This is a genomic window from Oceanicaulis sp. HTCC2633, assembly GCF_000152745.1.
Taxonomy (GTDB): Bacteria; Pseudomonadota; Alphaproteobacteria; order Caulobacterales; family Maricaulaceae; genus Oceanicaulis.
Map to the genome: position 1 here is coordinate 2,782,733 of NZ_CH672428.1, position 55,382 is coordinate 2,838,114.

General features: G+C 63.5%; 53 protein-coding genes and 1 other RNA gene (1 of these 54 cut by a window edge). 24 read left to right on the forward strand and 30 right to left on the reverse strand.

Annotation, left to right across the window (positions count from 1 at the left end; translation table 11 throughout):
- Positions 1 to 99, reverse strand: an RNA gene (gene ffs, locus OA2633_RS15920) — signal recognition particle sRNA small type.
- 230 nt (positions 100 to 329) lie between these two features.
- Between ffs and OA2633_RS15575 the strand changes: the two genes are divergently transcribed.
- Both OA2633_RS15575 and OA2633_RS13070 read left to right on the forward strand, forming a co-directional pair.
- On the forward strand, positions 330 to 1,055 hold the full coding sequence (locus OA2633_RS15575) for a LuxR family transcriptional regulator (protein ID WP_009803040.1): 726 nt from the start codon (positions 330 to 332) through the stop codon (positions 1,053 to 1,055).
- Between the two features lie 166 nt (positions 1,056 to 1,221).
- Positions 1,222 to 1,548, forward strand: coding sequence for a hypothetical protein (locus OA2633_RS13070; RefSeq protein ID WP_009803041.1), 327 nt, complete (start codon positions 1,222 to 1,224; stop codon positions 1,546 to 1,548).
- Here the strand turns inward: OA2633_RS13070 and OA2633_RS13075 are convergent.
- From OA2633_RS13075 to OA2633_RS13085, 3 genes are all read right to left on the reverse strand, one after another.
- Complete coding sequence (locus OA2633_RS13075) at positions 1,545 to 1,760, reverse strand: hypothetical protein (RefSeq protein ID WP_009803042.1); 216 nt, start codon at positions 1,758 to 1,760, stop codon at positions 1,545 to 1,547. The genes OA2633_RS13070 and OA2633_RS13075 overlap by 4 nt on opposite strands.
- 239 nt (positions 1,761 to 1,999) lie before the next feature.
- The gene (locus OA2633_RS13080; RefSeq protein ID WP_009803043.1) at positions 2,000 to 2,518 is read right to left on the reverse strand and encodes a porin family protein; all 519 of its coding nucleotides are present in this window, start codon (positions 2,516 to 2,518) and stop codon (positions 2,000 to 2,002) included.
- Between the two features lie 237 nt (positions 2,519 to 2,755).
- Positions 2,756 to 3,316, reverse strand: coding sequence for a carboxymuconolactone decarboxylase family protein (locus tag OA2633_RS13085; RefSeq protein WP_009803044.1), 561 nt, complete (start codon positions 3,314 to 3,316; stop codon positions 2,756 to 2,758).
- A 189-nt stretch (positions 3,317 to 3,505) separates the two neighbouring features.
- On the opposite strand from OA2633_RS13085, the gene nudC reads away from it, so the two are divergent.
- Both nudC and OA2633_RS13095 read left to right on the forward strand, forming a co-directional pair.
- Entirely contained in the window at positions 3,506 to 4,378 is an 873-nt protein-coding gene (gene nudC, locus OA2633_RS13090; protein ID WP_009803045.1) for an NAD(+) diphosphatase, read from the forward strand.
- A gap of 141 nt (positions 4,379 to 4,519) precedes the next feature.
- Positions 4,520 to 5,260 (forward strand): cytochrome c family protein, encoded by a 741-nt coding sequence (locus OA2633_RS13095; RefSeq protein ID WP_009803046.1) that lies wholly within the window; start codon positions 4,520 to 4,522, stop codon positions 5,258 to 5,260.
- Positions 5,261 to 5,338: 78 nt separating this feature from the next.
- Here OA2633_RS13095 and OA2633_RS13100 read toward each other — a convergent pair whose 3' ends face one another.
- The 14 genes from OA2633_RS13100 to OA2633_RS13165 form a co-directional block, all read right to left on the reverse strand.
- Positions 5,339 to 5,794 carry a hypothetical protein gene (locus tag OA2633_RS13100; RefSeq protein ID WP_009803047.1) on the reverse strand — a complete coding sequence of 152 codons (456 nt, stop codon included), beginning with the start codon at positions 5,792 to 5,794 and terminating at the stop codon, positions 5,339 to 5,341.
- Positions 5,795 to 5,878: 84 nt separating this feature from the next.
- Positions 5,879 to 6,205, reverse strand: coding sequence for a hypothetical protein (locus OA2633_RS13105; RefSeq protein ID WP_009803048.1), 327 nt, complete (start codon positions 6,203 to 6,205; stop codon positions 5,879 to 5,881).
- A gap of 68 nt (positions 6,206 to 6,273) precedes the next feature.
- Complete coding sequence (locus tag OA2633_RS13110; RefSeq protein ID WP_009803049.1) at positions 6,274 to 7,077, reverse strand: AAA family ATPase; 804 nt, start codon at positions 7,075 to 7,077, stop codon at positions 6,274 to 6,276.
- A complete protein-coding gene (locus OA2633_RS13115) occupies positions 7,074 to 8,057 on the reverse strand; it encodes a flagellar biosynthesis protein FlhF (protein WP_009803050.1) in 984 nt (327 codons plus the stop codon). The genes OA2633_RS13110 and OA2633_RS13115 overlap by 4 nt, the downstream gene beginning before the upstream one ends.
- A gap of 23 nt (positions 8,058 to 8,080) precedes the next feature.
- Complete coding sequence (gene flhA / locus OA2633_RS13120) at positions 8,081 to 10,195, reverse strand: flagellar biosynthesis protein FlhA (protein ID WP_009803051.1); 2,115 nt, start codon at positions 10,193 to 10,195, stop codon at positions 8,081 to 8,083.
- A 145-nt stretch (positions 10,196 to 10,340) separates the two neighbouring features.
- Positions 10,341 to 11,705 (reverse strand): sigma-54-dependent Fis family transcriptional regulator, encoded by a 1,365-nt coding sequence (locus tag OA2633_RS13125; RefSeq protein ID WP_009803052.1) that lies wholly within the window; start codon positions 11,703 to 11,705, stop codon positions 10,341 to 10,343.
- Positions 11,706 to 11,736: 31 nt separating this feature from the next.
- Positions 11,737 to 12,042 (reverse strand): flagellar motor switch protein FliN, encoded by a 306-nt coding sequence (fliN, locus tag OA2633_RS13130; protein ID WP_040613687.1) that lies wholly within the window; start codon positions 12,040 to 12,042, stop codon positions 11,737 to 11,739.
- An 84-nt stretch (positions 12,043 to 12,126) separates the two neighbouring features.
- A complete protein-coding gene (locus OA2633_RS15580; RefSeq protein ID WP_009803054.1) occupies positions 12,127 to 12,795 on the reverse strand; it encodes a FliH/SctL family protein in 669 nt (222 codons plus the stop codon).
- A 15-nt stretch (positions 12,796 to 12,810) separates the two neighbouring features.
- On the reverse strand, positions 12,811 to 13,797 hold the full coding sequence (gene fliG / locus OA2633_RS13140) for a flagellar motor switch protein FliG (protein ID WP_371262346.1): 987 nt from the start codon (positions 13,795 to 13,797) through the stop codon (positions 12,811 to 12,813).
- Between the two features lie 53 nt (positions 13,798 to 13,850).
- Entirely contained in the window at positions 13,851 to 15,506 is a 1,656-nt protein-coding gene (fliF, locus tag OA2633_RS13145) for a flagellar basal-body MS-ring/collar protein FliF (RefSeq protein WP_009803056.1), read from the reverse strand.
- A 179-nt stretch (positions 15,507 to 15,685) separates the two neighbouring features.
- Entirely contained in the window at positions 15,686 to 15,958 is a 273-nt protein-coding gene (locus OA2633_RS13150) for a DUF1153 domain-containing protein (protein ID WP_009803057.1), read from the reverse strand.
- 181 nt (positions 15,959 to 16,139) lie between these two features.
- Positions 16,140 to 17,537, reverse strand: a complete 1,398-nt coding sequence (locus OA2633_RS13155) for a flagellar hook protein FlgE (RefSeq protein ID WP_009803058.1) — start codon at positions 17,535 to 17,537, stop codon at positions 16,140 to 16,142.
- A gap of 102 nt (positions 17,538 to 17,639) precedes the next feature.
- The gene (locus tag OA2633_RS13160; RefSeq protein WP_009803059.1) at positions 17,640 to 18,368 is read right to left on the reverse strand and encodes a flagellar hook assembly protein FlgD; all 729 of its coding nucleotides are present in this window, start codon (positions 18,366 to 18,368) and stop codon (positions 17,640 to 17,642) included.
- A gap of 16 nt (positions 18,369 to 18,384) precedes the next feature.
- The gene (locus OA2633_RS13165) at positions 18,385 to 20,292 is read right to left on the reverse strand and encodes a flagellar hook-length control protein FliK (protein WP_009803060.1); all 1,908 of its coding nucleotides are present in this window, start codon (positions 20,290 to 20,292) and stop codon (positions 18,385 to 18,387) included.
- Positions 20,293 to 20,740: 448 nt separating this feature from the next.
- On the opposite strand from OA2633_RS13165, the gene flgK reads away from it, so the two are divergent.
- Together flgK and OA2633_RS13175 are read left to right on the forward strand one after the other, a co-directional pair.
- Complete coding sequence (gene flgK / locus OA2633_RS13170) at positions 20,741 to 22,867, forward strand: flagellar hook-associated protein FlgK (RefSeq protein WP_009803061.1); 2,127 nt, start codon at positions 20,741 to 20,743, stop codon at positions 22,865 to 22,867.
- A gap of 19 nt (positions 22,868 to 22,886) precedes the next feature.
- Entirely contained in the window at positions 22,887 to 23,798 is a 912-nt protein-coding gene (locus tag OA2633_RS13175; RefSeq protein WP_009803062.1) for a flagellin, read from the forward strand.
- Positions 23,799 to 23,815: 17 nt separating this feature from the next.
- Here OA2633_RS13175 and proC read toward each other — a convergent pair whose 3' ends face one another.
- The 3 genes from proC to OA2633_RS13190 all read right to left on the reverse strand — a co-directional run bounded on the left by proC (position 23,816) and on the right by OA2633_RS13190 (position 25,600).
- Positions 23,816 to 24,664 carry a pyrroline-5-carboxylate reductase gene (proC, locus tag OA2633_RS13180; protein ID WP_009803063.1) on the reverse strand — a complete coding sequence of 283 codons (849 nt, stop codon included), beginning with the start codon at positions 24,662 to 24,664 and terminating at the stop codon, positions 23,816 to 23,818.
- A 17-nt stretch (positions 24,665 to 24,681) separates the two neighbouring features.
- A complete protein-coding gene (locus OA2633_RS13185) occupies positions 24,682 to 25,179 on the reverse strand; it encodes a YbjN domain-containing protein (protein WP_009803064.1) in 498 nt (165 codons plus the stop codon).
- A 115-nt stretch (positions 25,180 to 25,294) separates the two neighbouring features.
- Positions 25,295 to 25,600 carry an accessory factor UbiK family protein gene (locus tag OA2633_RS13190; protein ID WP_009803065.1) on the reverse strand — a complete coding sequence of 102 codons (306 nt, stop codon included), beginning with the start codon at positions 25,598 to 25,600 and terminating at the stop codon, positions 25,295 to 25,297.
- A 128-nt stretch (positions 25,601 to 25,728) separates the two neighbouring features.
- Here OA2633_RS13190 and lgt point away from each other — a divergent pair, with 128 nt between their 5' ends.
- Together lgt and OA2633_RS13200 are read left to right on the forward strand one after the other, a co-directional pair.
- Positions 25,729 to 26,610 (forward strand): prolipoprotein diacylglyceryl transferase, encoded by an 882-nt coding sequence (lgt, locus tag OA2633_RS13195; RefSeq protein ID WP_009803066.1) that lies wholly within the window; start codon positions 25,729 to 25,731, stop codon positions 26,608 to 26,610.
- A gap of 37 nt (positions 26,611 to 26,647) precedes the next feature.
- Complete coding sequence (locus OA2633_RS13200) at positions 26,648 to 27,784, forward strand: class I SAM-dependent methyltransferase (protein WP_009803067.1); 1,137 nt, start codon at positions 26,648 to 26,650, stop codon at positions 27,782 to 27,784.
- Here OA2633_RS13200 and OA2633_RS13205 read toward each other — a convergent pair.
- Positions 27,781 to 28,164: a response regulator gene (locus tag OA2633_RS13205; RefSeq protein ID WP_009803068.1), complete on the reverse strand. Its 384-nt coding sequence runs from the start codon at positions 28,162 to 28,164 to the stop codon at positions 27,781 to 27,783. The two genes, OA2633_RS13200 and OA2633_RS13205, sit on opposite strands and share 4 nt — an antisense overlap.
- Positions 28,145 to 29,317, reverse strand: a complete 1,173-nt coding sequence (locus tag OA2633_RS15585) for an ATP-binding protein (protein WP_009803069.1) — start codon at positions 29,315 to 29,317, stop codon at positions 28,145 to 28,147. Before OA2633_RS15585 ends, OA2633_RS13205 begins: the two co-directional genes overlap by 20 nt.
- A gap of 216 nt (positions 29,318 to 29,533) precedes the next feature.
- Between OA2633_RS15585 and OA2633_RS13220 the strand changes: the two genes are divergently transcribed.
- The 5 genes from OA2633_RS13220 to OA2633_RS13240 all read left to right on the forward strand — a co-directional run bounded on the left by OA2633_RS13220 (position 29,534) and on the right by OA2633_RS13240 (position 35,448).
- Positions 29,534 to 30,466 (forward strand): ribose-phosphate pyrophosphokinase, encoded by a 933-nt coding sequence (locus OA2633_RS13220; protein WP_009803070.1) that lies wholly within the window; start codon positions 29,534 to 29,536, stop codon positions 30,464 to 30,466.
- A 167-nt stretch (positions 30,467 to 30,633) separates the two neighbouring features.
- A complete protein-coding gene (locus OA2633_RS13225; RefSeq protein ID WP_009803071.1) occupies positions 30,634 to 31,266 on the forward strand; it encodes a 50S ribosomal protein L25/general stress protein Ctc in 633 nt (210 codons plus the stop codon).
- A gap of 83 nt (positions 31,267 to 31,349) precedes the next feature.
- Complete coding sequence (gene pth / locus OA2633_RS13230) at positions 31,350 to 31,934, forward strand: aminoacyl-tRNA hydrolase (RefSeq protein ID WP_009803072.1); 585 nt, start codon at positions 31,350 to 31,352, stop codon at positions 31,932 to 31,934.
- 102 nt (positions 31,935 to 32,036) lie between these two features.
- On the forward strand, positions 32,037 to 34,967 hold the full coding sequence (locus tag OA2633_RS16405; RefSeq protein WP_009803073.1) for an FAD-dependent oxidoreductase: 2,931 nt from the start codon (positions 32,037 to 32,039) through the stop codon (positions 34,965 to 34,967).
- Positions 34,968 to 35,184: 217 nt separating this feature from the next.
- Positions 35,185 to 35,448, forward strand: a complete 264-nt coding sequence (locus OA2633_RS13240) for a hypothetical protein (RefSeq protein WP_009803074.1) — start codon at positions 35,185 to 35,187, stop codon at positions 35,446 to 35,448.
- A gap of 304 nt (positions 35,449 to 35,752) precedes the next feature.
- Here the strand turns inward: OA2633_RS13240 and OA2633_RS13245 are convergent, their stop codons facing one another.
- Entirely contained in the window at positions 35,753 to 36,757 is a 1,005-nt protein-coding gene (locus OA2633_RS13245) for a calcium/sodium antiporter (RefSeq protein ID WP_009803075.1), read from the reverse strand.
- A gap of 298 nt (positions 36,758 to 37,055) precedes the next feature.
- Between OA2633_RS13245 and OA2633_RS13250 the strand changes: the two genes are divergently transcribed.
- The 6 genes from OA2633_RS13250 to OA2633_RS13270 all read left to right on the forward strand — a co-directional run bounded on the left by OA2633_RS13250 (position 37,056) and on the right by OA2633_RS13270 (position 43,159).
- Positions 37,056 to 38,582, forward strand: a complete 1,527-nt coding sequence (locus OA2633_RS13250) for a PAS domain-containing protein (RefSeq protein WP_009803077.1) — start codon at positions 37,056 to 37,058, stop codon at positions 38,580 to 38,582.
- Complete coding sequence (locus OA2633_RS16555; RefSeq protein WP_009803078.1) at positions 38,512 to 40,386, forward strand: PAS domain-containing hybrid sensor histidine kinase/response regulator; 1,875 nt, start codon at positions 38,512 to 38,514, stop codon at positions 40,384 to 40,386. Before OA2633_RS13250 ends, OA2633_RS16555 begins: the two co-directional genes overlap by 71 nt.
- Before the next feature lie 57 nt (positions 40,387 to 40,443).
- Positions 40,444 to 40,575, forward strand: a complete 132-nt coding sequence (locus OA2633_RS16605; RefSeq protein ID WP_009803079.1) for a hypothetical protein — start codon at positions 40,444 to 40,446, stop codon at positions 40,573 to 40,575.
- 188 nt (positions 40,576 to 40,763) lie between these two features.
- Positions 40,764 to 41,066, forward strand: a complete 303-nt coding sequence (locus tag OA2633_RS13260; protein ID WP_009803080.1) for a hypothetical protein — start codon at positions 40,764 to 40,766, stop codon at positions 41,064 to 41,066.
- 62 nt (positions 41,067 to 41,128) lie between these two features.
- Positions 41,129 to 41,839, forward strand: a complete 711-nt coding sequence (locus tag OA2633_RS13265) for a response regulator (RefSeq protein WP_009803081.1) — start codon at positions 41,129 to 41,131, stop codon at positions 41,837 to 41,839.
- A 6-nt stretch (positions 41,840 to 41,845) separates the two neighbouring features.
- Positions 41,846 to 43,159: an ATP-binding protein gene (locus OA2633_RS13270; RefSeq protein ID WP_009803082.1), complete on the forward strand. Its 1,314-nt coding sequence runs from the start codon at positions 41,846 to 41,848 to the stop codon at positions 43,157 to 43,159.
- 297 nt (positions 43,160 to 43,456) lie between these two features.
- On the opposite strand, the gene OA2633_RS13275 is transcribed toward OA2633_RS13270, so the two are convergent.
- Positions 43,457 to 44,125, reverse strand: coding sequence for a helix-turn-helix domain-containing protein (locus tag OA2633_RS13275; protein ID WP_009803083.1), 669 nt, complete (start codon positions 44,123 to 44,125; stop codon positions 43,457 to 43,459).
- 1,381 nt (positions 44,126 to 45,506) lie between these two features.
- On the opposite strand from OA2633_RS13275, the gene OA2633_RS13290 reads away from it, so the two are divergent.
- A complete protein-coding gene (locus tag OA2633_RS13290) occupies positions 45,507 to 46,415 on the forward strand; it encodes a hypothetical protein (protein WP_040612739.1) in 909 nt (302 codons plus the stop codon).
- Positions 46,412 to 46,912, forward strand: coding sequence for a hypothetical protein (locus OA2633_RS13295; RefSeq protein ID WP_009803086.1), 501 nt, complete (start codon positions 46,412 to 46,414; stop codon positions 46,910 to 46,912). The genes OA2633_RS13290 and OA2633_RS13295 overlap by 4 nt, the downstream gene beginning before the upstream one ends.
- Before the next feature lie 150 nt (positions 46,913 to 47,062).
- On the opposite strand, the gene uvrB is transcribed toward OA2633_RS13295, so the two are convergent.
- Positions 47,063 to 49,252: an excinuclease ABC subunit UvrB gene (gene uvrB / locus OA2633_RS13300; RefSeq protein ID WP_040612741.1), complete on the reverse strand. Its 2,190-nt coding sequence runs from the start codon at positions 49,250 to 49,252 to the stop codon at positions 47,063 to 47,065.
- A 473-nt stretch (positions 49,253 to 49,725) separates the two neighbouring features.
- Between uvrB and OA2633_RS13305 the strand changes: the two genes are divergently transcribed.
- Together OA2633_RS13305 and OA2633_RS13310 are read left to right on the forward strand one after the other, a co-directional pair.
- On the forward strand, positions 49,726 to 50,235 hold the full coding sequence (locus tag OA2633_RS13305; protein ID WP_009803088.1) for a response regulator: 510 nt from the start codon (positions 49,726 to 49,728) through the stop codon (positions 50,233 to 50,235).
- Between the two features lie 83 nt (positions 50,236 to 50,318).
- Complete coding sequence (locus tag OA2633_RS13310) at positions 50,319 to 50,603, forward strand: hypothetical protein (protein ID WP_009803089.1); 285 nt, start codon at positions 50,319 to 50,321, stop codon at positions 50,601 to 50,603.
- 90 nt (positions 50,604 to 50,693) lie between these two features.
- On the opposite strand, the gene OA2633_RS13315 is transcribed toward OA2633_RS13310, so the two are convergent.
- Genes OA2633_RS13315 through OA2633_RS13325 form a run of 3 tightly spaced genes read right to left on the reverse strand, consistent with a single transcriptional unit; the run spans position 50,694 to position 53,499 of the window.
- The gene (locus OA2633_RS13315; RefSeq protein ID WP_241760713.1) at positions 50,694 to 51,731 is read right to left on the reverse strand and encodes a low specificity L-threonine aldolase; all 1,038 of its coding nucleotides are present in this window, start codon (positions 51,729 to 51,731) and stop codon (positions 50,694 to 50,696) included.
- 32 nt (positions 51,732 to 51,763) lie between these two features.
- Entirely contained in the window at positions 51,764 to 52,348 is a 585-nt protein-coding gene (locus OA2633_RS13320; protein ID WP_009803091.1) for a DUF2147 domain-containing protein, read from the reverse strand.
- The gene (locus tag OA2633_RS13325) at positions 52,348 to 53,499 is read right to left on the reverse strand and encodes a DUF418 domain-containing protein (protein WP_156776261.1); all 1,152 of its coding nucleotides are present in this window, start codon (positions 53,497 to 53,499) and stop codon (positions 52,348 to 52,350) included. Before OA2633_RS13325 ends, OA2633_RS13320 begins: the two co-directional genes overlap by 1 nt.
- Positions 53,500 to 53,547: 48 nt before the next feature.
- Between OA2633_RS13325 and OA2633_RS13330 the strand changes: the two genes are divergently transcribed.
- On the forward strand, positions 53,548 to 54,156 hold the full coding sequence (locus OA2633_RS13330) for a TetR/AcrR family transcriptional regulator (RefSeq protein ID WP_009803093.1): 609 nt from the start codon (positions 53,548 to 53,550) through the stop codon (positions 54,154 to 54,156).
- Between the two features lie 7 nt (positions 54,157 to 54,163).
- On the opposite strand, the gene OA2633_RS13335 is transcribed toward OA2633_RS13330, so the two are convergent.
- Positions 54,164 to 55,382, reverse strand: the 3' portion of a protein-coding gene (locus OA2633_RS13335) for a methyl-accepting chemotaxis protein (RefSeq protein WP_009803094.1). The gene runs 1,124 nt beyond the window's last position; only the last 1,219 of its 2,343 coding nucleotides appear in the window; its start codon lies off the right edge, out of view; its stop codon occupies positions 54,164 to 54,166.

The window sequence follows — 55,382 nt, forward strand, 5'->3', positions numbered from 1 at the left end:
GGCGGAAGACCGGACGGCGACCCGAACCGAAACTCGTTACGGCTGCTTCCTTCCGGACCTGACCGGGTTGGCGAGGGGCTCGTCCGCCGCCGGCCTTCCTTCGGCTAATATCGCGATTGAGGGGCTGAAACGCAAGGCGGGCCCGCAGGTGTCCACAGTTCTGTGAACCGGGGCGGTGGAGCGCCATTGAGCGCCCTCCCTCTGACAGGGTGAGCCCGATCAGGATTCAAGGGAAGCGAATTAACCAACTGAATTTATTGAAGCGGGTCCGCTTTCGCTTGCCAATTCGCTGGAGCGGTGTTCCACTTTTCCCAGAAACGGGGAAAGAGATGGCCGAGACGCTCCTTAGCTTTCTGGAGCAGAGCGCTGACTCAGACAGCAATGAAGCCTTGTGTCATGCGTTCAAGGCCTTCGTTGAGACGTTTGGCGTTGAAGCCTTCGGCTATCAGGTGCTGCCCAGCCCGTTTGATGCAGCCGACACCTCCTTTGACTTCGAATACAATACTTTCCCCGAAGCCATGCAGGATGTCTATTTCGAGGAGCGTTTGTATGACCACGATCCGGTGACCAGTAGGGCCGCCACGGCCTTGCAGCCGCAATTCTGGTTCGATGTGGAACAGACCACGCCGGGAACCCGGTTCAGCCAGCGCCTGTTTGAACTGCTTCGCCAGTCCGGGTTCGTGGACGGTTTCACCATTCCGGTGTTCGGCCCGTACGGCCTTGCAGCTTTTGTCGCGTGCGGGCGGTTCTCCGGGGCGTTCAACCTCACAGCCATCCAGCTGCGGATGCTGCAGCTGGGGTGCCAGGAGCTTTATAGCCGGACGATCATGCTGCGTGATTACGATGCTCCGGCGCCGCCGCACCTCTCCGAACGCGAGGTTGAGATCCTGCAATGGCTCGCCCGTGGCAAAAGTAACGCAGTCATCGCTGCGATACTGGGTGTTTCGCCTCACACTGTGGATACGATCATGCGGCGCGCCTTTGTGAAGCTGAATGCCTCCAACCGGATCGCGGCCGTGCTGAAAGCGCTAAGGGTCGGATTGATAACGTTTTAGTTGCAGCGTTTCAGAGGCGTTCTCGTCAGCAAGGCGACAATAAGGAAAAATAAGGCAGCCTTGCCCTTGTTTGTCCCTGAATTACGCGACGTGACCCCTATTCAATTTTAACTATACCCCGCGCTTCGGTGTTTGAACGCCGTTCAACCCCAGACGGAGTGTGTGTGTGAACGACTCTGAATTCATAGAATTTGTCTTCGAGCAGCTCAAACAGATGAAAACCGAGGGTGAAAACCCCGACCTTGTCCATTTGCTGCCGGCCGTCAGCGCGCAGAAAGCGGATGACTGGTCCGGAATCGCCCTCAAGCTGGCGATCTGGCGCTGGGCGCGTATCCGCGCCAATGGCGACGCCGAGCGGGAGATGAGCCTGTCTGACCGGCTGATCTATTCCGCCTTTCGCGACGCCGTGAAGCTGAGCGGCCGTGACGGTCTCGCGGCCAACGCCGATTTTGAGAACGACTTCTACGCCGAGCTGATCAGCTCGGCCGCCTAGACGGTTTCGCCGGCCGCGCTGCGCTCAAGCGCATCACGCAGGAAGGCGGCGTGCTGATCGAGCACTGCGATCAGCCCGACATCGCCGCCTGTCGCCACCAGACGATCAATCCAGATCTCTATGACCCGCGCCTGACTGTCGAGCCAGTCGGTGACGGACGGGGCGCACGCCTCTGTCCTTGAGGCGGGAAATTCTACGACGGCGCAGGTCATGGCGACTCTCCTTATTGCGAACAATTCGCATTTTCAGAAAGAGGCGCCGATTTGTCCAGCCCCCCTGAGGGGGTGAGGGCGCCATGCCGCACCCGCAGCCCGTCGCCAGGAAGAAAGACCCGTGCGCGGGTTTGAAGAGGGTGAAGAGGTGCGCTCGTATCCGGGCGTCTGACTCTGGGCGCAAACAAAACGGGCGCGGCCATGGCCGCGCCCGTTTCTCATGCCGATATGGCGATCGCCTAGAAGCGACGCACATAGTTGATGGAGAAGGCGTCTGCGTCGCCGTCGCCATCATATTCGTAACGGGTGTAGTCCAGACGCACCGCGTTCGGGCCGGACACGGTCCATTCCAGACCGCCGCCGAAGGCGAAGGCGTCCGAGCTGTCGTCCAGGTTCACGGTTGCGACAGAGGCGTCGAACTCGTGATAGGCATAGCCCAGACGGCCGTAGACGGAGACTTGCTCGGCCAGCGGATATTGCGCCTTGGCGTAGATGCCCAGGCCATAGTCGAGGCCGACTTCCGCCGGCACGCCGGCGACGGAGAGGTCTTCGTCTTCCAGGCCGACCAGAAGCTCGCCTTCAAGGCCGAAATACGGGGTGAAGTCATAGCCGCCGCGGACGTTGATGACGTCCAGTTCGACGTCAGAGGCGTCGAAATAGGTGTAGCCGGCGCCGATATTCCATTTGGACTCTTGCGCGGAAGCGCCGCCAGCGATCAGCAGGGCGGCGGCGGTGGAGAGGAGGATCGTCTTTTGCATGGTTTTTGTCTTTCTGTGACGCTTGAGGGTTCTGGTTCGAGCCCCAGCCCGCGCTGAGAGTTGTGCCCGGAGATCAGGGTTCGCAAGCCTGCTTGTGCTGCGAAAAATGTCAGTAAAAACGCAGTGTTGCAGTTCTGCGACGCATTGTGGCCAAGCCGTGGCGAAGGGTGTCCGGGCCATGGCGAAACGCCGTCGGAATTCCGTCATGGCCCGGGGTCGTTAACCTGTCGGCAAGGATCAGGCGGCGGCCGGTTTCGCCCAGGTCTGGGCCTGGAAAGGCGCATCGACCGGGGTTTCGGCAATGTGGTTGGCGTAGTTCGAGATCGTCTTCAGCGCGGTGGCGGTGATGACGTCGAAGATGTTCGCCTTGGTATAGCCGGCGTCCAGGAAGGCCTTGATCTCGGCGTCGCTGGCATAGCCGCGCTCGCGCACCAGGGTGCGGGTGAAGCGGGCCAGGGCTTCCTGCCGGGCGTCGGGCAGCGGCGCGCCATTGCGCAGGGCGGTCAGGGTCGCGGCGTCAACGCCCGCGCCGCCAGCCAGCGTGGAGTGCGCGGCCATGCAGTAATGACAGGTGTTCTCATAGGACACGGACAGAAGCACGATCTGACGCTCGGCCGGGGAGAGGCTTGTCTTGTCCACAATGCCGGCAAGGGTCAGATAGGCTTCAGCCGCCGCCGGGCTTTCAGAGAGCGTGCCCAGAAGGTTCGGCACAAAGCCGAAGGCGCTCTTGGCGGTCGCCAGCACCGGACGCGCCGCTTCCGGGGCGTTGGTTTCGTCGTAGAGATTAAAATCGGTCATGGAAGGCTCCATCCTTGGGGGGCGGCGCAGCGAATTGCGACGCCGGTCAATGCGACGACCCGCAAATGGGGGAGGGAGCGGAAGCTGAAAAGAGACTGATTGATCAACAGGTTTTCACACGATAGCGAGCGAGGCGTGAGGTCGTTTCTCTCTGGCGTCCGCCCCCCGATGCGCGCTAGAACGCGGGACATGAAACTGACGTTCACCGACGCCGCGCTCGATCACGCGGGATTGCTCCGGTCTGATCCGGACTGGATCGAAAGCCAGCTTGCGGACCGCAAGGCGCAGGCTGTCCTGTTTGCAGGCGGGGATCTGGCCATGGATGAGCAGGGCGCGCCCCTGATCATGCGCGCCAAATACGCTGCGCGCCTGCCGCTCAAATCGCCGGGGCTTATATTCCTGGGCCTGCTGGATGGCGCGCCCTGGTTCGCCGGCGCGGTGGAAAAGGGCGTGGCCGAGAAAGGCCCCGACTTCCGACAATCGGCCATTCACGCCCCGCCAGAGCTCGCCAGCACGTTCGGGCGCGCCCGCTCGCTCCTGATGTGGCATCGCGAGCATGCCTTCTGCTCCAATTGCGGCGAGAAGACTGTGGGCGCGGATGCCGGGTCCAAGCGGATCTGTCCATCCTGTCAGACCGAGCACTTCCCGCGGGTCAATCCCAGCGTGATCATGCTGGTGCATGCAGGCGACAAATGCGTGCTCGGCCGCCAGCCCAACTGGCCGGAAGGCATGTACTCCACGCTCGCGGGCTTCATGGAGCCTGGCGAAACCGTGGACGCGGCCTGCGCCCGTGAAGTGGCCGAGGAAGTCCACCTCAAGGTGACCTCGGTGGAGTATGTCACGACCCAGCCCTGGCCGTTTCCCTCCCAGCTGATGATCGGTCTGATGGCCGAAGTCGAACCGGGCGAGGTCGTGCCCGATGATGATCTGGAGGATGCGCGCTGGTTCACGCGCGACGAGGTGCGCATGCTTTTCAACAGCGAGATCGCCCGGATGATGCCATCGCACTTCTCAATCGCGCGTATGCTGATAGAAAGATGGCTCGCTGCCGGTTCGGACTGAGACCTGCGACGCCCTGTCGCGCTTGTCAGATTGAACTGGGCAATACCTTTCGAAGCGGTGTGAACTGGTTGCCTCTTTCGCCGGAGCGTGCCAAACACCGCCACACTCCGTTTGTATCAGTAGGGATCGGTGAGGACGCTCATGGGCTCTCTTTTCTTCAATAAGCTGGCTGCCGCTCTCCTGGCGATCGCTCTGGTGGTCCTGGGGCTGACCACTCTTGGTGACAGCTTGTTCCATGTCGAACAGCCCGAGGAATATGGCTACCCGGTTGACCTGGCCGCGCTGGAGAACACCGGCGCCGCCGAGGAAGAGGAAGAAGGACCGGTTGATTTCGGTCTTCTGCTCGCCAGCGCCGATGTGAGCGCCGGTGAGCGCGTCGCGCGTCGCTGCGCCAGCTGCCACACATTTGATTCCGGCATGGCTGATGGCACCGGCCCCCACCTTTATGGTGTCCTGGGTCGCGCCGTGGCCGCCGTGGACGGCTTTAACTATTCCGGCGCCATGCAGGAATATGCGACGACCACGTCGGACTGGCACTATGAGAACCTCTACAACTTCCTGGAAAATCCGCGCCGCTATATCCCGGGCACGGCGATGAGCTTCGCCGGCCTGCGCGACCAGGAAGACCGCATCAATCTGATCGCCTACATTCATGAGCAAGGCAGCTCTGACATGCCGTTCCCCGAACCGCTGGCGACCCCGGCTGAAGAGGCGGATATGGCTGAGGGCGACATGACCGAAGCAGCGGACGCTGAAGCCGCTCCGATGGAGGGCGAGGCTGCAATGGCTGAAGAGGGCGCTGAGCCTGCTGCGGCCACCGATGAGACGGCGCCGACCGAGACCCAGCCTGAAGAGGGTCATGGCGAGGGCGAAGGCCACTAGGCCTTGGCTTTCAATCGCTGACATCAAAAGGGCGCGTCCATCCGGACGCGCCCTTTTTCTTTTGCTCGCAAGCTGGGATCAGCCCTGATCGCCGAAGAAGGCTTCAAACAGCGGCGCGGCCTCTTCGGCATAGTAGAGCGCTTCGGGAACATCGCGCCGCACCGCAGCCCGCGCATTGAAAAAGGCGCTAAAATTGTCCGTTCTGACCGAGGGCGCGCCATGGTCCTGGATGAGATCCGCTTCCAGCGCATCCAGCTCGTCGGGCTCCAGCAAGATCCAGACATGGGTCAGTCGGTCGTCCGCGAACACGAATTCCGCCCGGCGCGGCGCATTCCTGAAGACATAGCCGTCGCAATCGATCTGGACATGGCTCGTCTGAGCGAGCGGAAGCTCGGACGGGTCCAGTTCGCGACGGGTCTGTGATGCGCACAGCTGATCAAGCGCTGGCGCATTGGCGGTTTCGCCACCCCCCATCTGAATATCAGCGGAGAGCGGGTAGAGCAGGGCGAGGGCGGTCAGTGCAGTGTGAAGCATGCGGAGATCCTGTCAGGCGCAGCGCCCTGGCGGCGCCGCTTTCAGATCAGGATGCAGGCTGGCCGTGCTTCAGATGCAGACGGGCTAGCCGCCATAGCGTTTCTTGATCCCGAACAGGATGGCGATGGTCCCGAAATAGAGGAAGGGGCGCAGCATGGCGGACAGGGCGTGCATGTCCATGCGGGCAAAGGCCAGGTCCATGGCGAAATTGGCCGGCATGTCGCCCGCGCTCATGAATTCCAGAGTGAAGCGCAGCAGCACGTCCACGGCGTAGGCGATCAGGGCGGCGGCGGTCAGCTGTCCCCAGCGGCGCATGGCCAGCGCCGCCACGATTCCCGCCATCAGGATGAAGGACAGATCAAAGAATGTGAAACCCGCCCATAACAGGCTCCAGGCGTCATTGCCCGCCATGCGCACCCCCCGTGTTCCGGCCTCTTGTCGAGGTCCTATCGTCTCGCGCCCCCCAGGGCCCGGCCAGTCTACTTGACCGGAACGCCATGCTCCAGAGCCCTGACGAGCTTGCCGATGTCAGAGGCGGCGTCACAGGCGGGATAGCGTTTCTCCAGCATGACCTGGGCGCGAATCGCCTGGGGCACATGCGGGTCGCGCCGCACAATGCCGGCCAGCGGCGGACGGAAGCCCAGAAAGCTCTCACAGGTCTTGGCGAAGCCCGCATACGCGGCCTGCGCGGAGGCGTGATCGGGCGCATTGTTGACCACCACGAACGGGCTGGCGCCCTCGTCACGCATGCGCAGGGTCTTCACGAAGGCGTAGGCGTCAGTCAGCGAGGTCGGTTCATCATTGAGCACGACGATCACGTCATCGGCTGCGGCGGCGAGGCGAATGGTGGAGCGCTCGGCTCCGGCGGCCAGGTCGATCAGGGTGCGGTCATAGGCCATGGAGGCGGCGGTGACGCCCGCCGCCAGCCGGTTGACGTTCTCAAGATCCAGCCCGGCGAGGGCGGCGGAGCCTGACGGTCCGGCGATCAGGTCGAAACTGTCCTCGCCCGCTGAATTCACCGCTTCGGCAAGGCTGAGATCGCCCGCCACGACCGAAGCGAGATCGCTGACTGCGCTGACGCCCAGCTGGACGTCCACATTGGCCATCCCCAGATCGGCGTCCACCAGCAGCGTGCGCTGGCCCCGCCTGGAAAAGGCATGAGCCATGGCGATGGCGAGCGTGGTCTTGCCCACCCCGCCCTTGCCGGACGCAATGGCCAACAGCGGCCCGGCGCGACGGGGCGCGCTCAGGGCCATGCCGGCGTCTGTAGCGAAATTCGTCATGCCGGGAGCTCCTCTCCGGGGTCTTCCAGTAGCAGTCTGGACAGGCGTAGCGCGGTGGCGGGCGCGAGACCGTCGCCGATATAGGGGGAGGCGGAAATCTGCGCATAGGCGAGCCCCGCCTCGCCGAACGCCAGAAGCGCGCCCAGGCGTCGCGCGATATCAAGCTTGGTGGCGATGACGCGGCCGGCGCCGATCGAGCTGAACAAAGCCGCCGCATCTTCGGCGTCGCCCGGCGTCATGCCGGCGTCCAGCACCGCAACGATTTCCCCGTCAGACGCATCCGCCAGGGCGGCGAGATCATCGAGCTGATCAAGATCAAACGGATTGAGTCCGGCCACATCGATCAGCACCGGGCCGGCCGGCAGGCCTTCCAGCACGGAGCGCAGCTCTCTGGGCCCTGTGACGCACTCCAGCGGCAGGTCCAGCGCATCGGCATAGGCGGTCATCTGCTCGGCCGCGCCGGCCCGGGAGTCCGCGCTGACCAGGACCGGGGCATGGCCCTGGGCGACGGCGCGCGCGGCCAGCTTGGCGATGGCGGAGGACTTGCCGGAACCTGGCGGTCCCGCCAGCAGCACAGGGCGACCGGGATCGGGTTCGAGCGGATGCACGCCATAGCGCTGGTCGAGCGCCCGGGCGAGCGTGGCGGTGGCTTCACCGTCCTCCAGCGCCATCGCGCTGTCCATCAGGGCCTCCGAGGCGCGTTCGGGCGGCAGGTGCCAGCCGAGCGCGCGCGCAATCCGGGTCAGGCCTTCATCCGCCTCGCCGCGCGCCGTGATGCGCGCCTTTTCCCGCTTGGCCAGCGCCGCTTCCGGGGTTTCAGCCCTGGGCTGCACGGCGCCGCGCTCGGCCGCCGCGCGCACCTGCACCCCGCCTTCGGGGGAATCGGTCGTGGAGATGATCACCGCATCAGGCCCCAGCTCACGGCGCACTTGCGCCATGACGGTGCTGAGGCTGTCTCCGGTGTAGGTGCGCAGGCGCATCGCGCCATCTCTCCTCTACAGGTCTAGACCTGCCCGACGGTCTTGAGCCGGGCGCTGGGGTGAATTTCGTTCTGGCTCATGACCACGGTTTGCGGGCGGAAGCGTTCGGTCAGCGAGCGCACATAGGGGCGCACATGCGGGCTGGTCAGCAGCACCGGGACATCTCCGCTCATCCCCGCCCGGTCAAAGGCGGCGCGCACAACCTCGACAAACTCGCGCAGCTTGCTGGGCGCGAGCGCCAGCTGGCGACGTTCGCCATCCCCGATCAGGGCTTCGGCGAAGGCCTGCTCCCATTGCGGGCTCAGCGACAGGACCGGCAGATTGCCGTCCGGGCCGCGATTGGCGTAGCAGATCTGACGCGCCAGACGCGTGCGCACATGCTCGGTCATGGCGTCGAGATTGTTGGTCGCGCCGGACGCCTCGGCAATGCCCTCGATGATGGCGGCGAGGTCGCGGATCGAGACGCGCTCCTTGAGCAGGTTCTGCAGAACGCGCTGGATGCCGGCGCGGGTGATCTGGCCCGGGGTGATCTCGTCCACCAGCTTGCGATGCTGGGGCGACAGGGCGTCGAGCAGCTTCTCGGTTTCCGAATAGCTCAGAAGCTCGGCCATGTTGTCGCGCAGGATTTCGGTCAGATGCGTGACCAGCACGGCCGCCGGGTCCACCAGCGTATAGCCGCGGAAGGTGGCTTCCTCGCGATTGCTCTCATCAATCCAGGTGGCGGGCAGGCCGAAGGCCGGCTCCTTGACGTGGGTTCCGGGCAGTTCGACCTGGGCGCCGGACGGGTTCATGGCGAGGATCTGGTTGATCTTCAGCTCGCCGACGCCGGCCTCCATCTCCTTCACGCGCAGCACGTATTGCTCGCCGGGCATCTGCATGTTGTCGACGATGCGAACGCTCGGCAGCACGAAGCCGCTGTCCTGGGCGAGATTGCGGCGCAGCGCCTTGATCTGATCGGTCAGGCGGCGCCCCTCCACATCGTTGATGAGCGGCAGGAGCGCGTAGCCCAGCTCGATCTTCAGCTCGTCGATATGCAGGGTGTCCTCGATCGGCGCATCCGTCGGATCGGGTCCCTGGGCCGCGGCCTCTTCCTCGGCCAGGGCTTCGCGCGCTTCGGTCTCCACGGCTTTCTCGCGTCGCTGGGCGCTGGTCCAGGCAAGGGCGCCGGCCCCGGCCGCCATCAGGCCGAACGGGATCAGCGGCATGCCGGGCAGCAGGCCGATGGCCAGCGAGGTGCCCGCCACCATGCCCATGGCGGCGGGGTTGGCCGAAAGCTGGCCGAACACGGCTTCTTCCGCTGCACCGTCCACCCCCGCCTTGGAGACGAGAAGGCCGGCGGCCAGCGACACGATCAGCGCCGGGATCTGGGAGACCAGACCGTCGCCGATGGTCAGCGTCGAGAAGGTGTTCGCCGCCGAGCCGAAATCCATGCCCGACTGGGCGACGCCGATGATCATGCCGCCAATGAGGTTGATGGAGGTGATCAGGATGCCCGCCATGGCGTCGCCGCGCACGAACTTGCTGGCGCCGTCCATGGCCCCGAAGAAGTTCGATTGCTCTTCAAGCTCCTTGCGGCGCTTGCGGGCTTCATCCTCGTTGATCAGGCCCGAGGACAGGTCGGCGTCAATCGCCATCTGCTTGCCGGGCATGGCGTCCAGGGTGAAGCGGGCGGCGACTTCCGCGATCCGGCCCGAACCCTTGGTGATGACGACGAAGTTCACGATCACCAGGATGATGAACACGATGATCCCGATGACGAAATTGCCCTGCATCACGAAACTGCCGAAGGCTTCGATGATGTCGCCCGCCGCCGCCGTGCCGCTTTGCCCTTCAGACAGGATCAGGCGGGTGGAGGCCACGTTCAGCCCCAGCCGGAGCATGGTCGCCACCAGCAGGATGGCCGGGAAGGCGGTGAATTCGAGCGGGGACTTGATGAACAGCGCCGTCATCAGGATGAGCACGGAAAAGCTCACCGACACCGCCAGCATCACGTCCAGAAGCGCCTTGGGCAAAGGCAGGATCAGCATGACCAGAAGGCCCAGAACCCCCAGACCCATTGCGATATCGCCCCGCGCCAGCCGCCGGGCGATCTGGGCGAAGTCAATCCCGCTTGGGGTGGAGGCGTTGGCGTCAGCCATGGAAAAGGCCCGTTCTGGTAAGGTTAACGGGCCTGGCGCTTCTGCGCCTCGCCCTGGGTTTGAGTGCCCGGATTCTCATCCCCTCAAAAGCGTTTCGAGAGGGCCCGTCCGTCAGTCAGGAAGGCTGAGCGGGCGGGGCTGATGATCATCCGGCGAACCGGGACTCGCCCGGACCGGGGATATCCTCCCCCTGTTCGCCATAAAGCTTGAGCTTGTTGCGCAGCGTGCGGATCGAAATCCCCAGAATGTTCGCGGCGTGCGTGCGATTGCCGAGGCAATGGTCCAGCGTGTCGAGGATGAGATCCTTCTCCACTTCAGCCACGGTCTTGCCCACGAGGTTGATCGCTTCATCCGCCGCCTGGGCGGCCTGGCGCGCCATGGCGGCGCCCGCCGAGCTCGCCGGCAGGGGCGAGCCGTCCGGCAGGCGGATCGCTTCAGGCTCGATCTTGTCGCCGCTCGCCAGCAGCACGGCGCGGTGCATGGCGTTCTCGAGTTCGCGCACATTGCCTTTCCAGGCGCGCGCGACGACCTGGGCCTTCGAGGCCTCGGACAGGGGCCGGTAATCGACGCCATTGGCCTTGGCGTATTTCTTCAGGAAGTGATCAGCCAGCGCCAGCGTGTCCTCGGGGCGGTCCCGCAGCGGCGGAATGGCGAGATTCACGACATTGAGGCGGAACAGGAGGTCCTCGCGGAACGTCCCGTCCTTCACCGCCTCGCGCAGATCGCGGTTGGAGGTGGCGAGCACGCGGATATTCACCTTCACGGGCTTGGAGCCGCCCACGCGGTCGATCTCGCGTTCCTGCAGGGCGCGCAGCAGCTTGGCCTGCAGGCGAACATCCATCTCGCTGATCTCGTCGAGCAGCAAGGTGCCGCCATCGGCCTCCTCGAACTTGCCGATCCGGCGGGCGAGCGCGCCGGTGAAGGCGCCTTTCTCATGGCCGAACAGTTCGGATTCCAGGAGGTTTTCGGGGATCGCGGCGCAGTTAACCGAGACGAAGGCTTTCGAGGCGCGCTTGGACTTCTTGTGCACATAGCGCGCCATGACTTCCTTACCGACCCCGCTTTCGCCCGTGATCAGGACGGAGGCGTCGGACGGGCCGATCTGTTCGGCCAGACGCACCACATCGAGCATGGCCGGGTCGCGCGCGATCAGGGTGCGGTCATCGTCGGAGACGGCTTCCAGCACGGCCGCGATCAGCTCGGGCTCGGGCGGCAGGTGGATGAATTCCTTCGCGCCGGCCTTGATGGCGCCGGCGGCGGCTTCCGGGCGCACATTCACGCCGCAGGCGATGACCGGAACGATGATCCGCTCGGCCTCGTTGGCGGCGATCAGGCTGCCCACATCCAGATTGACGTCCACCATCAGAAGGTCGGCGCCCTTGCCGGCCCGCAAATAGGCGGTCGCTTGCGCGATGGTGTCCACATGAGCGACCTTCGCCCCGCGGTCCATGGCGATTTTCGTGGCGGCGGACAACTGGCCGCCCAGGCTTCCAACGATCAGAACGCGCATCGTTCGTTTCCTTTCCTATGGGCGGCCGGGGTCAGCCGGTGTCCCCGTCCTTGATGATTTCAGTCATGGTCACGCCCAGCCGGTCGTCCACGACGACGACCTCGCCGCGGGCGACCAGGCGAGAGTTCACATAGATGTCGATGGCTTCGCCGACCTTGCGGTCCAGCTCGAGCACAGAGCCCGAGGTCAGGCGCAGCAGCGAGTTCACATCCACATGGGCCTTGCCCAGGACCGCAGAGATGTTGACCGGCACGTCGAAGACGGGCGCCAGGTCCACCGCGGTGCGAACCTCTTCGTCAATCAGCGCCTGAGCGGCGCCATTGGCGGGCTCGCCCATGGGCTCGGGATCGGGGTTCACGCCTTGCGGGCCGTCAGACAGATCGGGCAGGTTCAGATCGTCGTCACTCATGGCTTAGCTCCTTCAGGCCGAGGCTTGACCGCCCATGGCGGCCTGATCGGGGGTGATGTCCGCATCGCCCTCGCGGGGCTGGGCCAGCCAGTTCTTCACGGCTTGCTCGATGCGGGATTCAATATCGGCGGTGGTGCGCTCGATGGCGCCGGAGCGCCATTCCAGCACGCAATCGGTGCGCGGCACGTCCGCGTCGGCGCGCACGATCAGCGCGCCCTCAAGTCCATGCTGGGCGGCTTCCCCTTCAAGGATTTCCGCCAGCGCGTCGGACATGGACGGGTTCACCCGGACGGCGACGCGCGGTTCGCTGCGCAGATCGGCCAGGGCTTCGGTGATGCAGTCCTTCAGCGTTTCCTCGCCATATTGCTCCAGCGCCGCGCCCGCGATGATGCGGGCGGACGCCAGCGCCAGGCGGGCGGCGTCCTGACGCATGGCTTCGGATTCCGCCTGCAGGCGGCCCAGCAGTCCGGCGACCTGATGCACCACCTGGCCGGCGGCTTCGGCGGCGGCTTCCTGGGCCTCGATCTCGGCGACCTGACGGGCGGCTTCGGCGGCCTGTTCGGCCACCATCTGCATCTCGTCTTCGGTATAGACGCGCTTGAACGTGTCGCCTTCACGCAGAATGCGGCCGTCCGGTGCGAACTCCCGGTCAAAGTCGAATTTTCTGAAGCCGTCGGTCACTGAGTTTCGGCCTTCCTAGTAGATCAGCTCGTCTTCCCCGCCGCCTTCCGACAGCAGGATTTCGCCCTTGGCGGCGAGGTCCTTGGCCTGGTTGACCATGGCCTGTTGCGCGCCATCGACGTCTTTCAGGCGCACCGGGCCCATGGACGCCATGTCCTCGCGCAGGATCTTCGCCGCCCGCTCGGACATGTTGGAGAAGAACAGGTCGCGCAGCGTGTCGGACGCGCCCTTGAGCGCCAGGCCCAGCTGGTCCTTGGGCACGCCGCGCAGAAGGGTCTGCACGCCTTGCGGGTCCAGCTTGCCCAGGTCCTCGAACACGAACATGAGCGAGCGGATCTTCTCCGCGGAATCGCGATTGCGCTCCTCGAGCGAGGCGAGGAAGCGGTTCTCGGTCTGGCGATCGAAATTGTTGAAGATGTCCGCCATCAGCTCGTGGCTGTCCTGCTTGGAGGTGCGCGCCAGATTGCTCATGAATTCCGAGCGCAGCGTCTCCTCGATCTTCTCCACGATCTCGCGCTGGACCGGCTCCATGCGCAGCATCCGGGTCACCACTTCCATGGCGAAATCCTCGGGCAGGGCGGCCAGAACGCGCGCGGCGTGGTCGGGGCGCACCTTGGAGAGCACCACGGACACGGTCTGCGGGTATTCGTTCTTGAGATAGTTCGCCAGAACCACCTCGTTCACATTGGCGAGCTTGTCCCACATGGTCCGGCCGGCGGGACCGCGCAGCTCTTCCATGATCTGGTCGACCTTGTCCTCGGGCAGGAAGGAGGACAGCAGACGCTGCGCCTGATCGACCGAGCCCACGATGGAGCCGGTCGAGGACATGGAGCCGACAAACTCCATGATCAGCTTCTCGACGGCGCCGGAGGTCACATTCCCGAGATTGACCATGGCCTGGGAGACGACGCGGATTTCCTCGTCATCCATCATTTCCCACAGCTGGCGCTGCTCGTCGCCGAGCGCCAGCAGGATGACAGCGGCCTTTTCCGCGCCCGTCATGCTGGACGGGTCGTCGATTTTCCGGCCGCGAGGGGCGGGCGCTTCAGCCATGATCAACCCTCCCCGTCATGCATCCAGGTGCGCAGGATGCTCATGGATTCATCAGGGTGCTGCTCGACCAGGGCGGCCACCTTGCGCACAGAGGACTTCTTCACCTGACCCTCGATCTGCGCGACGTCGATATGGTCATCAGAGGGGTCGCCTTCGGGCAGCATCACCGTGCCGTCCGAATTGCCCAGCAGGGCCTGGACATTGTCCGGCAGGGCCTTGCCGCCGCCGCTTCCCGCGCCCGCCAGGGCCGGGCGCGCTGCGCTGACATTGCCCACAGCGCCCTGAACGAGCGGACGAGCGACCAGGAGGATGACCAGCAGCGCGGTCACGAACAGCACGGCGATCTCGGCGATGCGCATGAAATCAAGACGGGCGAGGCTGAAGCCTTCCGGCGCCGGCGTGCCCAGGGTGAGGTCCGGGCGATTGAAGCGCATGGAGGTGACCTGCAGGATCTGGTCGCCATCGGTCAGGGTGGTGTCGGTCGGAAAGCCGACAGCCGCCGCGACGAGATTGCGGATCTGGGTCAGCTCGGCCTCGCTGCGCGGCTCGAAGCTCAGGGTGCCGTCCTCGCCCACGACCGCCACTTCATCCACGACCACAGACACGGCGAGGCGCTCCAGATCACCCGCCTGGATGATGGAGACCGTCTCTTCCTGGGTGTTCTGGTAATTGCGTTCGGTCGTCGAGCTCTCGCTGGTGGCCAGCAGCGGCGTTTCCCCATTCGCGCCGGCCTCGGCGTCGGGCGTGTTCTCACTGACCGAGACGCCGCCGGAATTGACTGGCTCGCTGCGACGCTCCTCGATGGCGCGGCGGCTCACCTCGACCTGACCGTCCGGATCATATTCCAGGCGCGTGCGGGTCTGGCTCTCGCGGTTGATCTCTGCAGTGACGGCGACGCGCACGCCGCCCGAGCCCACAATGCCCTCCACGAGATCGCGGATCTTCTGTTGCAGATCGCGTTCGATCGCGTTCTGGCGGTCATCCAGCATGGCGCCCAGCACATCGCCCTCGGCGTCGCTGGGGGCGGCCAGGAGGCGCCCCTGATCGTCGGCAAGCGTGATGCGGTTGGCCTGCAGGCCCGGCACGGCGGTGGCGACCAGATTGCGGATGGTGTTGATCTGCGCGCTCGGAAGCTCGCCGCGCACGCTGATCACGACCGAAGCGGAGGGTTCCTGCTGCTCGCGCGAGAACAGGCGGCGTTCAGGCAGCACCAGGTGAACGCGGGCGGCGGACACGGTGTTCAGGGTGTTGATCGAGCGCGCCAGCTCACCTTCGAGCGCGCGCTTGGCGTTGACGTTCTGCACGAAGCTGGTGGTGCCGAGCGCATCGGTCTCGTCAAAGATCTCGTAGCCGACCGAGCCAAAGCTCAGCGCCCCGCCCGAGGCGACGCGCATCCGCGCCTCGTCGACCTGATCGGTGCTGACATAGACCGCCGATCCGCCCTCCTGCAGTTCGTAGGAGATGCCGGCCTGGTCCAGCCTCTGGCTCACGGCGGCGGCGTCCGCCGGGCCGAGGCCGGAGAACAGCAGCGCCTGGCCATTGGAGTTCATGCTCATGGTGAAAAACACCAGAGCGGCGGCCGCACCGGCCGTCAGGCCGAGTATGGCGGCCAGTCGACCGACTCCGAATCGGGAAAGCTGTTCCAGTATCGCGTTCACGCTGGGCCCTTGCTGATTTCCGAATCAGGAAAACGCCGCTCCCTGCAGCGGCTAGGCAAGTTTTTCCCACTATCCGCGTAAACGAGGTCTTAACGCGTTGAATCAAAAAACACGATCAGCGCGGCGAGTCGCAACTCGCCGCGCTGAACGCGGGCCTGAAAGAGAGGGGGGCGAACCGCCTACTGGCGGTATTGCTGAATGCGCGTGGTGCGCAGTCCGGCAAGGCCATGCCGGTCGATAGAGCGCTGCCAGGAGAGAAACTCCTCCACGGTCAGCCGGTAGCGGTCACAGGCTTCATCCAGGCTCAGCAGACCGCCGCGCACGGCGGCGACGACTTCAGCCTTGCGGCGAATAACCCAACGCTTGGTGTCCGGGCTCGGCAAATCGGCCACGGTTAAGGGGCTGCCATCAGGACCGATGACATAGTTTTCCTTCTTCGCTCGACGTTCCATCCGACCCATCCTTTTAGGAAGACCCGTCTAACGCGGGTCCTTAATGAGACGGGTTATACGCGAGGCCTCTTAAGGTGAGCCTAAAGCGCAAGGTAAAAGTGCGGTAAATCAGTTGTTTAGAAAAAATTCACCCCGACGCCGAAGCGCCGGGGTGTCAGTCGGCCGGTGGGACGGCGTTGGGTTAGCGCTTCATCTGGATCGCCTCGGCGAGCATTTCGTCCGCCGTGGTGATGATCCGAGAGCTGGCCGAATAGGCCCGCTGGGTGATGATGAGGTTGGAGAATTCAGTCGCGATATCGACGTTGGAGTTCTCGACGGTTTTCGCCGCAATGGTGCCTGACGCGCCCGAACCGGGGGCGTTCAGGGTGAAGGCGCCGGAATCCTCGGTGATCTGGAAGCTCGCGCCGCCAACCGAAGCGAGACCGTTCGGGTTGAAGACGGTGGCGACCGGAAGCTGGTAGACGCGGCGGACCACGCCGTTGGTGAAGCGCGCGGACAGGAAGCCGTCATCACTCACTTCCACGCCCGCAAAGGCGCCGAAGATCGCGCCATCCACCACGGTGGAGTCCAGGTTGGAGGGCGAGTTGAACTGGGTGATGCCGCCCGGCGTGCCGGCGGTCCCGAGATCCAGCGAGATGGTCTGTGCGCCAACGCCGGTCGACGCCGCCCAGCGGACTGCGCCTGCACCCACGGCGCCGGCGGCGTCTGATGCTTCGAACGGCAGCGAGGTGGGCAGGGTGGTCGGAGCGCCGGGCACGATCTCGCCATTGGTGTCGAAGGCGACAATGCCCGTGGCGATCTGACCGTCGATCAGAGGCGCGCCCGTGGTGACGTCAGAGGCCGGCTGGACGTGCAGCTCCACATGCCACTGGTTGGCGTTGGTGGCGTGCTTGAGGAAGGACATGGTCACGGACCTGACACCGCCCTGGGTGTCGTAGATCTGGATGGTGCGCTCGAAGTCCGGCGTCACCGTGCCCGACGCCATGTTGGTGCCGGATGCGGTCGGGTCATAGGTCGCCGCCGCGGCCGAAGGCGTCGTGCTGGCCTGCAGGTTGGCGTTGATGCGCACGCTGGAGGTGGCGTTTGCGGTGCCGCCGATATTGGACAGGTTCACCGCTTCCAGAGTGTCCACGTTGGACGGGTTCTGGTTGACCGTGCCGTCGGCCTGAACCGGCCAGGCATAAAGGTACATGCCGGCGTCATTGCGCAGATAGCCCGAGGAATCGGTCTGGAAGCCGCCTGAACGGGTGAACAGCACGGCGTCGGACGAGCCGCCCGCGGTCGGGCTGGGGCGCACGACGAAGAACCCGTCGCCGTCAATGGCCATGTCCGTGGCGCTGACGCCCGGGGTGAGAAGGCCCGACGAGTTGACGTCGAGGCGCGAATTCGAGCTGACGCCCGAAGAGGCGTAGCGGGTCTCGCCGCCGCCGCCGATCTTGTAGTTCGGCGTGAAGATCGTATCCACGCGCTTGTAGCCCACGGTATTGACGTTGGCGATGTTGTCCGAAATCGCCGCGAGCGCCGAAGAGTTGGCGATCAGGCCGGACGCGCCGGCGGCCATGGCTGAGTTGATACTCATGACTTGCTTCCCATCGTTTTAGCCAGGGCGTCCGCTCCTTCTGGCGGAGAGCCTCGATTTTGTTGCGGAGCGGTTCGGGCTCCGGTTTCCCCGTCTTCGGGGTTAAGCGGCAGCCTCGGACTCCTCGTCCGGAGAGCTGGTGTTGGAATTGGCGGGGGCGCTGCTCGCCTCGCGCACGCTGGTCACCAGAGAGGCAGGCAGCACAAGTTCGCCATTGGCGAAGCTGACCTGGGCCTGACCGCCGCTCATCTCCACGCCCGTGACCCGGTGTGAAACGCGGGTGGCGTAATCAATGGCGTTCTTGTCGGCATCCTTGGCGATGATCTCGATCTCGTAGACGCCTTCAGGCAGGGTGTTGCCAGCCTGATCCTTGCCGTCCCAGGTCACTGCATGGACGCCTTCGCCCGTCTCGCCATCCAGGCGACGGACTTGCGTGCCCTTCTCGTCGAAGATCAGGATCTCGACGCTGTCCGCTTCCTGAGACAGGCCGTATTCCCACGCCGCCTCACCATCCTGCAGGAGGTTGTAGCGGGTGTTCACAGTGGCTTCCTTGCCGATGAAGTCGAGCGCCTTGAGCTGGGCGTCGCTTTGCTGAAGCGCCAGCAGGGCCTCGAGGGATTCATTGGAGGCGATCTGTTGCTCGACCGAGGAGAACTGGACCAGTTGCTGGACGAACTGTTCGGATTCCAGCGGGTCGAGCGGATCCTGGTTTTTCAGCTGCTCGGTCAGCAGTGTCAGGAAGGTGTCGAAATTGTCCGCAAGGCCAGCGGTCGCAAGCTTTGACTGGCTTTGCGCTTGCTGGGTTTGGGCGGCTGCATTGACTTCGGTCATGATCTCGCTCTTCTGCTCAGGCGATCAGATTGACGCCGGCGCGCTGGCTCACGGCGAAGCCGTAGAGCGCGTCAGCAAGGGGGGCGGCGGGCAGGTCGGTCTCGACCTCCACGGTGAACCGGTTCCGGGCGGCGAATCCGTCCGGCGCGCTGTGCGCCTCGTCCTGGAAGCCGTTGAACGCGCCATTGTCCTCGCTCAGCGAGAAGGACAGGCCGTCCTCGCCCAGCTCGAGGCCGGCGTCGGCCAGCGCCTTTTCAAGGTCTTTCGAATTGCGTTGCAGTTCGGACAGGGTGTCGGCGCGCTCTGCGCTCAGGACGGCGGACACCTTGTTGTCCGGTCCCAGCTCGAGACGGACTTCAACCCGGCCCAGCTCCGGCGGATCCAGACGGATGTCGAAGACCCGCCCGCCATCATTGAATTTGCGCGCGATCTGCGCCGCCAGGGTGTGGGTGGTCGTCGGAGCGAAGCGGGAGGCGGCATGCGCCTGGGGATGGTGCGAGGGGCGAGCGGCCTCGATGCGCGGTTCGGCCCGCACCGTACTCATGTCGAGTTCCGCATCGACCGTGTCGGCAGGCGCGTCCATGGGCGCCTCTTCCGCTATCAGGCTCTCCTGAAGCAACCAGGCGAGGGGATCGGTCGGGGCGTTCGCCGGAGCGACAGGTTGCGGCGTCGGGCGCGCTGTCGGCGTAGCGGCGTCCGGGGCTGCAGATCTGTTGGCGCCGGAGTCGGGTGCGCCCTGGGGCGTCGGCGTCTTGGCGCCCGCATCGCTCTTGTCGGCATGCCGGGACTTGTTCTGCATGCCCGGCGCCCGGTCCGAGTCCGCGCTCTGGGCTTGCTGCTGGGCCTGTTTGAAGGCGGCCTGCACCGAGGCGGCGGCCTCGGCCGGATCCGCGACAGTTTCGGCGGACCGGCTCTGACCCTGGGTCGGCTCGGGCGCGTTCTTTCCGGCGGGGGCCGTCTCGGCGGACTTCGCTTGCGCCTTGTCCGCATCAGCGTTTGCTTGCGGCGCGGCGTCCTTGGATGCCGGTGAGCTATCGGGCGTGCTCCGGACCTGCTGACGCGAGTCGTCAGAGCGGACAGCCTCGGCGCGTGCGGTCTGCGCATCGCGCACGGCGCGCGCCGCGTCGGCTTCGGCGTCAGCCTCGCCATCAGCGGATGACGCGGATCGGGCGGCTGACGGCTCGACCGTGCCTTCGGGCTCCGGCTCTAGCTCCGGCTCGGGGGCAGGCTGGGTCTGTTGGGGGGCGGTCTGTTCGGTCCGGGCGCGCGCCTGCTCTCCGGCTGCGGGCTGCGCCCCATCAGCGGGCGACTGGCGCGGTGCGTCAGAGGACTTGGCGGCGCTGTCCGGTTTGACGGCGATGGTTTCGTCCGGGGCGGCGTCGTTCTGCGCAGCGGCGGCGGGCGTGATCGGCGCCGCGCTGTCTTGCGCGCCTGCACGTGCCTGCGATTGGGACAGCGACTGTGCGTCAGAGGTCTCGGGTCCGGCTTTGCCCGCTCCGGACGGCAGAACGGCCTGCGCACGCGCTTCAGCCCCGGTCTTTGCCTCGGCGTCCGCCGCTTTGGATGAGGTGGCGGCAGTCTCGGCCGTCGCCGCGGTTTCCTGGGCGTCGGTTACGGCCTGGGAAAAGACTTCGTTGAGGGCCAGAGCCGGGTTCGCGGTTTCCGGACCCTGAGGATCTGGAGTCTGGCTCTGCGCCTCGCGGGCGTCCTCCGGCTTGGTCGAAGCGCTTGCTTCGCGATTCTTGCCCTCACGCGCGCTTTCGGACTTGCGCTCGGCCTTGTCCGGACGGGAGGCTTTCTCGGCGCCGCTCTCACGGTTTCCGGGCAGCGCAAACGTCTGCGCATCCTCGCCCGACGCACGTTGAGCGCGCTTCGGGCTGGGGATTGTCGGCGCAGGGGCCGGAGGCAGACGGTCGAGCGGCATGAGCGTAAGGCTCCGCAAATCATCAAGCTGATGCGCCGCGTTTTGCTGCGTCGAGGGGGCGGGACCTTTTGTCCAGCCGAGGTCGATCCTGTCCTTCAAGGGGCGTGCCAATTATCGAAATCCAAAAAGTGCATATAAAACAATGAATAAACTTGTCATTAGGAATTGAATTCGGCGCCGATCGGCAGATTTTCCCCCGCTGGGCATGACGGAATTGCCGAGCGCTCGGGCCAGTATCCGGTTTGGCCCGTTGCTTGCGCTGTAGTGGGCAGCCAGTCGGCAAGCGCACATGGGCGCGAGTCCGCCAGGGCCAAGAAAAACCTTTAAAACAAAGGTGCTTATTGGGTTTCCGGGTCGGGTTCCAGGCGTCGCGTTCTTCAGGCTGGCTAGGAAAATTCTGCCGCCAAATGGGTAAAATCGCCCCGGCGGAGCGGTATTGGAGGCGCACATGGCGCTCAATTCTGTGATCGGCAACGCCCTGTCCGGACTCAGGGCCTCGCAGCTGGGTTTGCGCACGGCGTCCAACAATGTCGCTAACGTGAACACGCCAGGCTATGCGCGCACCGAGCTCGCCATCACCTCCCGCAATGTGGCGGGGCAGGGGATGGGCGTGGATGTGCGCGGGGTAGAACGCATCACCGATGAATACCTGCTCGCCGCGTCTGTGCGCGCCAATTCCGACTTCTCTGCGGCGACCGCGCGATACTCGGCGCTGGATCGCCTGCAGGCCCAGTTCGGCAGCACGTCTGACGAGAGCTCGATCTTCGGACGCCTGAACGCCGCTTTTGATTCCCTCAGCGCCGCCGCCGCCGACAGCGCCGAGACCGTGGCGCGTCTGAGCGCCGCCTCCGAACTGCAGACCTTCTTTGATGAGACCCAGCGCCTGTCGGTCGAGATGCGCACCCTGCGCAATGAAGCGGACACCCGGATCGGCTCAGGCATTGGCCGCATCAATGAAATCCTCAAGGAAATGCAGGACCTGAACCTGCAGGCGCAATCGCTGAACGCCAGTTCGGCCGACACCAGCGGCGCCGCCAACCGTCAGGTCGAGCTGCTGGACGAGCTGTCGAGCTATATCGATGTGCGCACCAACCGCCAGCCGGACGGACGCGTCTTCGTGTCCACAGCGGATGGCGTGGCGCTGCTGGACAACTCCCGGCTGCAGCTGGAGTACACCCCGGCCGGCACGGGCGCCTACGGTCTGGATTATGGCGAGATCACCGCCGTGGTCTCGGCGTCGGGCGCGCGCGTCGACCTGACCCAGAACATCACGTCGGGCGAGTTGCGCGGACTGATTGATCTGCGTGACAAGGATCTGCCGCAACTGGCGGCCGCCCTGGCCGAATACGCCGCCGGCGCGGCGGACGCGCTGAACGCGGCGCATAACGACGCCACCGCCTATCCGCCGCCCAACACGCTGACCGGCCGTGACACCAGCCTGGTAGGGGCGGATGTGCTGCAGGGTTCGGGCGCGGCCACGCTCGCCATCGTCAACAATGACGGCACGCTGGTCCAGCAGGTGGCGATCACCGTCACCGGGACCGGTTTCACCGTGGACGGCAACGCCGCCAACTCGATCACCGACCTCGTCAACGAAATCAACACCGCGCTGGGCGGCAATGGGACGGCCAGTTTCACCAATGGGCGATTGAGCATTGATGCGGCGAACGCCAATCACGGCGTCGCCCTGGCCCAGGACAGCGCCAACCCCTCTTCCATCGGGGGACGGGGCTTTGCGCATTATTTCGGCCTCAATGACATCGTGGATTCCGACCGTCCGGCCTTCTTCGAGACCGGTCTGACCGCAACCAGCGCCCATGGCCTGGCCGGCGGCGGGGTGATGAGCTTCAAGGTGCTCGGTCCCAATGGCGGACGCACCGCAGATATCGATGTCAGCGTGGCCGGCGCCACCATCCAGGATCAGCTGAACGCGTTGAACGCGGCGGGCACCGGGCTCGGCGCCTACGGCTCGTTCGGCATGGACGGCAATGGCGAGATCAGTTTCACGCCGAACGCCGGGTTCGAGCAGTATGAGGTCGTCGTCACCGGCGACACCAGCGTGCGGACCGGCACGGGCAAGTCCTTCACCACCATTTTCGGCATGTCGGACGGCGCCCGGATGAGCCGGGCGGAAGGGTTCGAGGTGCGCCCGGCGATCCGGTCGGATTCCACGCTGCTGTCGATGGCCAAGCTGGACGTGACGGGCGCGACGGTTCCGGGCGATCTGGTGGTGAGCGCCGGGGACAATCGTGGCGGCCAGGAGCTGGCGGCCGCGGGTCAGGCCAAGCGCACCTTTGATGACGCTGGCAACATGAAGGGCGGCATGTCCACCCTGATCGAATATGGCGCGCGGGTTGCGGGCAAGGTCGGCTCTGTCGCCGCGGCCGCCCAACGCGCCGAGACCGCTGCGGAATCCGTGAAGGAAGCCGCCGATATCAAGCGGTCTGACGTTGAGGGGGTGAGTCTTGATGAAGAACTCGCCCGCATGATCCAGTTCCAGCAATCCTACAACGCCGCGGCGCGCCTTCTGCAGGCCGCCCGGGAGATGTCGGATACGCTGATCAACATCGTTTAGGTCGGGAAGGGAGCTTAGAATGAGAATTTCCACCCAGGCCGCATCCCAGGCCGCCTTGAGCGATCTGATGCGCGCACAGCGTGAAGCCTATGATGCCCGCCAGCAGCTCGCCAGTGGCAAGAAGGCCCCGGATCTCAAAGGGTACGCCAACTCCGCCGAGACCATAATCGCCGCGAAGGCGGCCCAGAAACGCAGCGAGTCCTTCGTGGGCGCCAATGAGCGCGTGCTGAACCGGCTCGAGATCCAGGATCTCGCCTATCAGGAGCTCTCCACCGCCGCGACCGATCTGCGCACCGCGCTGACCACCAATGACGGCTCCTTCATGATGGACAAGGTGCAGGAGGTGTTCGACCGGGCGTCAGCCGCCCTGAACATGCGCTTCAACGGCTCCTTTGTGTTCGGCGGACGCCGGACGGACGCCGTGCCCTTCACCGCCGATACGATCGCCGATCTGCAGGCGGCGGTGCCGGACGTCTCGGCCACCTTCCAGAACGCCGCAGACCGCCAGACCACCAAGATCGAGGAAACCATCACCATCGACGTCAACGCCACCGCATCCGAGGTCGGCACGGAGTTGATGGCCTCGATCGAACGCATTGCTGACTTCAACGCCGGGCCGGACGGTCCGTTTGACGGTCAGATCACCGAGAACCAGCAGGCCTTCCTCGAAACCGAACTGGCCAACATCATTTCCGCCTTCGACACCATCAATGTGGCGATGGCGGAGAACGGCGCTCGCCAGAAACAGCTCGAAGGCTCGATCACCGGCCATGAAAAGCGCTCGGACTATCTCGAGATCATGGTGGCGGGAATCGAGGATGCGGACATGGCCGAAGCGGCCACCCGCTTCCAGCAGGCCCAGACCGCGGTCCAGGTGTCGGCGCAGACCTTTTCGCGTCTGAGCCAGATCAGCTTGCTGAATTATCTCTAGGCGTTGACGGCGCGGGCCTAGTCGCCCGCGCTCTGCGCGCCCATCTGCCGGCCGCGTCGTTCGGCGGCGGCGACGGCGTTGCGCACCAGGCCCGGCAGCCCGCCCCCGCTCATCAGCGCATCCAGGCCCGCCTGGGTGGTGCCATTGGGGCTTGTCACATTGCGACGCAGCTCGTCCGGCTCGCCCAGACCCGCCTTCATCATCGCCCCGGCGCCGATCACGGTCTGCTTGGCCAGCGTCATCGCCAGCTCGCGCGACAGGCCTTCCGCTTCGGCCGCCGCGGCCAGGGCCTCGGTGAACAGGAAGACATAGGCGGGACCGGAGCCGGACACGGCTGTCACCGCATCCATCATCCGTTCGTCCGAGATCCACTCCACCAGGCCCGCCGGCTTGAGCAGTCTTTCAGCCTGACGGATCAGGGTTTTCGTATCAGCGGCCTCATTGGCGACGCAGACCGAGACGCCTTCGCCAATGGCGGCGGGCGTGTTGGGCATGGCGCGCACGATGGGGCGTCCGGGCAGGGCGGCGGACAGGGTGCGCAGAGGCACGCCCGCGGCGATGGAGATCACCAGCGCGCCTTCCGGCAAATCCTCGCTCACCTTGCCGAGAACGGAGCGGACAAGGTCAGGCTTGATGGCGACGACCAGCGTATCCAGAGTGGCGGCGATCTGGCCGGTCAGGGCCGGGACGCATTTGACGCCATGGCTTTCCATCAGACCCTGGGCGCCCACGCCTGGTCTCGGATCGATCAGCACGATCTGGTCGGCGCTCACACCGCCGCGCGACTTGCGCAGCCAGCCCGAGGCCAGCGCGGAGCCCATGCGGCCTGCGCCGAGCAGGCCGATCCGCCCCTGTAAGTCTGCCATGTGCGTGTTCCGTGTCCTCAGGCTTCGCCGGCCGTGTCGAACATGGCGGCGGCCACTGCTTCAAGCGGAGTTTTACCGCTCCACAGCAGATAATGAAACGCCGGATACAGACGTTCGCCTGCTTCCTTGGCCGCTTCGATCATGGTGGCGGCCTGGGCGACGGAGACATTTTCCGCTTCCGGCAGGGTCAGCGCATGACGGAAGACAATGGTGCCGTCCTCGTGCCAGATTTCGAAATGGCCGATCCACAGGCGCTCATTGAGGCGCGCCACCAGCTCGCACACATCCTTGTAGCGGCTGTCCGGCGTTTTCAGGTCCAGAGCCGCGAACATGTGGATGACGTCGAGATCCGGGCGATAGGAAAACCAGATCTGGTGATCGCGCCAGGAGCCGGGAACCGCCATGTGCAGTTCCAGGTCGTCGCGCTCATAGGCGTATTGAGCCGTCAGGACGGCTTGCTCGATGCTTTCCAGCGGATCCATCGAAACGACGGTTTCCTGGGTGGTGAGATCCATGATGGTCCTCTAGCCCCTCGCAGCGCCTGGCGACTCAGTGCGCCGCCCATGTCGGACGGTATGCCGCCCCGTCATCGGGGTGCAAGCGCTGTGCGTGGGGGATTTTGTAAGTGGTTTATTCAGCGGACTTTTTTGCTGTGGACGTCTTGGCCGCAGACTTGGCCCGGGTCGGCTTTTTCGCCGATTGGGCTTCCAGTTCGGCCAGGCGGGCCTCCAGCGATTCGAGCCGGGCGGCGCTGGCGTCCGCTTCGGCCCGCAGAGCTTCGAACTCGTCCCGGCTCACCAGATCCAGCTCGGACGCCATGCGTTCGGCCTGGGCGCGGAACACCGCGCGCGCTTCATCACCTGCGGCTTGCGCGGCGCTGAAGGCGTCGGTCATCAGATCGGCGAGATCTGCGAACAGGGGATTGCGTGACTGCATGACATCACCGTGTGCTCTGCTATGAAGACCCATATAGGCGTCGACGGGTCGGCTTAGCAATGCGCCGCCGCGCCGCCTGACAGTTAACAGCCGGTCCCGTCGGCCAAATTATTTTTCTGGAGCCTTTCATGATAGGCGCATGCCCCGCCAGTTTCGACCTCATCGATCCGGTCCTGTTCACCCTTCCCAAGGTCTGGATCTTCGGTCCGTTTCCGATCCGCTGGTATGCGCTCGCCTATATCGCCGGCCTGTTCGGCGGTCTGGTCTGGGTGCTCCGACTCGTCTCGAACGACGCGTTGTGGGGCACGACGCGCAAAACCCAGACTGCGCCCTATAGCCGGGCCTTCGTGGATGATCTCGTCTTGTGGATCATGATCGGGGTCATTGTCGGCGGGCGTCTGGGCTATGTACTCTTTTACAATACGTCGATGATCTGGGAGACGCCGCTGCGCGTCATCACCGGCATAACCGATGGCGGCATGAGCTTTCACGGCGGCCTGATCGGCGTGACCCTCGCCATGGTGCTGACCGCGCGCGCACACGCTGCGCCCTTGCTGCGGGTATCGGATGCGGTGGCGGCGGCGACGCCGATCGGCCTGTTCTTCGGACGGATGGCGAACTTCATCAATGGCGAGCTTTGGGGGCGTCCGGCGCCGGACCTGCCCTGGGCCATGCGGTTTTCCGCCGACCCGACCTGCCAGTTGCGCCATCCCAGCCAGCTTTATGAGGCGGCGCTTGAAGGTCTGGTGCTGTTCGTGATCCTGAGCGTGCTGATCTATCGCTTCAAGGCGCTGACCCGGCCCGGCCTGATCACAGGCGCCTTCCTGATCGGTTATGGCGTGTTCCGCGCGTTTGTGGAGCTGTTCCGCGAGCCCGACCGGCAGATGCCCGAAGCGCTGCAGGGCTATGTGACAATGGGCATGGTGTTGTGCATTCCCATGATCGCGCTGGGGGCCTATCTGGTCTGGCGCGCCCGCAAGGCCCCGGCTGTGGGCGAACGCGCCGCCTGAGCCGGGACGATGCCTGAGCCAAGACAGGGACTGATCCATGAGCGATGACGAGTTTCGCCCCGCGCAGATGATCTCGGAGCGTCTGGCAGAGCGCATCCGCACGGAGGGATCGCTGTCGGTGGCCGCCTTCATGGCCGAGGCGCTGTTTCATCCCATGGCGGGCTTTTACGCGACGAAAGACCCGCTGGGCGCTGCGAACGATTTCATCACGGCGCCCGAAATCAGTCAGATGTTCGGCGAACTTCTGGGCCTGTGGGCGGCGGAATGCTGGATGCAGATGGGCGCGCCCTCGCGCTTTGAACTGATCGAGCTGGGGCCGGGCACCGGCCGGATGATGAGCGACATGCTTCGGGCAGGGCGGGCCGCGCCCGGATTTCTGGACGCGGTCCATGTGACGCTGATCGAAGCGTCGCCCGCGCTCAAGATGGTGCAGGGCCAGACATTGGCGAGCGCCTCTGTCCCGATCAACTGGGCGAAGGATTTCGACAAGGCGCCGTCCGGTCCCGCTGTCGTCATCGGCAATGAGTTTCTCGACTGTCTGCCGATCCGTCAGGCCATCCGCCACAAGGGCCAATGGCGCGAACGGGTGGTGACGCTGCACCCCGAGGACGAAGCCCGTTTCGTCTATGGGCTGGGACCAGTGCTGGGTGAAGCGGATGTGGCCTTCATCGCCCCTGGTCTGCGCGAAGCCGACGACGGCACGCTGGTGGAATTGCGCCCTGGCGATCAGCAACAGATCGACCAGCTTGCGGCCCGGTTCGACCGCGATCCAGGCTATGCCCTGTTTGTCGATTACGGGTCTGCAAAGCCTGAGACGGGCGACACGCTGCAGGCCATCCGTGCGCATCAGAAAGTGGATCCGCTGGACGCGCCGGGCACGGCGGACCTCACAGCCTGGGTCGATTTCGATCGCTTGCTCAGGCTGGGCGAGGACGCCGGATTGTCGGCTTTCGGTCCCATGACCCAGGGCGATTTCCTGACCGAGCTGGGGATCGAGCAGCGCGCCGCCGTTCTGTCACGCTCGGTCGACGAGGCCGGTCAGGCCAAGCTCAAGCGTCAGATGCACCGCCTGGTCTCGCCTGAGGATATGGGGACGCTCTTCAAGCTGGCGGCCTTCAGTTCGGAAGGCTTGCCGCCGGCGCCGGGCATCGCGCCGTTCAAACGGTCTCGCTAGGCGCTGAGATGCGCCTCGATGATGCGGGCGATCACGCGTTCATATTCCTCAAGGTCGGAGGGCTTGACGAAATAGCCGTCCGCGCCGGCCTCGAGGGCGATCCGGATTTCGTCCTTGAGGTTGGAGGTGGACAGGCTGATGCACGGCACGCCGTCCATCTTGCCGCATTTCTTCACCAGTTTGATGAAGTCCGAGCCCGACATGCCGGGCAGGCGGCTGTCGACCAGGCAGAAATCAGGTTTCGCTGCGTCGCTGCGGATATAGTCGAGCGCATCCTCGGCCCGTTCGAAGACTTTCAGATCGCCATATCCGCGCGCTTCCAGCGCGCTCGTGATCAGGCTGGCGTCAATAAGGCTGTCTTCAATGATCAGGCTGGTCATCGCTGATCTCCTCGATCCGGGGAAACTGCATCAAGAACCGTGCGCCGCCGACAAAATCGGGATCCACGCTGATCTTGCCGTCATGAGCCTCCATGATCCGGGCGCAAAAGGCCAGCCCGACCCCCGACCCTGAGACGTCGCTGCGATAGCGCTGCATCATCTTGAACACACCCTCGGCCTGGTTGGCCGGGATGCCGGGGCCATTGTCCGCGAATCGGACCGTCAGACCGCCAGGCGTTTCCAAGGCGTCCACGGTGAGCCGGATCTCTTCCTTGTCGGAATACTTCACGGCGTTGTCCACGAGATTGCGGAAGAGGTGCGCCAGCAGGGTCTCATCGCCTTGCAGGACGGGATCGCCGATGACGTCCAGCGTGATGGGGGCGTCGGGATAATAGGCGGCCAGCAGCTTTTCGAGCAGGGGCCGCAGAGGCGCAGCGTTCGATGCGGCCTTGGTCTCCACCAGGTCCGAATAGCTCAGCAGCGTGTCGATCAGCATCAGCATGTCACGGGACTTGGCTTTGACGTCATGCAGATAGCCCAGCACCTTGTCGTCCCCCTCCGGACCCAGCTGGCGCTGGGCCAGATCCGCCAGCAGCGAGATCTGGCGGGCCGGGGCCTTGAGGTCATGGGAGGCGCCCGCCGCAAAGTCGCGCAGGGTGCCGTTCGAACGCTCCAGATCCGCGGTCCGGCGCTGGACCTGGCGCTCCAGCGAGTTCGCCAGTTGCTGCAGCTGGCGCTCCGCGCCCACACGCAGCTGGACTTCGTCCTGCAAAGATTCGTTGGACTGTCTGAGCTGGTCCGTGCTGGGCATGGCCAGCGCCTTGGGCAGAAGCGGCCAGAGGGTGATCGCGGTCGCGACGGAGACTACGGCGGTCAGGATCTTGAGCGCGCCTTCGGTGAAATAGGCCGGGGTCCAGATCGTGTAGATCGAGAACAGGTGCGTGGCGCCGCAGAAGATGATGAACAGGATGAAGAGATAGGCGACGGGCCTGAAAAGGATGTCCGGCCGTCTCAGGGAGATCAGCCAGATGACGACGGGGATGGAGAAATAGGCCAGACCGATCAGCGCATCCGAGACCACATGCATCAGCAGGATGTCTGCACGCCACAGATAACACATGCCATGGGGCATGAAGCCGTGAAGAGATTGCATGAGCGCCTCTGAGCTTGCGGAATTGCGTATCCGACACTCTAGGTTTCTGCTTAAGGGAGTGTTTCAGATGCGAGACGCGCCCTAGGCGTGTGCAGCGGGCTTTTTCCGTTCACGTCCTGATCATCATGACAGCATGGCGGGCGCCCCGCCGCTTTGCCGCACGCGCTTATCCTGCTATGAGCGCGCCGCGGCTCAGAACACGGGAGAGGGCAGATCATGAAACTGATGTGCGGCAACGCCAACCGACCACTGGCCAAGGCCATCGCCGATTATCTTGACGCCCCCCTGTCGGATGTGGAGATCGAGCGCTTCGCCGATGGCGAGCTGTTCGTGCGCATCGACGAGAACATGCGCGGCCAGGATGTCTTCATCATCCAGCCCACCTCCGAGCCCGCCAACGACCATCTGATGGAATTGCTGATCTGCATGGACGCGCTGGCTCGCGCCAGCGCCAACCGGATCACCGCCGTCATTCCCTATTTCGGCTATGCCCGTCAGGACCGCAAAACCGGCGGCCGCACCCCGATCACCGCCAAGCTGGTGGCGAACCTCGTAGCCGAGGCCGGCGCCCACCGAGTGCTGACCATCGATTTGCATGCGGGCCAGATCCAGGGCTTCTTCGACATTCCGACCGACAACCTCTTCGCCACCCCGGTGATCGAGCAGGACATCCGTCAGCACTATGATGTCGAGGACCTGCTGATCGTGTCTCCGGATGTGGGCGGGGTGGTGCGCGCACGCTCGCTGGCCGGGCGTCTGGGCGCGGACATCGCCATCGTCGACAAGCGCCGTCCCAAGGCGGGCGTGTCTGAAGTGATGAACATCATCGGCGATGTCGAAGGCCGCCGCTGCATCATCTTCGACGACATCATCGATTCCGGCGGCACGCTGTGCAACGCCGCGGCGGCGCTCAAGGAGCAGGGCGCCAAGGAAGTCTCCGCCTACATCACCCATGGCGTCCTGTCCGGCAAGGCGGTGGAGCGGATCTCCAACTCCGTCCTGAAAGAGCTTGTGGTCACCGATTCCATCGACGTGACCGCCAAGGTGGCGGCGGGCAAGAATATCCGCTCGCTGTCGGTGGCGCCGCTGCTGGGCGAGGCGATCCGCCGGATCGCCAATGACGAGTCTGTCTCCAAGCTGTTCGACTAGGCTGGAGACGCGCCGCGGAAGAGTCAGCGGATCGCTTGCGCTCCCCGCAAGCTTCCGCTATAGCCCGCGGCTCGAAAGTTCTTACTCAGTCTTGATGGCTGAACGAAGCGCGCGCCGCCAAAACCGGCGGCGCTTGCGTTTAAACCGATTTCGTATGGGACCGGACCATGAGCGATATTGTTCTCTCCGTCGAAGTGCGTGAGCGCACGGGTACTGGCGGCGCACGTGAAACCCGCCGCAACGGCTTTGTGCCGGGCGTTCTTTATGGCGGCGACAAAGGTCCCGTCTCGATCGCGCTGAAAAACAACGAAGTGATCAAGGCGATCAACTCGGGCAAATTCCTCGCTCAGATGATCACCATCGATCACAAGGGTGAAAAGCAGTCCGTGCTGACCCGCGACGTGCAATTCCACCCGGTTCGCGACGAGCCGGTGCACATCGACTTCCAGCGCGTTGACGAAAGCACCATCATCACCGTCGAAGTGACCGTGCACTTCCACAATGACGAGAAGTCTCCGGGCCTGAAGCGCGGCGGCGTTCTGAACGTTGTGCGTCACGCCGTGGAAGTGAACGTGCCGGCGGGCTCGATCCCGGATCAGATCGATGTGGACCTCTCCGGTTACGACATCGGCGATTCCATCCACATCTCCGCCGTGACCCTGCCGGAAGGCGTCACCCCGGCGATCACCGACCGCGACTTCACCATCGCCACCATCCAGAACTCTCGCGCGGCGCGTGCGACCGAGGATGAAGAGGGCGCTGAAGGCGAAGAGACCGAGGCCGAGGGCGACGAGGAGTAATCCTCTTTCCTTCGTCCGCAACGGACTTAAAAGGCGGCTGGCGGACACTGTCCCGGCCGCCTTTTTCATTTCTGGAGCGCGTCATGCATCTGATCGTTGGGCTCGGCAATCCGGGCGGCAAATACGCCGGCAACCGTCACAATGTGGGCTTCATGGCGCTGGACGCCATCGCCGAGGACTGGCGGCTGGGGCCGTGGAAATCGCGCTTTTCCGGTCAGACCGCCGAAGGCGTGGTGGAGACCGGGCAGGGACCGAAGAAGGTCCTGCTGCTCAAGCCCCAGACCTTCTACAACGAGTCCGGCCGGGCCGTGGCCGAGGCGGCGCGCTTTTACAAGATCGAGGCGGACAAGATCATGGTCTTCCATGACGAGCTCGATCTGGCGCCCGGCAAGTTCCGTCTCAAGACGGGCGGCGGGCATGCGGGCAATAACGGCCTGCGCTCGACCAAGGCGCATATCGAGGGCGATTTCAAGCGCGGCCGCATCGGCATCGGCCATCCCGGCGACAAGAACCAGGTCACCAACTGGGTTCTGGGCGATTTCTCCAAGGCCGAGGGTGAGTGGCTGGGCCCGCTGCTGGACGCGATCGCGCGCGCCTTCCCGCTCATCCTGGAGGGCAATGAAGACGCCTTCCAGACCAGGGTGACCCATCTCGCGCCCGCGCCCTGACACCGCGCGCTGAGTCCCTGAACGCGTTTTTGACTCGCCTCTTGGTTGATCCTGTCCTTCAATGGCGCAGTCTATGGACCATGCGCGGAGGAGGGGGCGCTCATGTGGGGCAGGAAGCGGCGTGCGTTTTATGCAGTGGATCCGGTGAACCCGGACGCCATGCAGGACGGCGGAAAACCGCACTTTCTGGATAAGTTCAAGGCGGTCGTCGATGACGTGCTGGGCCCGGCGCCGCTGCATGTCTGCATCGAGGCGGCCAATCCCAGAATGCTCGGCCGCTCTTCGGACCTGCTGATGCACCTGATGCTCAGCACCAATTTCGGCAGCTCGCCGCCCTCCTCACGGAACGGGATCCAGATCCATTTCATCCCCGACCGACTGTCGGTCCCGGCGCTGGACGGGCATGTCCTGGCGATCGGGGGGCCGCGCTCCAACGTGATCTCGCGGATCGCGATGGAATACGAGATGAACTATAGCGACCGCCTGCCATTCTACCGGCGGTACACGAGCGCCTGTTTCAAGATGCGCTACACCCATATCAACCGGCGCGATTACGATGACCGGGTGCTGACCGATATCGAGTCCCTGGACGAGACCGCGCTTGAAATCATTCATCACTACTACAACGACATCAACAAGATGCGTGATCAGGTCAAGGCGAACCCCCGCTCGCCCAGCAAGGATATCTACCTGTTCAGCGCCAATCGCAGCATCCTCAGCGCGCCCAAGCGCTCGCTTCCCTCGCTGTCCATAGACCTGACCGCGCTGCAGGAGAGCGGCGTGTCCATCCTCGCCCGCCCGGTCTCGGATTTCGTGCTGTACGACCATTTCGTCGAAACGCTGCTTCCCAACGTGTTCTCGAAGGGGGTGGACCAGCACGGGCTGATCATCATGCATGGTCTTCGCAATCTGGGCACGTTCGCCGGGGCGGGCATTCTGGACGACCCGGCGCATCTGGAGACCCTCCGGTCCCGCCTGGAGCAGTTCAAGCTGCGCCGGTCGGAAGGCTCGGCGAAGGCGGACCAGCGATGCTGGAGCGTCATCCGGCCTCTGGAATATGTCTTCGAGCAGCACTCCGAGGCGGAAGCGATCAAGCTGATCTCGGGTCTGGGCTATGGCCCCATTCGCGAGATGCACGGCGAGAGCCTCGCCATTCAGGCGCAGAACACGTCGGAAGCGCGCGACGAGGCCAAGCAGAATCTTGTGGAGTGGTCACGGGTCGAGCGGTTTCAGGCAGAGATCCGACGCCAGCATTACGACAAGCCGGTCGAGAAGCGGCGACGCTCCGCGGTGAAATTCGATCAGATTGACGAGAACCAGATCCTGGACGCCATGTCCCTGCCGCGTGATCAGCACATGCGGCGCCATCAGATCTATGTGCTGGGGTGCTTTGAAGCCAAGAAAACCGTTTTCACCCAGCAGACCCGGGCGATGACCCTGATCCATGCCCTCTTCAAGGCGGGCAAGATCGGCAAGGGGCGAAAGATCTGCATCATTGGCGGCGGGATCAGCGGCATGGCCGCCGCGGTGGCGGCTGCGGAAACCGGCACCCGGGTCGTCTTGCTGGAAAAAGAGCCCGAGCTTGTCCCGGTCATTGATCGCAAGAGCCAGCGCTATCTGCATCCGCGTTTCTATGACTGGCCGGAAAAGGGCTGTGAGCACGGCTCGACCGATTTTCCGCTGCCCGCGCTCAACTGGACCGCCGGCCGCGCCGAGACCGTCATCAGCACGCTCGTTGATCAGTTCGAGGCGTATCAGGCCCGTCGCGCCAGTCTCGGCGATTACACCGATTTCTCGGTGTATCGCGAGTTCCCGGTGCAAATGCTGCTCTTTGACCGCCAGAACCGGAAGCACATCGTCGCAAACTGGCATTTCGGCGTTGATGAGGATGGCGAGATGAGAGCGGTCACAGAGCCGCGGTCCATTCAGGAACAACTGGAAAGAAGACGCCGCAAACACGCGACGGCGACCGAAGCCGACCTCCTGGCCGAACGGCGCATGAAAGCCTCCGCCTATATCGCGCACTTGCAGAAAATGGGGGAGGGCGATCACGGCTATCCCGCCAGACGGGATCCCAGGGCGTCAGCGGCTGAGGAGTACAACGCCGCCGACGACCCCTGGTCGATCGTGGACTGTGACGTGGTGGTCTTCGCCACGGGCTTCGGAGCCGAGATCCCCAGGGAGTTCAACGCGAAGGTCAATCCGCCCATGCCGGAGGACCTGATCCTGAACAAGGGATACTGGACGCCAGACGAAACCGGTTTCGGGCGCGCCAGCGAACCCTTGGAGATCAAGGAAGATGCAGAGAGCGCGCCGGACCGGCTGTTCGTGGTGTCGGGCTCGGGGGATGGCGCGCTCGTGGACATTCTCCGGCTGTGCATCGAGAACTTTGACCATGAGCGGCTGGTTAATGAGCTCAACGCGCTCCTGTCGCCCCGGCTGAATGGCGCGGTCTGGGCCAACCAGTCCGATGTTCTGGTCTATGGCGACGAGCTCTCGCGCTTGTTTGAATCAGATGACTTCAAGCTGGTCGAAGGCGAAAAGGACCGGTTGGCGCAGATCGACCAGGTCATGTCCGGCTTTGATATCGACGCCTTCCTCGACCGGCTGGATGTGAAGCTCAACCCCGTCCAGGTCTATAATGTCGCCAATGTTCCGCAGCCTTTCTGGCCGGCCTCCTGTACGGCCCACCGGCTGCTGGTCTGGTGCCTGTTCAAGAAAGGCCGGGTGCGCTTCATCGAGGGCGCCATCACCGGCTATGAGGCCGATGAGGCCCAGAAGGCGCTGCACATCCGGCGCAAGCTTGCGGGCAAGACGCGCCGGATCAACCCGTCCGGGGTGGTGATCCGTCACGGGGTGGGGCAGCGGCATGCCGGATTCCTGAAGATCCAGGGCGTGCTGGATGAGGAATCCCGGTCGCACGAGGATATCGCCAATGATGGTCGCCGGCTGGTGGCGCTCTTGCGCCTGTCCAATACGCTGCACCCGGAAACGGAGAAGTTCTTCCGTCACACCATCAAGCATCTGAAATAGGGGATGCGGGGCGCGGCCCGGACGGGCCCGTCCCGCATGAACGGAAGTTCACAATTCCGCCAGCTTTCCGGCGGGAAGACGCCCTCAAAAACACGCCAGAATACCCCGATTTCGGCCATCTGCGGACACAAGCGCTCATCATATTCGATCCTGCCAGACGACGAGGCGGCCCTCAGACGCCCCGTGACTGTCCGGCCTAGAGCAAGGAGAGAGACTGATGAAACGCCAAGTTCTGATTTCGACGATCGCTGCTGCTGCTTTCGCAGGCGCTGCATTCGCTGAAGCCCCGATGTTCGACACTGTCGACACCGATGGCGACGGCGTGATCACCCTGTCTGAAGCGCAAGCTGTTGCGCCGGAACTGACCGAAGACGAATTCGCTGCGTTCGACGTGAACGCCGATGGCGGCCTGGACCAGGCCGAGTTCGAAGCCTGGGCGGCGACGCTTCCGGCTGACGAAGAGCACGGCGAAGGCCACTAAGCCTTACTGCGCTTCACACCCTCTGCACGTCCCCCCACGTGCACCCCGGGGCCGGTCGCCATGCGACCGGCCCTGTTTGTTGGGGCGGACATGAACGGGCTGACAGGCTTGCGGCGAGCGGGCCTTATTCGCGCCCCGGACTTTCCCTTTTGCCGCCCTTGTGAGGTCACAGCGCCGGATCAGATTGATCCTCGCTCCTCCCCGAGCGCCCGCCGCAAGGCGGATGAACCTTCCCATCTGGCCGGTTGCTTCGCGCAGCCGGCCATTTTTTTCAGGCGATGAGGGGATGTCTGACCGCGCCGGCTCAGGCCGGGATCGTCAGCGGGTTCCGGAGCACAAGAAGCGCGATATAGCTCACATAGGCGAGCGTCATGACGAGGCCCGAAACCCGTCCGATGGGGCGGCGAAACAGGGCGAAGGCGAGAATGGCGAGGGCGGCAGCGGTCATGACCCAGAAGTCCAGCTGGATGAACTGGTCCGAGACGGGGGCCGGCTGGCCGGTCGCAAAGCTCGCCGCAAGACCGGTAATGCCGCCCACGGCGCTGATATTGAAGATGTTGGAGCCGACCACATTGCCGATGGCCATGTCCGCCTGCTTGCGCAGTGCGGCGACGAGCGCGGTGGCGAGCTCGGGCAGGGACGTGCCGAAGGCCAGGATCGTCAGTCCGATCACGGCGTCGGGGACATTGAACAGCGCGGCGATGCCCACGCCGCCATCCACGATCAGCTGGGCGCCGATCGGCAGCATCACCAGGCCGCCCAGAAGGAAGAGCGCCACCATGGGCGCCTTGGCGGGCAGGCCGTCCATATGCTCGATATCGGTGAGCTCGGCGATCATGGGATCGTCAGCATGCGCCTTCGCGGTCAGCGCCAGGAAGCTGACATAGCCGACAATGCCCACCGCCAGGATCGCGCCATCCATCAGAGACAATGCGCCATCCAGACACAGGGCGATGAAGAGCGCGGTGAAGCCCAGCGCGATGAAGGCGTTGCGTTTGACGCCGGTGGCGGTGGAGGCGATGGGCGCAAGCAAAGCGGGCAGGCCAAGCACCAGTAGGACATTGGCGATGTTGGAGCCGACGATATTGCCGATGGCGAGCCCCGGCGCGCCTTCAACCGCTGCGGCGGCGCTGACGACCATTTCGGGCGCGCTGGTCCCGAAAGCGACGATGGTCAGTCCCACCAGAAGCGGCGGCACGCCCGCCTTGCTGGCCAGCGCCGTGGCGCCGCGCACCAGGATGTCGCCGCCCGTCAGAAGGACGACGATGCCGCCAAGCACCATCAGGCTGAAAAGAAGGATGTCGGGCATGAGGACCTGCGTCTGTGGCGGGCTAGGCCCGCGAGCGCCCTAGTCCAGACGCTTGTTGTCGATCAGGTTCAGAATGCCGAAAATGCCGACTGCGAGGCCGAGAGCGACAAGAGCTGCCATGGGACGGGTCCTTCCTGAGTGTCTGAGCGGGCGCGCACTGCGCCAACGCCTGCGATATAGCGTGATGCGAGGCCGAGAGAAAGACTGATGGCTTCAAGTTCACCAGTCATTGACACCCTTAAGTCAAGGTTGCACACCAGCCCTAACCCGTGTGGGGAACCGCAAGATGGCACGAGACATGACATCCGATGCTAGAAGTCGCCAGCTTCTGGAAGCGATTTCGGATGTCCAGTCCATCTATATCGGGGGCGAGGAATCCGCATACGCCTCGTTCAACAGGCTGCTGGCCATTCTGCTCGACATCACGGAGTCCGGATACGGGTTCGTGGGCGAGGTCGTCGGCGAGGGCGACGGGGTCAATCCCTGGCTGCGCACCTGGGCGATGACCGATATCAGCTGGGACGCGCAATCTCGGGCGCTCTATGAGCAATCGGGACAGGAAGGCGTGATGGAGTTCGTCAATACCGAGCTGATCTTCGCCTCGGTGCTGAATTCCCACAAGCCGGTCATTGCAAACGCGCCCGACCTCAAGGTGAACCTGCCCCCTGGCCATCCGGCCATGACAGCCTTCATGGCCCTGCCCATGATGAACGGGGACGAGCTGCTGGGGATCGCCGGCGTGGCCAACCGCAAGGGCGGGTATGACGCCGAGCTGGCCGAATTCCTCACCCCCCTGACCAACACGATCGGGGCCTTCATCAAGGCCCGGCGTCTGGATGAGGCGGCCCGCCAGACCCAGGCGCGGCTCGAGCACTCGGAATCGCGCTATGCGCTGGCGATCTCGGGCACGGGCGCGGGCATCTGGGAATGGAACGCGGATGAGGAGACGCTCTACTGGTCAGAGCGCCTGCTCGAAATCATGGGGCTTCCGGAAAGCTATCAGCCGCCCACCTCGAAATCGGGTCTCGATTTCATGCATCCGGGTGATCGTGAGCGCTATCAGACGGCGATCTGGCGTCATCTGGAGGATGGCACCCCCTTGCGCGAGCGCTTGCGGGTGCGCCACGCCGACGGACACTGGATCTATGTGGAATCCCATGGCCAGGCTGAGCAGGTTGAACCCGGCGCCCCCCGGCGCATGGTCGGCACCCTGGTCGATGTCAGCGAGATCGCCGATGCGGAATCGCGGGCGCTCAAGGCGCGTCTGACCGCCGAAGTGGCCATCACCAGCGCGAACATGGGCCGCTGGTGGTATTCGGTCGAAGACTCGGTGATCTATCTCGACAGCCGGTTCGCCGCCTTGCTCGGCCGTCCTGATCTGGTCGACAAGCCCTTCCCCTGGGCGGACATGTTGATGCTGATGGTGCCCGAGGATCGCGACAATGTTTCCCGCACCCTTGAGAACACCCTCAAGTCCGAGGATGGGCGCATCACGCTGGCGCACCGCATCATCCGCCCGGATGGCGAAGTGGTCTGGCTGCAGGTGGACGGAGCCGTCATTCGTCGCGACGAGACCGGCGCCCCCCCGGGAAATGACTGGTATCGCGGCGGACCAGACTCCGTTGCGCAAGGCCGAGCAGGAAGCCAACGAACATCGCCGGTTATACGAGCTGGCGATCAAGGGCTCCGACCTCACGGTTTTCGATCTCGACTTCAAGACCGACCAGCTCTTTGCCTCGCCCGGCTATTACCAGATGACGGGCAATCCCCAGCCCTCGAGCGTGCGCCGGATATCGGACTTCCTGGCCGCCGTGCATCCGGATGATCTGGCGGCGGTCCAGAAGACCCTGCGCGAGCCGGAGGTCAAACCCGGCGATCCCGGTCCCCACAAGCAGAATCTGGTGTTCCGCCTCCAGCACCGGGAGGGCCATTATCTCTGGGTGGAGGGGGTGGGCGAAGTCCTGTGCGATGCGGACGGACGCCCGGAACGGATTTCGGGCACGCTGCGCAATATCACGGACAAGCTGAGGATCGAGCAGGAAGCCCGTCAGGCGGGCATGCGCGCCCAGATGGCGCTGCGTGTGGCGGGGCTGGGCGTCTGGGACCTGGATTCCGAAAGCGGGCTTCTGAGGCTGGACGCCACGCTGGCGGATATACTGGGCAGGCCTGAACTGGCCTATCAGGAGATCAGCACGGAAACCCTGATCGCGTTTGCGCACCCCGAGCACCTGTCCGAGGTGCGGGAGATGTCCGAGGCCCTGCTGCGCGGCGATCACGAGCAGACGAACCTGGAACACATGATCATCAATGGCCGCGGCGAAACGGTCTGGATCAAGGTCTATATCCGGATCGTCGACCGGGATCACAATGATCTGCCCATTCGCATGATCGGGATTGTCGAGGATCTCACCCAGCACAAACGCGCCGAAGATACGCTGAAGGCGGCCCTCGCTCACGCCGAGGCGGCCAGTGAAGCCAAATCCCAGTTCCTGGCGAATATGAGCCATGAAATCCGAACGCCGCTGAATGGCGTTCTGGGCATTGCGCAATTGCTGGCGTTGACCGACCTCAACGACCGCCAGAAGGAGTTTGTCCAGACGATCCGGTCCTCGGGCCGGGCCCTGCTGTCGATCATCGAGGATATTCTGGACCTGTCCAAGATCGAGGCGGGCAAGCTCAAGCTCGTTCAGCGCCCCGTGCGCCCTTCCGACGTCATTGAGGAGACGGTGCAGGCGCATGCGCCCGACGCCGAGCGCAAGGCCTTGCCGTTGCGGCTCTCCCAGGCGCCGGAATTGTCGCGTGTGGCGATGGTGGACGCCAATCGGGTCCGCCAGATTCTCAGCAACCTTCTGGGCAACGCCATCAAGTTCACCGAAACCGGAGAAGTTCGGGTGGACGCGCTCTGGACCGAGACGGGCCGCATCCGGGTCGAGGTTCATGATACCGGGCCCGGAATGAGCGAAACCGTCCAGAAACGGGTCTTCGGGCGCTTTGAACAGGCGGACATGTCCCATTCGCGCAGCCATGAAGGCTCGGGTCTGGGCCTCGCCATCGCGCGCGAACTGGTGGTCTTGATGGGCGGCCAGATCGGGGTCCACTCCCGTCCGGGGCAGGGGGCGTGCTTCTGGTTCGAATTCCCGGCCCGGCCGGCCGATCTTGATGACGAGCCCCAGGAAACGGCGCAGTCCAGATTGCGCTATACGCCGGAAGCGCCGGCCCGGGACAAGCGCGTGCTGGTGGTTGACGATCAGAAGGTCAATCGCGATGTCACCGCCGAGATGGTGCGCCAGGGCGGGTATGAACCTGTGGTGGCGGCCAGCGGCGGAGAGGCGCTGGAATTGCTCCAGGCCGAACCCTTTGACGCCGTCCTGATGGACCTTCACATGCCCGGCATGGGCGGAGAGGAGGCGATCCGGCGCATTCGCGCCGGCGAGGCGGGCGCCGCCGCCATTCCGATCTATGTGGTCAGCGCCGACGCCACCGTGGAAACACGTTCGCGGGTCCAGTCACTGGATGTGGAGGGGTATTTCAGCAAGCCTGTGGAGTTGCAGGCCATCGTGAACGCGCTGAACGGATTGAATTCGGGCGTGTCCGCACGCGCTCATCCCCCTCAGGGCGCAGAGCATTGACGCTTGAGAGTGGAACCAATCGCCCTAGCTGACGTTATCAAAGCTAAAGGAGGCGATATGACCATTCGAGCAGAAAAAACCGAAGCACGCCAAGGTGAGCGCCGGAACTGGCAGGAACATGTCCTCTATGCCTCCTTGGGAGGTGCGGTCATTGCGCTCGCTGTGATTGCGTTTGTCTTCATCATCTAGGGTTTGATCTCTGGTATATTGAAGCTGGTCTGGCGCCGACAGGCATCCGTCAAGGGGCCTGCGTCGCCGCATCCGGTCCGGAAAGGTCAATAAAATCCTAAAATGGACTGCGCGTCGCCAATTCCGGTGCTAGGGTCCCGAGGCGTCGCCCGTGGGGAGGCTGACGCCCTGGTTTGAGGGAGGCCGAGATGGGCCTGATCTTTGCGCGTGCGACCAACGCCACTTTCACGATTTTCCTGTCCTTCGTGCTGTCCTACATCATGCTGATCAGCATGGGCATTCTCTGGCCGGAAGGTCTCGACTGGCTGGTGCAGCGCGCCAAGGACTTCGAGGCTTTGATCCTGCGGCCCGACATTCCGGTGCGCTACAAGGTCTGGATGGATCTGCTGATCGAGGAGGGCGCCATCCTGCTGCTCTTCTTCACTCTGATTGCGCGGATCATTGTCGCCCTGGTCGGCAGTGCGATCTCGGCGCCGTTCAAGAAGCATTAGCGGACGTTTCAGACGCACTTGAGCAACTGGTCAAAGCGGGCGGATTTGGGCACTCTTCGCCCATGATCGACCCGCGCGCCGCCCATATCCTTGTCGTTGATGATGATGACCGCATTCGCGATCTTCTGACGAAGTTCCTGCGCGCGCGGGGTTTGCGCGTCACCTCCGCCAGCGACGGCAAGAAAGCGCTCTCGTTGCTGGCGCAGATGCGCTTTGACCTGATCATCCTCGACGTGATGATGCCGGGCGCGGACGGATTTGAAGTCACCGAAACCGTGCGCCAGACCGACGCCACGCCCATCCTCCTGCTGACCGCGCGCGGCGAGCCCGAAGATCGCATCAAGGGGCTCAGCCTCGGGGCGGACGATTATCTCGCCAAACCGTTCGAGCCTGAGGAGCTGGTGCTGCGCGTGCAGGCGATCCTGCGCCGCGCCCTGCCGCAGACCCGCGGGCCGTCGGCTGTCGCCTTCGGGCCCTGGCGGTTCGAGATCGAAAGCGGGCAATTGAGCGAAGACGGCAAGTCCGTGCGTCTGACCGGTGGTGAGACCGCACTTCTGGCCGCACTGGCCAAATCCAATGGCGAGGCGGTGTCGCGGCAGTCGCTGTCCGAGCAGGCCGCCAATGGCGCGGGCGAGCGGGCGGTGGACGTGCAGATCACCCGCCTCAGACGCAAGATCGAACTGGACCCCAAGGCCCCGCTCTATATCCAGACCGTGCGGGGGTCGGGCTACAAGCTGGTGGCGGATCCGGTCTACGACGTTGCTGAAGGCTAAGGCTGGATGCGCTTCTCCATCAAACCCTATCTGCCCAAGGGCCTGTTCGAGCGCTCGCTGCTGATCATCGTGCTGCCCGTGGCGCTGATGCAGGGGGCTGTGACCTGGGCCTTCTTTGACCAGCACTGGCAGACCACGACGGCGCGCCTGAGTGAAAGCGTCGCCGGGGAGGTGGCGCTGGTGGTCGCGCTTTATGAACGCGAAGGCCCTGAACAGTTCGACGCGCTGGCGAATCTCGCCTTCGCCACCACCGATCTCAGCGTCGAGTTTCGCGAGGGAGATGCGCTCCCCACCACCCGCCGCACGGCGTTTTTCCGCGCGCTGGACCGGACGCTCAGAAGCGCGCTGGGCGATGAGCTGAACCACGCCTTCTGGTTCGACACCACGCGCTATCCCTCCTATGTCGACATCCGCGTGCAGGTGGATGGCGGTGTCCTGCGCTTCATCGCCGTGCGCGACCGGGTGTTCGCCACCACCGGGCATATCTTCCTGATCTGGCTGTTCCTCGCGACAGGCCTTCTGCTCACCGTCGCCATCCTGTTCATCCGCAATCAGGTCAAACCGATCCGCCAGCTCGCCGAGGCCGCCGAAGCCTTCGGTCGGGGTCAGGATGTGGAGCGATTCAAGCCCGCCGGCGCGCGCGAAGTGCGCCGCGCCAGCGCCGCCTTCCTCGACATGCGCGGCCGGCTCAAGCGCCATATCGAACAGCGCACGCAATTGCTCGCGGGCGTCAGCCATGACCTCAGAACCCCGCTCACCCGCCTGCGCCTCCAGCTCGCCCTGATGCCGCAAAGCGAGGAGCGGGACGCCGCGCGCCGCGATCTCGCTGACATGGAGGCCGCGCTCGAGGAATATCTCGCCTTCGCCCGCGGTCAGGCGGGGGAGGAGCCCGAAAGCCTCGACCTCACCGCCCTGTGCGAGACGCTGGCGGATGACGCCGCGCGCGAGGGCGTGGATCTGCGGCTCGAGGTGGAGGACGGGCTCATCGTGCAGGCGCGCGAGAGCGCCCTGAAACGCGCGCTCGCCAATCTCGTCTCCAATGCGGCCGCCCATGCCGAAGACGTGCTCTTGAGCGCGCGCCGCAATGGCTCGCGGCTTGAAATTCTCATCGATGATAACGGTCCTGGCATCCCCGCCGACCAGCGCGAGGACGCCTTCAAGCCCTTCTCGCGCCTCGACGAAAGCCGCAACGCCAACCGCAAGGGCGTCGGCCTCGGCCTCGCTATCGCCCGCGACACGCTGCGCGCCCATGGCGGCGAATTGCGGCTCGAGGACTCCCCGCTCGGCGGTCTGCGTGCGCGGGTGAGTTTGCCGGCGTAGGCAGAGCCCCTCGGTCCTCGGGCTTGACCCGGGGACCCATGGGCCTCCGGACCAAGTCCGAAGGCCGAGAGGTCGGGGGCAAGCTCCCAATTCCCCACACCGTCATCCTGACGCAAGTCAGGACCCAGAGAGACCAGGGCGCTCCGGGTCCCGGATCAAGTCCGGGATGACGCGGTGGAATCACATGTCATTCACCGCTTCATGCGGTGACCCCATGCCGTGACCTGTCCTCAGCTCAACCGGAATGGATCCCCCGCACAAGGCGGGGGATGACAGGGGGAGAGGGTGGGCGCAAGCTCACCCGCCATGCTCCGGCGGCAGGGGTTTGATGCCCAGGGCTTCGCGGTGGGCGTCGGTGAACTCTTCGCCCTCTTTCAGCCCGGCCCGCTGGCGCAGATGCGCGGCGAGGCGATCGAGCCGACGATCCATCTCGTCATAATAGCGGCTGGCGTCCTCCGCCGTCTTCGGCTGCGGCGCGCTCGCGCGCATGCGGTCATAGCGCTCGGCGAGGCGCAACGCCTGCTCGGCCTGTCGCAGGCGCCCCGCCCCGGTCAAGGCGAGCGCGCGCTGTTTGAGACTGCGCGCCATCTGCCCCCATTGTTCAGCGCTGATCTCGGGGGCGTCTTCGGTCGCGTCCTTCTCTTCACCCTCTTTCCCATACTGAAACCCCGGCCCTGAGCCGGGGCCTCCCTCCGCGTGTGGCGCCTCATTCTGATGGACGTCCCGGCTCAAGGCCGGGAATTCAGGTGAGGGAGAGGAGGAGGGCGCGCCACCCCGCCCCGACACGGCCCAGGCCGCCGCTTCCAGATCACAGACGCGAAAGCCATGCGCCTCGGCCCAGCGATAGATGGTGCTCACCGTCACGCCACAGGCGCGCGCGATCTCGGCGGTCTCCGCCCCCGCCTCCCGCATCGCCCGCGCCCGGGCGATCCTCGGATCATTGATGTCAGGTGTCCCAGCGCTCATGCCCTTGACGGTAAGGGGTGAGGGCGGGGTGGTGGATAGCGCTTCCCCTCTCCCCCTTGGACAAGGGGGAGAGGCCGGGTGAGGGGGTGCGCTTCAACCGCGCTGCGCCTCAGGCTTGCCCCGCCACTCACACCTCACCTGTCCTCTCCCCTCAGGAAGGGGAGAGGGACGCACGGCGTCGGCTCACTATCTCCCTCTTTCCCCGCGAAGGCGGGGACCCAGAGATCATCACGCGCTAGCGCATCCGGCTCTGGGCCCCCGCGTGCGCGGGGGAAGAGAATAAGTCTCTCCCCCTCGGTCCTCGGGCTTGACCCGGGGACCCAGACCAACCGAGCCGCCGCATGGGCCTCCGGATCAAGTCCGAAGGCCGAGAGGTTGGGTGTGCTCTTCCAATCTTTCCACCCGTCATCCCGGCCTTGAGCCGGGATCTACTGCAGGCGTCTCAGTGATTAGACCTGAGCGTTTCCTGCAGATCCCGGCGCGCTGCGCGTCCGGGATGACACAATGGCGGGGCAGGCGGTGCGCTGGCGGCTCAATGTCACGCCGCAGGCGCGCGCGATCTCGGCGGTCTCCGCCCCCGCCTCCCGCATCGCCCGCGCCCGGACGATCCTCGGATCATTGATGTCAGGTGTCTCAGCGCTCATGCCCTTGACGGTAAGGGGTGAGGGCGGGGTGGGGGATAGGGCGGCGTTCTCCGCTTTAAGTCTCCCTCTTTCCCCGCGCAGGCGGGGACCCAGAGATCATCAAGCGCTGCGTAACCGGCTCTGGGCCCCCGCCTGCGCGGGGGAAGAGGAGAGGGAATTCAACCCCAGTCGTCATCCCGGCCTTGAGCCGGGATCTACTGCAGGCGTCTCTGCGATCAGAACGGGTTGAGTTAGTTCTATCTGACCTAGAATTGACTTGGGGCTGAGAAAGGAGGCGCTGCTAGATCAAAACGATAAAAATTGATCAAGTACAGGTTGCGGGCGCGGCTTAACAAAGTGTAAAATAATCACCTTAGCTTTAAAAAAGGAAGGTTTATGGCTCGCTATTACGTAAACAAAAACATCGACGACCACGGGAATCACGAGGTTCATGTTCATAGTTGCGCTTGGCTCCCCCTAGAACATAACCGTATATATCTAGGAGATTTTTTAAGCTGCGGCCCTGCAAAGGCTGAAGCAAAAAAAATCTATTCTACGGCAGATGGTTGTGCGCATTGCTCCCCGAGCTGCCATACAGGCTAATTCATGGGGCTAGATTGTTCTTGAGGGGAAGTGTTGACAGCGCCTCCGGAACAAAATAAGAACTTTTGTGCGGACGGGAAATTTCTGCAATCGTGTGTACCTCTTAGATTCGAGGTACTGCAGTGCTTGATACACATGCCCGTTGGGCTCTCCATATGGAGTTGATCCTAAAGCCTATGCCTGTAGAGGCGCCGAACCCAAGAATTGAAGACTACTTGGGCGGTATTCTAAATCTCATTGACAACAAACAAGCAGTTCATTTCTCTGACAAGAAGACAAAGTCAATGAGAGCTGTTGACTACCATGTGGATTATGAATTGGGCTTGCTTTTTATTCTTTTGCATTATGCGGATATTAATTTATCTGATCCGGCTTTTGAGCACTTAGAAAAGGGAGTGGTGAGAATAGAGGAAAAACGTGAGGGCGAAGGTATCGCAGTATCAACGCATATGGCTATTGATTTAAAATCTCGCGATCCCAGCTTCGGTGCTTATAGGGTTCTTCTTGAAGATGTTACAGGAATTGGCCGCACAAAGCTTGAACCGTTTTTAACTTACATGATGCGACTCCTGCCTCGAATGGAATTTTCCTTGGATGATGGGAAAGTGCGTAAGTTTCGATCGGTAGCGGAATTGCATGGCTTTCAATCGGTTACCCTCAAGGAGGATCTGTCGTCTGGGGTGTTATCAGGAATTGAGCTTGTGCAAGTTGGTGTTGCGGGCAGCGAGTACGACGAAGAGGGGCTTCTTAAAGAGGAGAGGAGGGCTATTAAGCTTGACGTTGAGAAAAAGTTGCCAACAGAAGGCGCAATCGAACTCATTAATCGCGTGACTGGGAAGGCGCGGAACAATGGGTTTTCGAATATGCGTGTCACATGGCGACGAGATGAAGGCAAGCAGAAGTCGCGGGCTTTCGGTACGCACCGAGAAGATGTCTCTGACGTGCTGACCCTTGGCACGAGCCATATGCGATATGATGCCCTTCGTGAGCAATGCGAGCAAGAAATCAGAGCTGACGTTGTTGAGAACTTGAAGGAAGTACTCTTGAGCCAGAGGAAGCAATGAGGCTTTTTAAGCCAATAATATATCTGACTGTAGAGCACCCCGAGAAGCGTAAGTATGACTTCTGGCTTCCGGCTGCTTTTGCATGTGCTTTTACGGCTATTTATATATTTTTAGATGGCACCATTAAATTTATAGAGAGTGGGGGAATTGTTGATTCGATTAATCAACTTCTAGCCTTGCTAGTCGGATTTTTCATTGCGGCACTTGCCGCGGTGGCGACTTTCAATTCTCCGAGCATGGACGAGAAGACATTAGGAAAGCCGTTTCTGCTTAAAGAAAATTATAAAGGTGAGAATTATGTTGTGGAGCTTACTCGCCGCAGATTTTTGTCCCTTATGTTTGGATATCTTAGTGTTCTCACTATAGTTTTGTATGTGATTGGCGTCGCGGCAAAGGTGTTTGCGCCATATTTTCAAGTCTTGGTGCAAGAAAATATAGCAATGCAATCTATTTTTGTTTTTATATATATATGTTTTTGGTTGGGAATCTATTTGTAAATACCCTATTGGGTATATTTTATATGTCTTATCGGATTCATAAGTCTGACCCTCGTGGGATGTAGTTCTACCTATATTCGATAGCGTTTTGGAACGGGAGCGCTTGAATTCTCAATCTCTCTTTCTGAAGTAATGAAAATTCTTCTCCCCCTAGCCAGCCCCCTCCAGCTTCTTGATCTCATCCCTTAAGCGCGCGGCTTCCTCAAACTCTAGATCCGCCGCCGCCTCACGCATCCGCTTCTCCAGATCGGCGATCGCAGCCTTGAGATTGTTGGGTTCGAAGCGGGCCTGATCCTCGGCGACGGCGCGGTCGCGCTTCTTGTCGCGCCTCGAACCGCGGCCCTTGGCGGTTTCTTCCATCACGCCTTGCAGGATATCGCTGACGCCGCGGGTGACGGTGCGCGGGGTGATGCCGTGCTCCTGGTTATGGGCGATCTGTTTCTCGCGGCGGCGCTCGGTCTCCTCCATCGCCCGCTCCATGGAGCCGGTGATGCGGTCGGCGTAAAGGATCACCCTGGCGTCGGCGTTCCGCGCGGCGCGGCCAATGGTCTGCACCAGCGAGGTTTCAGAGCGCAGGAAGCCTTCCTTGTCTGCATCGAGAATGCCCACAAGGCCGCATTCGGGGATGTCGAGGCCCTCGCGGAGCAGGTTGATGCCGACGAGGACGTCGTATTCGCCGAGGCGCAGATCGCGGATCAGCTCGATCCGCTCCACCGTGTCGATATCCGAGTGCATGTAGCGGACCTTCAGGCCCTGCTCGTGCATGTATTCGGTCAGATCCTCGGCCATTTTCTTGGTGAGGGTGGTGATGAGGGTGCGATAGCCCTTCTCGGCGGTCTTGCGCGCTTCCTCGATGATGTCATCGACCTGGGATGAGGTTTCGGTCTGCACCGGGCGCACCTCGACGGGCGGGTCGATCAGGCCGGTGGGGCGAATGACTTGCTCAGTGAACACGCCGCCGGTCTGGTTCAGCTCCCACTTTCCGGGCGTGGCGGAGACGTGGAGCGTTTGCGGGCGCATGGCCTCCCATTCCTCAAATTTGAGGGGGCGGTTATCCATGCAGGAGGGCAGGCGGAAGCCGTGCTCGGCCAGGGTGCGCTTGCGGTTGAAGTCGCCTTTGTACATCGCGCCCAGCTGGGGCACGGTGACATGGCTTTCGTCGATGAAGACCAGCGCATTGTCGGGCAGGTATTCAAACATGGTGGGGGGCGGCTCGCCGGGCTTGCGGCCGGTGAGATAGCGCGAATAGTTCTCGATCCCCATGCAGGAGCCTGTGGCCTCGAGCATTTCAAGGTCGAACTCGGTGCGCTGTTGCAGGCGCTGCGCCTCCAGCAGCTTGCCGTTGGCCTCCATCCAGGTCAGGCGCTCGGCCAGCTCTTTCTTGATGCCGACAATGGCCTGATTGAGCGTCGGGCGCGGGGTGACATAGTGGGAGTTGGCGTAGACGCGGACTTTCTCGAGATCGCCAATGGGGGCGCCGGTGAGGACCTCGAACTCCTGAATGCGCTCGATCTCGTCGCCAAAAAAGCTGATCCGCCAGGCGCGGGCGTCATAGTGGGCCGGGAAGATTTCCAGCACATCGCCGCGCAGGCGGAACGTGCCGCGCTGGAAGGCGGCGTCATTGCGGGTGTATTGCAGCGACACGAGGTCGCGCATGACCTCGCGCGGATCCTTTTCCGCCCCCACCTCCAGATCGAATACCATGGCGGTGTAGGTCTCGACCGAGCCGATGCCGTAAATGCAGCTCACCGAGGCGACGATGATGACGTCGTCGCGCTCCAGGATGGCGCGGGTGGCGGCGTGGCGCATCCGGTCGATGGCCTCGTTGATGGTGGATTCTTTTTCTATGTAGGTGTCGGTGCGCGGCACATAGGCTTCGGGCTGGTAGTAGTCGTAGTAGGAGACGAAATACTCCACCGCATTATGGGGAAAGAAGTCCTTGAATTCGCCGTACAACTGCGCCGCCAGCGTCTTGTTCGGCGCCAGGATCAGAGCCGGACGCTGAACCTTTTCAATGACTTTCGCCATGGTGAAGGTCTTGCCCGACCCGGTGACGCCAAGGAGAACCTGATCTCTCTCCTGCTGGGAAATCCCCTCCACCAGCTCGGCGATCGCATGGGGCTGGTCGCCGGCGGGTTCGTAGTCGGACACCATGCGGAATTTCTGACCGCCTTCGGATTTGTCCGGGCGGTCGGGGCGGTGCGGGGTCCAGTTGGCGGGCAGGCTCAGCGGATCCCTGATGGAGCCCGAAACGGGCTTGTCCATCACGAAATCGGCCTGGGCCATGTCCTCGACGCCTTGGGGGGTGAGGGCGCTGTCGTCTCGGGTCAGTTTGGGCATGGGGGCAATATGGGGGCGTGGAAGCGGAATGAACAGGGGGCGCGGAACGACTTGTGAAGCTTGAAATTCCCCGCTAAATTGTTTTTGCGATCACAAAACAACCTGATGGAGATTTGAGAATGAAGCATGCATTCAGCCCGCTACAGCTCGGCATGGCGTCTTCGGTCGCGCTGGCGCTCAGTGTCGTCCTGTCAGGCTTCGGCATGCAGGCTGTCGCATCCAGTGCGACTTGCTCGCCAGTGCTCGATGCGCAAGGAAACTGCATCTATCTGATTTGTGACGAAAGCCCACGTCTTCGGACTTGCGACCAGGATCCGGAGTAGCGCTCGCTCCGGGATTATCCTGCGGAGTGAGCCTGACAGGGCCGATGTCGCAAGCTGTCGGCCTTGCTTACGTTGGGGCAAGTCTTGTTTAACCGTTTCTGAGGCAAGGTGCGCCTGACAGACTTCAATCAGCAGGGTCGCTAAAGCGCCATGTCCCAAGGCAGTTTCGAACGCATCCGGGTGCTTATCGTCGAGGATAACGCCCACATGTCCTCGATCTTGCGCACCATCCTGCAAGGGTTTGGCGTGCGTTCGGTGATCGAGACGCGTGATGCGGCGGACGCGTTCGAGCTGATGCGCAACGCCAATCCGGACCTGGCGCTGGTGGACTACATGCTGGGCGATGTGGACGGGCTGGAATTCACCCGGCTGATTCGCACCGCGTCCGACAGCCCGAACAAGTATCTCCCGATCGTCATGGTGTCCGGTCACACAGACCGCTCCAAGGTGCTTGAGGCGATCAATGCGGGGGTGAACGAATACCTCGCCAAGCCAGTGCGTCCGGTGGATCTGTATAACCGTCTCGTCACCCTGATCGAGAAGCCGCGGCGCTTCGTGAAGACGCCGGGTTATTTCGGCCCCGACCGCCGGCGTCGTCAGGACCCGCGCTACTCCGGCCCCATGCGCCGGATCAGCGACAAGGATGGCGAAAAGTCCTAGGTTGCAAAATTCCCCTTTGGGGTTCTTTTGTCGCGTATTGCGTGCCAGTATTCCCCCGTTGATTGAAACGGGGAGTATCGAACATGCTTTCGCTTATCATGGTTTCCGTGGCGCTGGCCTTCAGTGCGCCTGACGCAGAGATCAAGCCCGAGGCTAACGCCTCACCCGCTCAGACTGAACACTCGGAGTCAAAGCGCCTGAGTTCTGCGGACCTCGCCAGTCTGCGCGCCGGGCGCGGCGTGCCGGACTATTGTGAAGTCTATTATCTGCCCGACCCGGTCACCGGCGAACTGCAATGCAGCGCCGTGGTATGCCGTCCGATCGGCGTGCCCTGGTCCATTCACGACTGCTCTGAATTCGGGCTGTAGCCTTGACCGAGACCGGGGCGGCGTTTGGCGCGGCTCCGGTCTCACATTCGCCATCAGGGATGGTGTGACGCGCGATTTCGCTCAGAGGGACTAGCCAGCGGCGTCGAGCAGGGCGCTGATGTCCGCATCCGTTGTGCACCAGCTGGCGACAAACCGGGCCGAACCGTCCGGCCAGCTGTAAAACCCGGCGCCCGCCTCTCGCAGACGCGCCGCAAGCGCGTCCTCAAGGCGGATGAAGACCTCATTTCCATGTGTGGGATGAACCAGCTCGGCCCCGTCCACTGCGGACAGTCCCTCTGACAGGCGCTTGGCGGCGGCGTTGGCGGTCCGTGCCAGATCAAGCCAGAGATCATCCTTCAGCCAGGCGGCCATCTGCGCCGAGACATACCGCATCTTGGGCAGCATGAGCCCTGCGCGCTTCTGGTTCGCCAGCAATTGCGGCAACCGGTCCCGCGCACTCGGAAACAGGATGACGGCCTCGCTGGCCATCGCGCCATTCTTGGTGGCGCCAAGGCTGAGAATATCGACGCCGGCTTTCCAGGTCATCTCGGCCGGTGTGCAGCCAAGAGAGACCAGTGCGTTGGAGAAGCGCGCGCCGTCCATGTGAATGTTCAGATCCCGGGCCTTCGCCAGTCCGATCAGGCTTTCCAACTCATCGAGCGTATAGGCGCAGCCAGACTCATTGAGTTGGGACAGGCTGAGCACTGCGGGCGGCGTGGCGTGCACGAAATCGCTCGGCCATTGCTTCAGCGCGTCCGACAACGCCTCAGGGGCGATCTTGGCATGTGACCCGGCCAAGGGCAGCAGCTTGGCGCCGCGCGTGAAAAATTCCGGCGCGCCGCGTTCGTCTCGATGAATATGCGCTTCGTCATGGCACAGCACCATGGCGTCAGGCGGGCAGAGGACGGATAACGCCAGGGCGTTTGAGGCTGTGCCCGAAACGGTGAAGACCACCTCGAGGTCGGTTTCGAAGATCTCGCAGAGCTGGGTTTTCACTCCAGCGCTGACCGGGTCCGCGCCATAACTGGACGCAAAACCCTGATTGGCGTGGGTGAGCGCGTCCAGAATTGCAGGATGGGCGGGGGCGGTGGTGTCGGACAGGAAGTTCATGCCGCCAATGAGCCGCAATCATCCAGCCGCGTCAATGGTCTGGAAGTGGGTCAGGGGGCGCATAGAAAAGCCGGGGGCGGCGTGTTGCGCGTCCATTCCTGGGGCTGGCTCAACACATCGCGGCCCAGACCGGCGCGAGCGGCGTAATAGGCCAGGTCAAACGGATCCGGCGCACTGCCAAGCAGGGCGGACACCGCCATGCTGACGCCTTCAGTCATGTCCGCCCCGTCAAACAGCAACACATCCAGCGTGTCAGGTCCGGTCTGGATCAGTTCCGCGTCGAGGATTTGTCCATCTTCTCGCCAGTAGACGTGACCGCGCCAGACGCCGGCGTGCATATCAAGCTCTGCCGCTTCAAGGACCGATGCGCCGCACAGCCGTTCGCCCCAGGCCCAAAGATCAGGATGAGCGTAGTCGCGCGCGTTGTGATCGCCTTGGAATGCGACAAGGACGCCGCACAGCTGGTCCGCGCGCTCAGGGCAGGGCCCCAGCTCCAACCAGCCTTGGTCATCGGGCAGGCGCCAGAGGCCGGAAATCTGCTCCAGTGCAGGATTGGGCGTCGTAAGGGATGCCGAGCTGGCGCAACCGGTCAGGGCTGCACAAGCAAGGATCAAGATGGAAACACTCTGTTTCATCAGCGGCACGCCTTGAACGGGGAGGCGGGGCGCCCGCCATACGTGACCCGGCGCAGCAGGATTTCGAGAGGCCCGCGTCCCATGAGCCGGGCGAAGAGACCAACCATCACCATGGCGGTCAGGGCCAGCGCTATGCTGATTGGAACCAGCCAAGCCTGACCGAACTGTCCGAACAGACCCAGCCCGTAGCCGCTGAAAACCAGTCCGGCCAATACGCCCTGAAGCACATAGCTGGAGAGCGAATTGCGCCCGGCCAGCACCAGTATGGATGGCAGCTTGAACAAATCGATCAACAGGCGGATAGCGCAGATATAGGCGAGGGTCAGAACCGGGCCGCCCACTGCGATTGAGAGGAAGCCCAGAAGGTCAGCAATCTGACCCCATCCCAGACCCGGACCGCTCGCGACCAGGGCATAAGCGATGTTCAAGGGCAGCCCGATCAGCACAAGCGCGGGCAGGGCGATCGCGCACCGCAGTCGCCAGCGCGTCGCTTGCGGATCGAGCATGTCGAGCTTTGCCGCGGCGAGACCTGAGAGGAAGGCGCTGGCGGCCAAGGGGCCTTGGAACAGGATCAGGAAGACGAAGGTCTCCGGCCAGGCGGCTGCACGCGCCCTGATCGTGTCGAGATAGCCGCCGGACAGTCCGGGGGTCGGGTCTGCTGGTGCGGTCGGGGACAGGGCGATCACAAGGCTGATGAGGAACAGGCAAAGCAGGCTCAGCGCGATCATGCCGAGTGCAAAGCCGAGGAGCCGTTTCGGGGAGGCGCGTCGCAAGGGCCAGATAAGGCTGCCGACCAGGCTGTAGAGCAGCAGAATGTCGCCTGAGAACACCAGCACGGCGTGCAGCACGCCGAACACCGCCAGCATGATCATGCGTCGCCAATGTCTGCGGCTGGCATCCGCGCCCACGCGTTCCGCGGCGCAGTACTGGATCTGCATGCCCCATCCGAACAGGAAAGAGAACAGGATGAAGAACTTGGCTTCAAAGAAGACGGCTGTGACTATGGCGGCGAACTGATCCGGCCCGGTCGGCGCCTGAGTGAGGGTCTGCGATGCGGGCAGCGCCATATAGGGCAGGTTCACGACACAGATGCCGATCAACGCTGCGGTGCGTAAGGTGTCGACGATGGCGTTGCGATCCGGCGTGGTCATGAAGAACTCCAATTGAGCAGTGGCTCAACTTTATTGAGCCGCTGCTCAATGGTCAATGAGGTCTGTATGAACGATACGAAAACTTCACGTGGCGGAGGCCGTGACCGGATTTTCCAGGCGGCTGCAGAAGTCATCTATGAAAAGGGATTGGCGGAGGCGCAGACGCGCATGGTCACCGACCGCGCCAAGGTGGGGACGGGGCTGCTCAACCATTATTTCAAATGGCCAGAGCTGCGCGCCGCCGCCTGGGAACTGATCTTTCAGGCCGTGGTCCGTGATCTGTGGCGTTCGCAAGAAACGCCGCGCGACGCTCTAGACCGGTTTCTGGAGGAAGCGTTTGCCGCCGAAGCCCGGCTGTTCTGGAAGCTCTGGCTAGAGGCGGAGCGTCTGGCCCCAGGCGATAAGCCCATCGCCGAGGCGCTGGGGCGCATTCGCGCTCAGATGCGCGACAGGCTGACGGCGTTATTGCAAGAGGGGATGACGAATGAAGACTGGTCCCTGCCAGACCCCGCCGCCACCGCCGTACGGCTGGAGGCCATGAGAGACGGACTGGCTGGCATGATCCTCAGTGACGATCCCGATCTGGATGCATCTCTGGCGGTTCATCACTTGAAGCGTGTCTTCGATATGGAGACTGTTGGCGCGAAGCAGACGTAAACCGGTTTTACGCGGCGACTTCCCTTGCGCCAGCTTCCAGCAATGCGCGCAGGCTTTTCTGGCTGATCGCGGTCTCAAACTTCAATCCGGCCTCGTCTTCGCTGGTCCAGATCACGGTCGCCTTCTCATTCAGCGCGGGACTGATGATCTTGACGGTCTGGCCTTCTTGCAGGCCCTTTGCGGCGATCCGCACACCCAGTGAAGAGGCATCGACCAGACTCACTTTCCGGGCCTGGCCATTGACCGAAATCTCGGCGTTGTGCTGAGAGGCGTGTCTGGGCTCCTGGCGGCTTTCTGCGGCCGCTACGGCCTGCTGGACGATTTTCGGAATCGAGGAATTGGCGTCATTCGCAGTCGCTGCCATGGTCCGGACGAGACCGGCCATGCTCTCAGCGTCCCGAGCCGAGCGCGTGGTCATCTCAACCAGTTCGGAAATGTCCGAGCTGACCCGGGCAAGGGCCTCCCGGTTCTGCTCGACAAAACTCGAGAGTGATCCGGTGGAGGCGCTCTGCTCTTCCATGGCGGCCGCGACCGAGGCCGTAACCTCGCCGATATTCTCGATGGACTGGGTGATGGCGTTCATCGCCTCCACCGTGGACTGGGTGCGGCTCTGGATATGGGCGACGCGTTCGGCAATCTGGGTCGTGGACTGATTGGTCTGTGCGGCCAGGGCCTTCACTTCGCTCGCGACAACGGCGAATCCCTTGCCGGCGTCACCGGCGCGCGCGGCCTCGATGGTGGCGTTGAGCGCCAGCAGATTGGTCTGCTCGGCGATATCGGTGATCAGGCCAATGAAGTCACTGATCTGTTGGGCGGCCTCATTCAGCTCTTCAACGCTCTGCCGGGACCGTTCAGCTTCGCTGATGGCGTCGCGAGCCAGGGTGTCGCCACGTGTGATTTGCTGGGTGACCTCGCCAATCGCGGAGGAGAGTTCAGACGCCAGTTCGGCCGCGCGCCCGGTATGCTTGACGTTCTGCTCCGTCGCATTCGTGACCTGGGTGGCGGTCTGACCCGCCGCTTCCAGCGTTGTGCGGATCGTATCGCTGCTGGCGCTCAGCGATTGTGCGGCGTCCGCCACGGAGCCGACGGAGTCCAGGGTGGCCTTTTCAACATTGGCCGCCATATCGCTGAGCACCTTGCGGCGCTCTCGCATGGCGTTCTGTTCCGCCTTTGCGCGATCGCGGATCGCGGCCTCACGCTCCTGCGTGGCCTGTCTGAAGGATTGC

What these genes read in the sequence shown, in the direction of transcription:
- OA2633_RS13320 (WP_009803091.1), bottom strand. Translation starts at nt 52,348, where the DNA reads ATGAAACAGAGTGTTTCCATCTTGATCCTTGCTTGTGCAGCCCTGACC.
- lgt (WP_009803066.1), top strand. Translation starts at nt 25,729, where the DNA reads ATGATAGGCGCATGCCCCGCCAGTTTCGACCTCATCGATCCGGTCCTG.
- OA2633_RS13325 (WP_156776261.1), bottom strand. Translation starts at nt 53,499, where the DNA reads ATGACCACGCCGGATCGCAACGCCATCGTCGACACCTTACGCACCGCA.
- OA2633_RS13160 (WP_009803059.1), bottom strand. Translation starts at nt 18,368, where the DNA reads ATGACCGAAGTCAATGCAGCCGCCCAAACCCAGCAAGCGCAAAGCCAG.
- OA2633_RS13175 (WP_009803062.1), top strand. Translation starts at nt 22,887, where the DNA reads ATGAGAATTTCCACCCAGGCCGCATCCCAGGCCGCCTTGAGCGATCTG.
- fliN (WP_040613687.1), bottom strand. Translation starts at nt 12,042, where the DNA reads ATGGGCGAGCCCGCCAATGGCGCCGCTCAGGCGCTGATTGACGAAGAG.
- OA2633_RS13305 (WP_009803088.1), top strand. Translation starts at nt 49,726, where the DNA reads ATGTCCCAAGGCAGTTTCGAACGCATCCGGGTGCTTATCGTCGAGGAT.
- OA2633_RS13245 (WP_009803075.1), bottom strand. Translation starts at nt 36,757, where the DNA reads ATGCCCGACATCCTTCTTTTCAGCCTGATGGTGCTTGGCGGCATCGTC.
- OA2633_RS13125 (WP_009803052.1), bottom strand. Translation starts at nt 11,705, where the DNA reads ATGCGCGTTCTGATCGTTGGAAGCCTGGGCGGCCAGTTGTCCGCCGCC.
- OA2633_RS13290 (WP_040612739.1), top strand. Translation starts at nt 45,507, where the DNA reads ATGGAGTTGATCCTAAAGCCTATGCCTGTAGAGGCGCCGAACCCAAGA.
- OA2633_RS13105 (WP_009803048.1), bottom strand. Translation starts at nt 6,205, where the DNA reads ATGGCGGGCAATGACGCCTGGAGCCTGTTATGGGCGGGTTTCACATTC.
- flgK (WP_009803061.1), top strand. Translation starts at nt 20,741, where the DNA reads ATGGCGCTCAATTCTGTGATCGGCAACGCCCTGTCCGGACTCAGGGCC.
- fliG (WP_371262346.1), bottom strand. Translation starts at nt 13,797, where the DNA reads ATGACGGGCGCGGAAAAGGCCGCTGTCATCCTGCTGGCGCTCGGCGAC.
- OA2633_RS13165 (WP_009803060.1), bottom strand. Translation starts at nt 20,292, where the DNA reads ATGCCGCTCGACCGTCTGCCTCCGGCCCCTGCGCCGACAATCCCCAGC.
- OA2633_RS13085 (WP_009803044.1), bottom strand. Translation starts at nt 3,316, where the DNA reads ATGACCGATTTTAATCTCTACGACGAAACCAACGCCCCGGAAGCGGCG.
- OA2633_RS13075 (WP_009803042.1), bottom strand. Translation starts at nt 1,760, where the DNA reads ATGACCTGCGCCGTCGTAGAATTTCCCGCCTCAAGGACAGAGGCGTGC.
- uvrB (WP_040612741.1), bottom strand. Translation starts at nt 49,252, where the DNA reads ATGCCCAAACTGACCCGAGACGACAGCGCCCTCACCCCCCAAGGCGTC.
- OA2633_RS15585 (WP_009803069.1), bottom strand. Translation starts at nt 29,317, where the DNA reads ATGCAATCTCTTCACGGCTTCATGCCCCATGGCATGTGTTATCTGTGG.
- nudC (WP_009803045.1), top strand. Translation starts at nt 3,506, where the DNA reads ATGAAACTGACGTTCACCGACGCCGCGCTCGATCACGCGGGATTGCTC.
- flhA (WP_009803051.1), bottom strand. Translation starts at nt 10,195, where the DNA reads ATGGCTGACGCCAACGCCTCCACCCCAAGCGGGATTGACTTCGCCCAG.
- OA2633_RS13330 (WP_009803093.1), top strand. Translation starts at nt 53,548, where the DNA reads ATGGTCAATGAGGTCTGTATGAACGATACGAAAACTTCACGTGGCGGA.
- OA2633_RS13110 (WP_009803049.1), bottom strand. Translation starts at nt 7,077, where the DNA reads ATGACGAATTTCGCTACAGACGCCGGCATGGCCCTGAGCGCGCCCCGT.
- OA2633_RS16405 (WP_009803073.1), top strand. Translation starts at nt 32,037, where the DNA reads ATGTGGGGCAGGAAGCGGCGTGCGTTTTATGCAGTGGATCCGGTGAAC.
- OA2633_RS13265 (WP_009803081.1), top strand. Translation starts at nt 41,129, where the DNA reads ATGATCGACCCGCGCGCCGCCCATATCCTTGTCGTTGATGATGATGAC.
- OA2633_RS13225 (WP_009803071.1), top strand. Translation starts at nt 30,634, where the DNA reads ATGAGCGATATTGTTCTCTCCGTCGAAGTGCGTGAGCGCACGGGTACT.
- OA2633_RS16555 (WP_009803078.1), top strand. Translation starts at nt 38,512, where the DNA reads ATGACGGGCAATCCCCAGCCCTCGAGCGTGCGCCGGATATCGGACTTC.
- OA2633_RS13270 (WP_009803082.1), top strand. Translation starts at nt 41,846, where the DNA reads ATGCGCTTCTCCATCAAACCCTATCTGCCCAAGGGCCTGTTCGAGCGC.
- OA2633_RS13150 (WP_009803057.1), bottom strand. Translation starts at nt 15,958, where the DNA reads ATGGAACGTCGAGCGAAGAAGGAAAACTATGTCATCGGTCCTGATGGC.
- OA2633_RS13260 (WP_009803080.1), top strand. Translation starts at nt 40,764, where the DNA reads ATGGGCCTGATCTTTGCGCGTGCGACCAACGCCACTTTCACGATTTTC.
- OA2633_RS13200 (WP_009803067.1), top strand. Translation starts at nt 26,648, where the DNA reads ATGAGCGATGACGAGTTTCGCCCCGCGCAGATGATCTCGGAGCGTCTG.
- OA2633_RS13185 (WP_009803064.1), bottom strand. Translation starts at nt 25,179, where the DNA reads ATGGATCTCACCACCCAGGAAACCGTCGTTTCGATGGATCCGCTGGAA.
- OA2633_RS16605 (WP_009803079.1), top strand. Translation starts at nt 40,444, where the DNA reads ATGACCATTCGAGCAGAAAAAACCGAAGCACGCCAAGGTGAGCGCCGG.
- OA2633_RS13295 (WP_009803086.1), top strand. Translation starts at nt 46,412, where the DNA reads ATGAGGCTTTTTAAGCCAATAATATATCTGACTGTAGAGCACCCCGAG.
- OA2633_RS13100 (WP_009803047.1), bottom strand. Translation starts at nt 5,794, where the DNA reads ATGCTTCACACTGCACTGACCGCCCTCGCCCTGCTCTACCCGCTCTCC.
- OA2633_RS13310 (WP_009803089.1), top strand. Translation starts at nt 50,319, where the DNA reads ATGCTTTCGCTTATCATGGTTTCCGTGGCGCTGGCCTTCAGTGCGCCT.
- proC (WP_009803063.1), bottom strand. Translation starts at nt 24,664, where the DNA reads ATGGCAGACTTACAGGGGCGGATCGGCCTGCTCGGCGCAGGCCGCATG.
- OA2633_RS13220 (WP_009803070.1), top strand. Translation starts at nt 29,534, where the DNA reads ATGAAACTGATGTGCGGCAACGCCAACCGACCACTGGCCAAGGCCATC.
- OA2633_RS13240 (WP_009803074.1), top strand. Translation starts at nt 35,185, where the DNA reads ATGAAACGCCAAGTTCTGATTTCGACGATCGCTGCTGCTGCTTTCGCA.
- OA2633_RS13095 (WP_009803046.1), top strand. Translation starts at nt 4,520, where the DNA reads ATGGGCTCTCTTTTCTTCAATAAGCTGGCTGCCGCTCTCCTGGCGATC.
- OA2633_RS13205 (WP_009803068.1), bottom strand. Translation starts at nt 28,164, where the DNA reads ATGACCAGCCTGATCATTGAAGACAGCCTTATTGACGCCAGCCTGATC.
- OA2633_RS13115 (WP_009803050.1), bottom strand. Translation starts at nt 8,057, where the DNA reads ATGCGCCTGCGCACCTACACCGGAGACAGCCTCAGCACCGTCATGGCG.
- OA2633_RS13190 (WP_009803065.1), bottom strand. Translation starts at nt 25,600, where the DNA reads ATGCAGTCACGCAATCCCCTGTTCGCAGATCTCGCCGATCTGATGACC.
- OA2633_RS13250 (WP_009803077.1), top strand. Translation starts at nt 37,056, where the DNA reads ATGACATCCGATGCTAGAAGTCGCCAGCTTCTGGAAGCGATTTCGGAT.
- pth (WP_009803072.1), top strand. Translation starts at nt 31,350, where the DNA reads ATGCATCTGATCGTTGGGCTCGGCAATCCGGGCGGCAAATACGCCGGC.
- OA2633_RS15575 (WP_009803040.1), top strand. Translation starts at nt 330, where the DNA reads ATGGCCGAGACGCTCCTTAGCTTTCTGGAGCAGAGCGCTGACTCAGAC.
- OA2633_RS13275 (WP_009803083.1), bottom strand. Translation starts at nt 44,125, where the DNA reads ATGAGCGCTGGGACACCTGACATCAATGATCCGAGGATCGCCCGGGCG.
- OA2633_RS13080 (WP_009803043.1), bottom strand. Translation starts at nt 2,518, where the DNA reads ATGCAAAAGACGATCCTCCTCTCCACCGCCGCCGCCCTGCTGATCGCT.
- OA2633_RS13155 (WP_009803058.1), bottom strand. Translation starts at nt 17,537, where the DNA reads ATGAGTATCAACTCAGCCATGGCCGCCGGCGCGTCCGGCCTGATCGCC.